Genomic DNA, 57,671 nt, shown 5'->3' with positions numbered 1-57,671 from the left:
TTCGATTTGCTCGTCCGAAACGGTGCAAACAGGTTTTCGAGCATCCCCTGGGGAAGACCGCACCCGTTGTCGGACACTGTGATCAATACGTCGCGCTGACGGATATCGGTGGACACCACGATTTCCCGACGCGCCACCCCCTCGGTTGCCTCGACAGCGTTGCGGACCAGATTCGACATCACTTGCTCGAGCTGCACCGGATCGCCAACCACCAAGAGGTCGGGCCGCACGGGATGGCAAATGAGGGTCACATCATCGGCCATTTTGAGTTGCTGCACACCAGCGCACGCCGCCGCGAGGACCGGCCCCAAGGACACCCGTTCGAACACGACCTCGCCACTTACGGCAAAGGCCCGCATCTTGCGGATGATTTCGCCCGCGCGCAGCGCTTGATCACGCGCGGAATCGAGGATCGCGAGCAGCTTCCCGTCGACCGCTTCAGCGTCACAGAGCTTGTAGCGTCCCGCTTCGACATAATTGGTGATGGCCGATAGCGGCTGATTCAACTCATGCGCCAGGGTCGAGGCCATCGCACCCATCGCGCTCAAGCGGGTAACGCGCAGGAACTTCTCATTTGCTTCGCGCAATTGCGCCTTCGCTTCAACGTCGCTGGTGATATCGATGACCAGGCCGAGAAGACGAGGTCGCTCCTCATAAGGATCGTATCGGCCGTGCAAACGGATCCAGCGAATGCGGCGATCCGGCATGGAGACGCGCAGGGACATTTCGAACGGGGCTTCGTCGACCGCAGACCGGAACAATTTTGCCCGCATCTCGTGCAATTGCGACTGACCGATGCGGTCGACAAATTCCGAAAGTCTGTATGCGCCGGGATGCCAGGGCACTCCAAACAGTGCCGCACTTTCCGGCGAATGCAGCGCGCTTTCTTCGGTCAGGTTGATGTCGAACACACCGACGCCCGCATATTGCTGGGCCAGGCGGAAACGCTTTTCACTCTCCGAAAGCGCAACCTCTGCCTTTACGCGCTCCGAGATATCCTCGACCACGGTCACGACCTGATCGACCGCGCCCGCAGCCCCGACAATCTTGCTCGACGTCGCCCGAATCCACCGCTTTTCGCCACCCTTGGTTCGGATATTCAGATCACGCGATATGATGGGGGGTGTGCCACCCGAAAGTTGGGCGAGAACGTTTCGGCTCGCGCTTGCCTCGGTGTCGTCGAGAATCGCGGTATAGTGGCTTCCAAGCAGCTCATCGCGGCCATATCCCGCGATCTCGAGATAGCGCTCGTTCGCCGCGAGATACTCGCCATCGGCCGACAGGACCGCCACGCCGACACCGGCCTGTTCGAAAATGGCGCGATAGCGTTGCTCCGCATCCCGAGCGCGCTCCTGTTCGCGACGCTTGTCGGCGGTCGCGGCGAGAACAAACATCGTCGCGGCGGTCACGGCGACCAGCAACTGCGCCAGGCGCACCTGGCCACTGGCCAGTTCCCCCACGGCTTGGAAAGAATTTTGTCCGGCGGCCCACAGCGTGATGACCGCGACAAGCACCATCGATGTGGCAGCACCGCGCAAATGAAAGCGCAAGGCGGCGATGATGAGCGGAAACATAACCCACGCGAAGGAAGCAGTCCCCGAACCGAAATTGATGGCCGCAGCGACGGCGGCGCAAAGCACCATCAACGCAACGAAGTTAAACCACGCGACGCGCGTCCAGCGCTCCGCAGGACGCGCTGCCCATGACAAGACCAGCGGCGTCGCGAGAATTAAGCCCAATCCAAAACGCGCCGCACGATCCTCGACGCCCGCCGCAAAAGTACCAGGCCCGCCGACGAGCATTACCACCGTAGTCGCCGACACTGCACCCGCGAACGTCCCCGCGACGACCGCCGCCAAGGTCCGCCACACCGACTTTGGATCCAGAAGGTCACTTGGCCTGATCCGCCACCGCTCGATAAGGAATGCGGAGATGACCGCACCAAGCGTGAGACCCGCACCATGCGCGACATTTTGCAGAACGGGATGCACCGGTTCGGCGAACACCGTTGTCCCGATCGCCGCGATTGCCACCACCGGCCAATATCGCAGACCGACAAGAATAAGCGATGCGACGCCAATGCCCAGTGAAAACGATAGCGGGGGAGCCTTACCCGACACCTCGGCCCAGATCTGCCATAGGAGGCTTCCGCAGAGCACGCCCAAAAAAACGCATAACCCGGGTAGCGCGGCTGCAAACCTAGACCTGGAAATTGCGGATTTCATTTTTAGTCCTGACCAACGCCACACTGGACCGGAAGATTTGCGACCGCACAATATTAACCTTAACGCCATATCACTTATATTCTATACGCCCACAACGCAAATAGGAGGAGTGGGACGATACGCCGTCTATGTCCTCATGACTTTTCTTGTACCACGATCGCCGACTGTATATTTCAACTACATCGCTGAATTTTTACGAGAAAGCCTGCGCATATTCGCAAAGGAGACGTGGGAGGGAGTGCGGTTACCTCTCACGACGCAATCTTCGGGAAACCGTATTGGGTCCAGTCTTCTCGTTTCGAAAAGGCGGCTGTCAGTACACCGACTCGTCCGGCATCACCGCTTGCGCGATCGTCCTTGCGTCATGGGATCGGGCTTACGCGGCGGCGTCCATCCGGGCGGTGGGCTGACGCGCTGCTGACTGGAACCGAGCCCCATTGCGCCCGGCTGTTGCCGCGTCAGACCGGCGGTGTCGGCCGATGCCGCTGCAGCGGCATCGGCACCGCCGCGGAGCAAGCTGATGCGGTCGCGCAGCCTCCGCGCTTCCTCGAAATCCAGCGCCGCCGCCGCTGCTTCCATCCGTGCCTGAAGATCGGCCAGTTCGTCCATCCGTGTTCAACGCAGTGCGCAGCGCCGGGGATCCATCACCCCTGCCCGCTGGCGGCCCAACGCCCTTTCAACAGCCGCGCCAACGCCGCCGGGACACCGGGCCGCACCAGCAGCCAATCGCGCAACGCCGGACCTTGCACGGCACCCAGCGTCTGTTTGTATCCGCTGTCGCCCGCGCCCCAATCGACCATTCGAATCCCCGCTCCCCGTGCATGCACGAGATTGCGATACGCGAGCAGCTTGCCCGGCGAATGTCTGGCGACAGCAGGGTCATAGCTGTTGGCGATGGCGTAGCGCGTCGGGCCGCAATCGAGATCGAAGGAGAAGGCGCTGGGCACACCCTTGATGGTCAGCAGCGCCGCCGACATCATTCCCGCCAGGATCGGATCGCGCGCTGCCGCGCGCCAGAACCGGCCATGGCCGGTGCGGGTGAACTTGGCATCGCGCCCGTCAGTCTTCGCCCCGATCCAACTCCGTCCCTCGACCTGCGCGAAGGCATCGAAGGCAAGTTCCCACTCTCCAGCGCCGACAAAGCGCCAGTCGAGCACACCATGTTCGGCCAAATGCTTTTCATGGAAGCGATTCTTGCGCAGCGTCGATCCGCGCGGCCAATCGTCCTGCGTCAAATCGAGCACGAAACTGTTGGCGACGAAGCGGTCGAGCGCCGCCCACCCTTTCGCCCGGGCCCGCGCGAGCAACGCCTCGATCGTCGGATCGCCGTCGCAGACCGGCCCGATCCGCAGCGCGTTGACCGAGCGCCCGAGCGTGTCAAGCAGCGCATCGACCGCGCGGGTGCCAACCCGCGCGTGCATGGGAAAGCCGCGGAACGGCCAATAACAGCCCGGCACCATCGCGACGCGCGCCAACGTCGGCCCGACACCGACAAACGGCAGAGCGATCACCGGTTCGTCGTCGTCTTCCACCACAATCGTGCGCGCCGCGCCGCCATAAGCCTCCAGCGCCGCCGCATACCATTGATAGCGCAGGAAACGTTGCGCGGCAGGGGCGGCTTCCGCCACTGCATCGATCGCGCCCGACAGGCCATCGAGCACGCTCGCCCGGGTCGGCGACGGCAGGCGCGTGAACTCCGCGAGCAGCATCGGCTTGGTCATGGCGCACGGCGTTAGCGCAACTGGGTTACCATTCGGTGCAGAGCACCGCTTGCGTCGCGCGGCGACACCCCCCAATGTCGAACGATGTTCTCGATCCCCGCTGTCAACACGATCGCGCAGACGATCCAGCTTTCGCTATCCCCGGTGTTCATGCTGGCCGGAATCGGTGCCTTGCTCAACGTGCTGGCCGGACGGCTTTCCCGGGTGGTCGATCGCGCCCGCGCGGTGGAGGACCTTCACCCCCGCTCGGTCGGGCCCGAACATGACCGCCACGTCTGGGAATTGCGGCTGCTCGACCGCCGCATGTCGGTAATCAACGCGGCATTGGTGATGGCTGTGTCGAGCGCGGTAATGACGTGCCTGGTCGTGGCCTTGCTGTTCGTCGCGGTGCTGATCAAGCTCCACATCGGTACCATCGTCGCGCTATCCTTCATCCTGGCGATGGGATTGCTGATCTCGGCGCTGGTGTCGTTCCTGATCGAAGTGCGCATGTCGCTGACCGCGATCCACATCCGCCCGGAATTGCTGGAACGCTAGGCGTTAACGCGCGCCATCAAGCCCCGGCCCGGCATCGTTGGTCGCGGCATAGGTGGGCGCAACCCGTGCTTTGGCCGCCTGTTCATAGACATAGCCCGCCTGCAGCACCGTCGAATCCCCCATCGCCGTCGCGATGAAGGACAGCCCGACCGGCACGCCGCGTACCAGGCCCATCGGCACCGTCAGGTGCGGATAGCCAGCGATCGCGGGCAGCTCGCTGGCACTTGGGCCGCTGAACTGATCGCCATAGACCGTATCGGACAGCCACGGCATACCGTAAGTCGGCTCCACCAGGATCGTCGCCTGCGCCTTGGCGAGCATCGCATCAATGCCCTCCTTGCCCGCCAGCCGCAGCGATTTCGCGCGCGCACCGAGATATTCGGGGTCGGCGAGGCCGCGCGTCTTCTCCGCCGCTTCAAAGGTTGCCTGCGCGAAGAACGGCATTTCGGTCGCAGCAGTGGCAGTATCGAAGGCGATCACATCGGCCAGCGTGCGCGTTTTTACCGCAGGCGGCGTCGTCTTCAGATAGGCGTTCAGATCTGCCTTCAATTCGGTGTGCAGCACCAGCGACTCGGCCTCGCCGACCCCGGATAGTTTCGGTGCTTCGACATCGACCAGCACCGCGCCCTGCGCCTTCAGCACGGCGAGCGCGGCCTCATATTTGGTCTTGAGAAGATCGGGCATCTCGGGATGGAGCACCGCCACCCGCACGCCCTTCAGCGAAGCGCGCGCCAGGTCGCCCGCATAACTGTGCGCGATCGCATAGGCGATATTGATACTCGCTGCATCGGCGGGATCGTAGCCGACCATCGCGTCGAACAGGATCGCCACGTCGCGTACGCTGCGCGCCATCGGCCCCGGCGTATCCTGGCTGTGGCTGATCGGCACGACGTAGGTGCGGCTGACCAGACCTAGCGTGGGTTTGAGGCCGACCAGCCCGTTCATCGAGGAGGGGCACACCACCGATCCGTCGGTTTCCGTTCCAACCGCCGCCGCCGCAAAGCTGGCCGCGACCGCCGCGCCCGATCCACTCGACGAGCCGCACGCGGTCCGGTCCAGCGCATAGGGGTTGCGCACCAACCCACCGACCGCACTCCACCCGCTGATCGAATTGCTCGAGCGGATATTGGCCCATTCGCTGAGATTGGTCTTGCCCAGGATCACCGCGCCCTGCCGCCGCAGCCCCGCCACCAGCGGCGCGTCGCGCAAGCCGACATTGTCCTTCAGCGCCAGGCTGCCCGCGGTGGTTGCGATCGGATCCTTGGTCTCGATATTGTCCTTGATCAGCACGGGCACGCCATCGAGCGGGCCCAGCACCTTGCCCGCCTTACGCCGCGCGTCGCTCGCGCGCGCCTGCGCCAGTGCATCGGGGTTGATCGCGATCACCGCGCGGAGTTTCGGTCCACTGCGATCCATCGCCGCAATCCGCGCCAGATACGCCTGCGTGATTGCGGCGCTGCCCGTCCCGTGCGCCATCATCGCCTGCAACTGCTCGATCGAAACCTCTTCGATCGTTGGCAACGCATCCTTCGAAACCTGGGCGGTCGCCGGTGCGACAGCAAACGCACACAGCACCAACGAAGCGATAGGGATCCGCATCAGTTTCTCCAGGGCCGCGATCCAACCGAACGCACCCTGGATCATGCCGTCGCTCAGGCGACGCGGCAAGCGCTCACTCTATAGATCACTCTTTGTCGGCCTCGGGTGGTTGGACCGTCAGGCGGCGCTGTCCGCCACGCCCGAACACGGCGTCCCACGCTTGTTGATAAGCGAGGTTGCGTTGCCTGCGCTTACCCCGCCTGACGGCAGCGCGACGCTGCTTCAGCAGCTGCAACACCTCCCAAACCGCGAACGCAATTACACAGGCAGCTATACCCGCAAAGATAGCCATATTTACGCCCCCAACGACTCACACGCAACACGTTGCAGCGCAGCATCTAGCGAAAATCATGGTTTCGGTCGCGTTAAGATATGCGATTTGGAGGGCCATTACGGGACACTCGCCCCTCGGCGTTACCCAAAATGAAAAGAGGCTGCCGGGGGCCTCACGGCACCCCGGCAACCTCCTGACATGGTCAGCGGCCGGAAGCTCCAGCTTGGGAGACCATGCGGACCGCATCAGCTTCGACGGGGATGGCGTTGTCTGGGGGAAAATACCCCCCGCCCCTACCGTCAACGGGTTACCCCGAAAAGCTTAGCGGTGCGTCCCCCGAACGAACTGAACCGACCCCATTGCTGAACCATGAGACATCGGATCACCTCCTTTCGCTAGTTAAAACAGCGTAACCAGGACTGGTCACGACTCGTGTTTGAATCATATAAATTTGCGAAACAAGTCTTGTAATGTTCCTCGATTTCGACGATTCTCTTTCGCCTGCCTGAAGCGCACCAAATGCGCGTCCAACGGCGATCGAAACCGCTGCTCAGCGGCGGCAATCCTCGACTACGCGGCCAATTTCAGCCCAAGCGGGCACCACCAACGTTGTCGCGCCGGCTTGCTCGACGAGGAAACGACCGCGGCTGAACGCCATCGCGTCGAGCAGCGGGTCGCGGGGTTCCAGCGCGACCGTCGCCTGAGCGGCATCGGCAGCGCGCGCGGTCAACGTCCGTGCGAGGCTGCTGGTCCGCACCAGCAGCGGTGCGGCGCTCGCGCCCGGGCGCGACAGCGACACGAGATTGGTCCCACGATCGCATCGCAGCGTCAGCAACGCACTCCCCCCGGATCGCCCAAAGGCCGCCACCGAACCGGTGGCATCGGTGCGATAGCTCCAATCGCCGGGCGTCACCGCCCAATCGCGCCAGTCGAGCGATTGCGGCACGGCCGGGGACGGCGGCAACGGCACCGGGCGCGGCACCACCACCGGCTGTGGCGGCGGCGACGCGGGCGGGCTGACGCAGCCACTCACCACCAGCGCGATAGCAAGAACAGCGGAGCGAACGAAAAATTTGCGCATGCCGCGCTGTATGCGCGAAGCAACCGCTGCGCTCAACCGCCGGTCTTGCACCCCGTCGTGATTTCGCCTCTGGTGCCCGGCAGGGAGAGACGCATGGCACTTGAAGCGAAGCGACTGCGCGCTATCATCGGCGGATCGGCCGGCAATCTGGTCGAATGGTATGACTGGTACGCCTATTCCGCGCTGTCGCTCTATTTCTCGGCCTCCTTCTTCCCCAAGGGTGACCCCACCGCACAATTGCTGAACACTTCGGCGGTGTTCGCGGTCGGCTTTTTCATGCGGCCGATCGGCGCCTATCTGATGGGCCGCTATGCCGATCGGCATGGGCGCAAGGCCGGGCTGGCGGTCTCGGTCGCGTTGATGTGCGCGGGCTCACTGATGATCGCGTTTGCGCCGACATACGCCACGATCGGGATCGCCGCGCCGATCCTGCTGCTGGTCGCGCGGCTGTTGCAGGGGCTGTCGGTGGGCGGCGAATATGGCGCGAGCGCGACCTATCTTTCCGAAATGGCGACGCGGCGGCACCGCGGTTTCTGGTCGAGCTTCCAATATGTCACGCTGATCGGCGGGATGCTGAGCGCGCTGGCGGTGACATTGCTGCTGCAGGCGGTCTTCACCAAGACGCAGATGGACAGTTTCGGCTGGCGCATCGCCTTTGCGCTGGGCGCGGCGTTGGCGCTGGGTGTCTATCTGTTGCGGCGGGGGTTGGCGGAGACCGCCTCGTTCCAGGCGCTGGCGGCAGATCGCCCAGCCTCGGGCATGGCGGCCTTGTGGCGTTCGCATCCGCGCGAATTCCTGCTGGTCGGCGCGATCACCGCCGGCGGCAGCTTGGCTTTCTATGCCTACACCACCTACATGCAGAAATTCCTCGCCAACACCGTCGGCTTTTCGGTGCAGACCGCGACCGCAATCATGACCGCCGCGTTGGTGGTGTTCATGCTGGTCCAGCCGCTGTTCGGCGCGCTGGCCGATCGCGTCGGGCGCAAGCCGATGTTGCTGCTGTTCGGCATTGGCGGGGCGATCGTATCGGTGCCGGTGTTCAGCGCCTTGGAAAGCGTGCGCACGCCGGCGGCGGCGTTTGCGATCGTGCTGGTGCCGCTTTTGCTGCTGGCCGCCTACACCTCGATCAGCGCGTTGGTGAAGGCCGAGCTGTTCCCGGCGCACATCCGCGCGCTCGGCGTCGCCTTTCCCTATGCGATCGGCAATGCGGCGTTTGGGGGCACGGCGGAATATGTCGCGCTGAGCCTGAAGGGCTGGCATATCGAGAGTGCCTTCTATTGGTATGTCAGCGCGATGCTGGCGCTGACCAGCGTGTGTTTCTGGCTGTTGCCGGAAACACGGGCGACCAGCTTGATCGTGGAGGATTGAGGGAACTCTCTGGCCCGTTGCGCCGTTTCGGTTGCGCATCAAAGGAACGAGCATGTCCCAGACCGAACCCACGCAATTGCTGCTGCAATCGAACAAAACCGACACGATGCAGGTGCGCAGCCGCGATGGCGACAAGATCGGCAGCGTCCATGCGATGATGGTCAACAAGCGCACCGGGCATACGCTCTATGCGGTGCTGACGATCGGCGGGTTTCTCGGCATGGGGCGCGCTTATTATCCGCTGCCTTTTTCGCTGCTGCAGTTCGACCCGGTCAACGACACCTATATCGTGACGATCGACCGCCGCGTCCTGGAAGGCGGCCCGAGCTGGGCGGCGAACCCGCCCGAATTCGACCAGGCCTATGCCGACCGGGTGTCGAAATATTATGATGTGGCGGGCGAGGATCTGTCGCTGGGTTAAGCGGCGCGCGGGACGATGCGGTCGAGCGCGCCGTTGAGCGCGCGCTTGGCCTCGACGATTTCGTAGCGATCCTGCAGACGCAAAAAAAAGCCTTCGGACATGCCGAAATAGCGCGCGAAGCGCAGGTCGAGTTCTGCATCGACCGGACGCGAGCCTTCAATAACCTCGGCAATCCGCTCCGGCGCCACCCCGATATCCCCGGCAAGCTGCTCAACGCTCAGCGCTTCGGGTTCGAGAAACTCGGTGACCAGCATTTGCCCGGCATGCTCGTTGTCGAGCCATTGGGGATTAGTGATAGTCTGCAATTTCGACGTCATATGCGTCTCCGTCCATCCAGACGAAGCATATACGCCATTGGTCATTAATTGAAATGCTATGCTGGCTCGCGCGACCCTCCTTCAGCGCATGCAGGCGGTTGCCGCGCAGATTTCCGAGCTCGTCGAGCGACAGGGCGGCATCCAGAAGCGTGAGCCTCCGCATCGCCCGCTGTTGGATATCGGGCGGCAGCTTGCGGCTCCGCTCGCGGTTCCAAACGTGCTCGGCTTCGGGATCGGCGAAGGAGCGGATCATCAGACCACCTTCGCCTTCCGAAGCGCAGCCCTTACCGACGGGGGGAGCCGGTAAAGATTGTAGCCGTTTTCGGGATCCCAGTATTGATCAAAAAAGCTGCGAGAACCGGCACCGGGAGTATTAGAGAGACGGCGGCCAAACGCTCCAAGCACGCCAGCAAACTCGCGTGTCGACAGATCAAGGGCGCGCTGCAACTCGGGAGCAGTCGTCCATTTATCATCTGCCTCGTCAAGTTTACGAAGCATTTTAACATGTGTCTCACCTAGCTCACGCCTTGTCAAAACCGCAAATGCCAGATCTTCAGAAACGAAAGGCGACGCTCCATCCACAAGGGCTACAGCCTTACGAACAGGAGCGACTTCACTCCGAGGGCTGCCAACACCACCAGACATCAAAGCCAGAAGTTTCGCCACCTCTTCCGCAGTCCCCTCGACCTCATGGCCGCCCACAGTGATCTTCATGCCCCGTCCCCTTCGAAGCTTAAGTACTATACTCCGAAGCATATGGCAAATGTATTTTGATCACCGCCCCCGCCGCGAACTCCCCGCCATTCCGGCGCGCATCTTCTGGCTCTTCCCGTAGCGCGTCTTGCGTGTGCCCGGCTTGCCCTCGTTCGAGCGGCCCATTACCGGCGCTTTCTGCTGGTCGACCGGCAGGCCCAGTTCTTCCTGCTCCAGCTGCCGGATCTCGTCGCGCAGGCGACCGGCGGTTTCGAACTCCAGGTCCGCAGCGGCCGCGCGCATCTTCTTTTCGAGGTCCTCGATATAGGCACGCAGATTATGGCCGACCATGTGCGGCCGATCCTCATCGATTTCGACAGTGACCTGATCGCGCTGTGACACGTCCTGGATGATGTCGCCGATATTGCGCTTGATCGTCGTCGGCGTGATGCCGTTCGCCTCGTTATAGGCGCGTTGCTTTTCGCGGCGGCGGTTGGTTTCGTTCATCGCGCGCTCCATCGAGCCCGTGATGCGGTCGGCATAGAGGATCACGCGGCCATCGACGTTTCGCGCCGCACGGCCGATCGTCTGGATCAGCGAGGTTTCCGAGCGGAGGAACCCTTCCTTGTCGGCATCGAGGATCGCGACCAGCCCGCATTCGGGAATATCCAATCCCTCGCGCAACAGGTTGATGCCGATCAGCACGTCATACACGCCAAGCCGCAAGTCGCGGATCAACTCAATACGCTCCAGCGTCTCGACGTCGCTGTGCATGTAGCGGACCTTGAGCCCCGCCTCGTGCATGAACTCGGTCAGATCCTCGGCCATGCGCTTGGTCAGCGTCGTCACCAGCGTGCGATAGCCAAGCTCGGCGGTCTTGCGCGCCTCGACGATCAGGTCCTGCACTTGCTCCTCGACCGGCTTGATTTCGATAGGCGGGTCGATCAGCCCGGTCGGGCGAATGACCTGCTCGGCGAACACGCCGCCGGTCTGCTCCATCTCCCACGCGCCCGGCGTCGCCGAGACATAGGTGGTCTGCGGGCGCATCGCGTCCCATTCGTTGAAACGAAGCGGCCGATTGTCGATCGCCGACGGCAACCGGAAGCCATATTCGGCAAGCGTCAGCTTGCGGCGGTGATCGCCGCGCGACATGCCGTTGATCTGGCCGATCGTCTGGTGGCTCTCATCGACGAACAAAAGCGCATTCTCGGGCAGATATTCGAACAAAGTGGGCGGCGGCTCGCCCGGCATGCGGCCGGTGAGGAAGCGCGAGTAATTCTCGATCCCCGCGCACGAACCGGTCGCCGCGATCATCTCCAGGTCGAAATTGGTGCGCTGCTCCAGCCGCTGCGCCTCTAACAATTTGCCCTCCGGCACCAGTTCCTTGAGCCGCTCCTGCAACTCGAACTTGATCGCCTCCATCGCTTGCTTCAGCGTCGGCCCCGGCGTCACATAATGCGAATTGGCGTAGATGCGGATCGTGTCGAGGCTCGCCACCTTCTTGCCGGTCAGCGGATCGAACTCGACGATATCCTCGATCTCATCGCCGAAGAACGACACGCGCCAGGCGGTGTCGTCATAATGCGACGGGAAGATTTCCAGCGCATCGCCGCGCACCCGGAAATTGCCGCGCTGGAAGGCGGCATCGTTGCGCTTATACTGCAGCGCGACGAGCTTGCGCACGATCTCGCGCTGGTCGACGGTCTGGCCCTTCTTCAGGTCGAAGATCATCGCCGAATAGGTTTCGACCGAACCGATACCGTACAGGCACGACACCGAGGCGACGATGATCACATCGTCGCGTTCGAGCAGCGAGCGGGTGGCGGCGTGGCGCATCCGGTCGATCGCCTCGTTGGTCGAGCTTTCCTTCTCGATGTACGTGTCCGAACGCGCGACATAAGCCTCGGGCTGATAGTAATCGTAATAACTGACGAAATATTCGACGGCGTTCTCCGGGAAGAACGACTTCATCTCGCCATAAAGCTGCGCCGCCAGGATCTTGTTGGGCGCGAGGATCAAAGCGGGGCGCTGCACCGCCTCGATCACCTTGGCCATAGTGAAGGTCTTGCCCGAGCCGGTGACGCCGAGCAGCACCTGGTCGCGCTCGCCCGCTTGCGTTTGCGCGACGAGTTCGGCGATCGCGGTCGGCTGGTCGCCCGCTGCCTGATATTCGGAGACGAGCTTGAACGGCTTGCCCCCTTCCGCCTTGGGCGGGCGCGCCGGGCGGTGCGGCACGAAGCTGACGCCGGTTTCAGGTTCGTCGAGCGTGGTGCGAATCTGGATTGCCATAGCTCGTCAATATGGGAAGGAATGCGCCACACACAATCACACACCGGCGCCCGCAGCGCACATCCCCGGGGGACTCTTTCCACATGACTTTCCGTATCATGGCGCTGCTCGCGCTGCCGCTCGCCGCGAGCGCCTGTTCCCCCGACGCGCCGGTCAAGCGCCAAGCGGGGAGCTGGTCGCAGAAGATCGAGATCGTGAAGTTCGAAGGCAAGGGCGCAACCCCCGAAACCAAGACGCAGATGCAGAAGATGTTCGATGCGATGAGCACGATGTCGGTGTGCCTCACCCCGGCCGCGGCCGCGAAAGAAGACATGGGCAAGGCGATGGAACAGATGTCCGCGCGCGGCCAGAATTGCACCTTCGCCAAGAAGGACGTGACCGGCGCCAGCATCGCGATCGACGCGACCTGCAAGCAGCCCAATGGCGGCACGGTCAAAATGATGATGACCGGCACCAATAGCGCGACCGCGCAGGACATGACGATGAAGACCGAAGGCTTCGCCGCCAATGGCACGCAGGAAGGCACGATGGAAATGCACGTCAAATCGACGCGCAACGGCGAGTGCAAGCCGACCGACGTCACCCCGCCCGAGGCCCCCGCGCCTGGCACCGCGCCGGTGGCACCGGCCAAGCGGTAAACGGAGGCGACGCACCGGACCCGCGCGCTGTGGGATCCGGTGCGTCTTCTCGCCCCTTAAAGCGGGTCGGTCGGATATGTGATCGGCTTGTCGCCGAATTTCGCCTTGACCATGCGGTTGCACCGGTCGGCCTCGTCCTCGGACTCGTCCCAACCTTCCGCATATTGGAAACGCGCATCGAATGTATTGCCCGACACCGTCATAATCAGGGCGTTCCATTTCTGGTCGGGCGGTGCCGCGTACCAGAGGTTCAGAATTTCATCCGATATCTCGGCGCAGAGAGTGTCTTCGTCCAACATTCGGTACGCGACGCTTTCCGCCAGATCCTTGAAAACGAACGGAGCAACCCACCCGTCATCAGCCTCGGCATATAGAAATGCATCCCCCGCCCCGGGCCCAGCAATTTTCGATACACGCGCAGCTATTTCCGAAAGAATGGGGCCAGCGCTTCCCGTCGCAAAATTCTTACCACGTAACATGTAGCGGCTTCGGCATCCACGATCCCGCGATCACGGAGAATTGCCAGGGAATCCGATCCAGGAGAATGTCAAACGATAGCTTCTGCACCGTCAGGTTCCATTTGCCGCCGTCCGGCGACAACGATCCGCCACGTTGCAGAAAGCTCTCTCGCAACACTGGCACGGAAGAGTGGCCGATGGACTGCCATTGCCCGAGCACAGCTTCCAAAAGCTGATCACACACATCGAGATCCGCCTGGGCCGGGGTCAGTGAGGGCCAGACCGGTGCATCTGGTGATAGTCCGCATAGCAGCTTGTTGAGCGGTAACGCCTCCGCCGGTGCATCGAGACGTGTGTCCACTAGATATTGCAGCAGATGGACAGCGCGGGACGCACCTTCGATCCCGACAAAATGAGCTGAGCCATCGCCATCATCTGTCAACATGTCGAGGCGATTGAACAGCGTGTAAAGAAACGGACCAAGCAGCACGAGCCCCGCATTTTGAACCGCAATCGGATAATCATTTCCCAGCAAGGCTGTTTCCTGACCTATAGGTTCTTGGCACCCGGATCGATCGCGTCTTGAAACTTCTCCGTTTCGTCGAGACTTCCTGTGCCGCGCCTACCCCAAATCGGCACAGAACTTTACAGCAATTTTGAGAACAAAAAGAAAAGTATAGTTACGCCACCCGCCTATACGCCACGCGCCACATCGTCCAGCCGATCAACGCGGCGACCAGGGCCAGGATCAGGCTCGTCGCGACCGCGCTGATCCAGCGGAACAGCAGCGTCTCGCTGTCGGTGACCGGCATTGCGAACACGCCAAAGCCATAGGTCTGCCCGCCGAGGAACAGCGCGAACCCGGCCAGCGCGCCGACCAGAATCGCCATCCACGGTCCGCGTTGGCCAAAGGCGTGGCATAGCAGCCAGACCGGGCCACCAATCGCCACCGCCGCCATCGCCGTAATCACCGCACCGACCAAGAATCCGGCCAACAGCTCAAGCGGTGCAGCACCGCTGCCGATCAACACCAGCACGGTCGCGAACACGCCGCCGACCAGGCCACCGGCGGTAAGCGCCAGCCCCGCCCGGTCCAGCGTCGCCTCGTAACGGTACAAACTCCCCTTCGACGCCACGTCCCGATTCTCCCCGGGGCGGGGTCTTAGCATCGCGCGGCAGACCTCCCAAGTCCGCCATTCGAGCGGCGTGCAGGGGCGGAACGCCGCGTCCTTGGTCTCATGGCAGCGCCAGGGCAGCCTTCGGCAACGCGCGTTCGATTGGCCCGCGCTCGATCGGCACGACCGGCAGCGCGGGGTGGAAGGGAGCGATTTCCGTAGGGTGGCCAAGCGCAACCGTGCCGAAACCGTGCAGCCCCGTAACCTGCGTCACCGCCGCCAACAGGCGCGGCGGCGTGTCATAGCCTTCGTAGGACAAACGGAACGTGCCCCAATGGATCCCGATCCCGCTCGATGCGCCCAGCCGACGATACGCCTCGGCGGCGTCGATCGGCCCGATATGGCTGCCCGCGACCATTTGCCCCGGCGCGAAGCGGAACGCGCCGATCGGCAGCAGCGCAAGCCGAACCGGGCCGTACGCCGCCGCCTGATTGGCCCAATTGAGGTCCCCCGGACCGGTATCGCCCGCAAAGAACAGATTGCCGCCGGGCAAGCGCACGACGAAGCTCGACCACAAAGCGCGGTTGCGATCGGAGAACCAGCGGCTGCCCCAATGGTGATTGCGCGTGACCACCACCTCGACGCCTGGCTTCACGGCGATCTTCCCGCCCCAGTCTAGCGCCTTGGAGGGCACGCCCACCTGGCCGATGACGCTGTCATTGCCGAGGCTGGTGACGATCAGCGGGCGGTCACGCTCCCACAGCCGTTTCAGCGTGGTCAGGTCCATATGATCGTAGTGATCGTGGCTGACGAGCACGAGGTCGATCCTGGGGAGTTTATCGAACGCGATCCCCGGCTCCGCGACGCGCGCGGGGCCGACGCCGAGCGGCCCGGCGGTGCGGCTCCACACCGGATCGGTCAGGATGTTAAGCCCCTGCGTCTGCACCAGCACCGTCGCATGGCCGACCCAGGTGGCGACCATCCGCGCACCCTCGACCCGCGCGGGCGGTGCAACCGGGTGGACGGCGACATGATCGGGCCATTCCGGCCGTCCGTCGCTATTGGTGAGATAGCGCCACAGGAAATTCCCGCGGCCACCGTTGGGCGGGGCGATGTCGTCCTCGGCCCCATCGGGATTGAAGAAGCGCTCGCCATTATAGTGCGCGGTCGGGAGACCCGCATAATAGCGCGCATCCAGAAAGCGCGGGATGATCGTGACCGCAAGGCACAGCACGATGACGATCCACAGGATCGCCTTACCCAGGAGACGGAAAAATCGCATCAGCGTTCCTTGTGGGATGACCCTGCGCGGCGCAAGCCTGCGCGCCTCACAGGCTGCCGACCAGCGCGAAGACGACGCCGATCGCCACCAATATGAGCCCTAAGATTTCGCTCCGGCTGGTCTTCTCGCCGAGATAAAAATGGGCAAACGCCATGGTGAAGGCAACTTCGATCTGGCCGACGATCCGCACCAGTGCCACCGGTGCCGACGCAAAGCCGGTGAACCAGCACGCCGACGCGACCGAAGACATCAACCCGACCTGCCCTGCCACGCGCCATTCCGAAAAGACGCGCGCGACCTGATCCCGTTCCCGCAGCAGGAGATACGCCCCCTGTGCCACCGTCTGCGCCGCAACGGTCGTGGCGAGCACGATCAGCGCGGCCCGGATATGGTCTGGCGTGGCCACCGCCTGCGTTGCCGCGCGAATACCGATCGTGGTCAATGCGAACATGAAGCCGGAGGCGATGCCATAGCGCGCCGCCGGTTGCCCGAGCGCACGGAGAAACGCTCCCGCTGCCATCCGCTTGCCGCCAGTTGAAAGGACCATCACCCCGGCGACGCCGAAGCCGATGCCGACCCAGGTCGGCAGGCTCAGATGATCGCCGAGCAGAAACACCGACAGCAGCGCGCTCTGCACCGCCTCGGTCTTGGAATAGGCCGTGCCGACGACGAAATTGCGCTCGCCAAACGCCATCAGCAACAAATTGGTGGCGATGATCTGCGCCAGTCCCCCGCCGAGGCAGAAGGGCACGAACCACACGCCCAACGCCGGAAACGGCGTGCGCGCAAACACCGCTTCATAGGCTATCACCAACAAAACCGCGACCGGCAGGCCGTAGAGATAGCGCACCAAGCCGGCGGCGTTGATCGAGAGCGTGCGCGACACACGCCGTTGCACCGCCGTTCGCCACGCCTGCAGCGCCCCGCCGATCAGCGCGGCGGGGAGCCAGATCGGAGCGATCAAACCCGATCGCCAATCACACCAGCAACCCCTCGCGCGCGATCTTTTCTTTCCACACCAAGGGCGCGAGTTGGTGGACGTTGGCGCCGGTCGAATCGACCGCCACCGTCACCGGGAAATCGACCACGTCGAATTCGTAGATCGCTTCCATGCCGAGATCGGCAAAGCCGACGACCTTCGAGCCCTTGATCGCGCGCGCGACGAGATAGGCTGCCCCGCCGACCGCCATCAGATAGGCGCTCTTGCCCTCGGCAATCGCCTTGGTCGCATCGGGGCCACGCTCGGCCTTGCCGACCATCGCCAGCAGGCCCTGGCCCAGCATCATGCGCGTGAACTTGTCCATCCGCGTCGCGGTGGTCGGGCCAGCCGGGCCGACCACTTCCTCGCCGACCGGATCAACCGGGCCGACATAATAGATCACGCGGCCCTTGAATTCGACCGGCAGCGGCTCGCCCGCGTCGAGCATGTCCTTGATGCGCTTGTGCGCGGCATCGCGGCCAGTGAGCATCTTTCCGTTGAGCAACAGCCGGTCGCCCTGCTTCCAGCCCTGCACCACCTCGGGCGTCAGCGTGTCGAGATCGACGCGGATCGCAGCGCTGTCGGGCTTCCAGTCCACCTTCGGCCATTCGTCGAGCTTGGGCGCTTCGAGGAAGGCCGGGCCCGAACCATCGAGCACGAAATGCGCGTGGCGCGTCGCGGCGCAATTGGGGATCATCGCGACCGGCTTGCCCGCGGCATGGCACGGCGCGTCGAGAATCTTGACGTCGAGAATGGTCGACAGGCCGCCCAGCCCCTGCGCGCCGATGCCGAGCGCGTTGACCTTGTCGAAAATCTCGATGCGCAAGGCCTCGATATCGGTCTTGGCCCCACGCGCCTTCAGCGGGCCCATATCGATCGGCTCCATCAGCGCTTGCTTGGCAAGCAGCACGCAATGCTCGGCGGTGCCGCCAATGCCGATGCCGAGCATCCCCGGCGGGCACCAGCCCGCGCCCATTTGCGGCAGCATCTCCAGCACCCAATCGACGATCGAGTCGGACGGGTTCATCATCTTGAACTTCGACTTGTTCTCGCTGCCGCCGCCCTTGGCCGCGACATCGACCGAGACGCGGCTACCCGGCACCATCTCGACGTGCAGCACGCACGGCGTATTGTCCTTGGTGTTGCGGCGGGTGAAAGCGGGGTCGGTCAGCACCGAGGCGCGCAATTTGTTGTCGGGGTTCAGATACGCCAGCCGCACGCCTTCATCGACGATCTCCTGCAGCGATCGGCTGGTGTCGTCGAGGCGGCAGTCCATGCCCCATTTGATGAAGACGTTGACGATGCCGGTATCCTGGCAGATCGGGCGGTGCCCCTCGGCGCACATCCGGCTGTTGGTCAATATCTGCGCGATCGCATCCTTGGCGGCGGGGCCTTGCTCGGCCTCATAGGCTTCGCCCAGCGCGCGGATATAATCCATCGGGTGATAGAAAGAGATGAACTGCAGCGCGTCGGCCACGCTCTCGATCAGATCGGCTTCACGGATGATGGTGGTCATGTTGGGCTCCTGTCTTGCGCCGCGCCTTAAGCCGATGTTGCGTTCCCGCCAAGCACGGGGTGGCCCCGATGATCCTGCTGCGGACCCTACTCATTTTGGATGGAATCGGCACCGTGCAAGGGTTTCGGAAAGGAAGCGCCCCCTAACCACAGGAACATGAACCTCGGGACTATCCTTACCCTGATTGCGTGTGCGTGCTTCATGTCGATCGGGCTCGCTGCAGCTGCTTATGCCTTTGTCCACCGTCAGCGTCGCGGCCTTCTCGCAGCTGTTCCGGATTCGGGAAATCAGCGGGCGCACCTGCTGGTCGAGGAGTTCGAAGCGCATACCAACGGGTGGTTCTGGCAAACCGACGCCGAGGGACAGGTGACCTATCTGTCGGACAAAGTGGCACGCGACCTTGACCGGCCGGACACGCCCGCGATCGGGCAAGTGCTGAACAAGCTGTTCCGCATGGATAGCGCGTCGCCCGAGACCGAACGGACGCTGGCCTTCCATCTCGCGTCCCGCACGGCCTTTTCCAATTACTCGGTCCGCCCGGCGAGCGAGGCCACAATCGACCGCTGGTGGTCGATTTCGGGGCGACCGGTCAGCGACGATAAGGGTCGTTTCCTCGGTTTTGTCGGTAGCGGCAGCGATTTGACCGAACGGCGCCGCATCGACGCGGAAATCACCCGCCTTGCCCTGTTCGACGGATTGACCGGCCTGGCCAACCGCCAGCGCTTGCGGCTCTCGCTGGAACAGACGCTAAATCAGCCAGGCTCGCTGCCGCGCCAGACCGCGCTGTTCCTGCTCGATCTCGACCGGTTCAAAAGCGTCAACGATACGCTGGGCCACCAGACCGGGGACGCGTTGCTCAAGAAAGTCGCCTTGCGGCTGCAACACACGATTGGCGAAACCGGCCTGGTCGGGCGGCTGGGCGGCGATGAATTCAAGGTCATCATCCCCTTCGCGCCCGAACGCGAGGCGTTGGCGGACCTCGCGCGGCGCGTGATCAGCGATCTCTCGCAACCCTATAGCATCAACGGGTCAGCGATCAGCATCGGCTGCTCGATCGGCGTGGCGATCGCCCCAAGTGACGGCAGCGATGCCGAAACACTCGTGCGCAACGCCGATCTCGCGCTCTATGCCGCCAAGGGCGAGGGGCGCGGCGTCCACCGTTTCTTCCGCAGCGAGTTGCTGATCGGCGCGCAAAGCCGCAAACAGCTTGAGGACGATCTGCGCGAAGCGCTCGCCGCCGACCAGTTCTTCGTCGCCTATCAACCCGTCGTCAGCACCAGGACGCAGCGCATTGTCGGCTTCGAGGCGCTGTTGCGCTGGCAGCATCCCACGCGCGGGCTGGTGAGCCCAAGCGATTTCATCCCGGTCGCCGAAGAGTGCGGGTTGATCGAAACGATCGGGGAATGGGTGTTGCGCACCGCCTGTATGGAAGCGGCGGAATGGCCGGACAGCATCCGCGTCGCGGTCAACGTTTCGCCGATCCAGTTCGCCAATCCGGCTTTATCCACCATCGTCACCTCGGCGCTCGCGAAATCGGGGATCAAGCCCGACCGGCTCGAACTCGAAATCACCGAAGGCGTGTTCGTCGATGAAAGCGCGGCGACCGAACAGATGTTCAAGGCGTTGAAGGGGTGCGGCGTGCGGCTGGCGCTTGACGATTTCGGCACCGGCTATTCGTCGCTTGGCTATTTACGCAAGGCCCCGTTCGACAAGATCAAGATCGACCAGAGCTTCGTGCGCGGGGCGGCAATCGCGGGCAATCGCAACGCCGCGATCATCAAGGCGATCGTCACGCTGGCCGACACGCTGGGCATGGAAACCACTGCCGAGGGCGTGGAAACGCAGGACGAGATTGCGCCGATCGTCGAACTCGGCTGCAGCCACATCCAAGGCTATGTCTATGGCAAGCCCGTCTGCGCCGCCGACGTGCGAGCGCATCTGGCGCTGGCAGGCGACATCGCCACCGCCAGCGGCTTTCGCAACAGCCGTTCCCCCCGAACCTCGCTGCTGCGCAAGGCGCGCATTCGATCGGGCGACGTGGTCGGCGACGTGCGCATCCGCAACATTTCCGCCAGCGGCGCGATGATCGAAGGAATCGATGTCGAGGAAGGCGCGGGCGAAATCGACGTCCAGATCGAGTTGCTGGAAGGCCAGATGCTCCCGGCGCGCTTGCGCTGGGCAGCGAACGGCAAGGCTGGCCTCGAATTTTCCCAAACCTTCAACCTTGACCGACTCGCCGACGCGACACCCGCCCTTCCGGCGCGCAAGGCGGGCTGATCACCTGTCCTGGCGCGGCCGGAACGGCGCGGTTCGGTTCAGCCCACGCTGTTGCCGGTGACGGCCGGAGCCGCTGCGGGCGGCGGCGGGGGCGGCGCATCGTCGCGGCCCGGCTCGCGACCCTCGGGACCACGCGGACCGTGCCGGAAGCCCTCGGGCCCGCCAGGCCCGCCGCGCGGCGGCCCCATCGGCCGCAATGCCGTCACCTTGCCATCGGCACCGACGAGGAACGACGCGCGGATCATGCCGTGGCGATAATGGCCCTGCACCGTCACCGTCTGCCCGGGGGCGAGCAAACCAGTGCCATCGCCCTCGCGCCCGATCTCGACCAAGGCACGCCCGCTTGCGTCGGCAAGCACCGCCATCGGGCCGAAGACTTCGGCAACGGTGCCGCGCACGCTGATCACCCCACCATCGTCGCTCAGCGTCTTGATCGCCACCGGCTTGACCGGCGCGAGTTCGACCGTCGGGCCATTCATGCACGCAACCGTCGCACCACCGCCCAGGCCGACGGCGAGAAAGGCGGCGGCGATCAGCGAGGTGCGCAGCGGCAGTTTGCGGCGTGGGGCCCGCGGCTCCAGCGCGCTGAAATCGGGCTGCGGGGTGGGGCCTTCGATTTGGTCGGTCATTTCCGGATACTCCTGCTTGGGTTGGTGTTGCGCTTTTTAGCGCTGCGTCCCACCACCGCGCTGAACCCGCCGGTTCAGACTGGGTTTAGCGACCGGGCCTAGCCGGAAGGCCGAAGGATATGGGCATGCGCATCTTGCTGGTCGAAGACGACGCCGCACTGGCCGAGGGCATCGCCAAGGCATTGCGCGCCGAGCATTTCGCGGTCGACATCGCCGTCAATGGCGGGGATGGCGCGCATCTCGGCGACACCGGCAGCTATGACGTGGCGGTGCTCGATCTCGGCTTGCCGATCAAATCGGGCATCACCGTATTGGAGGAATGGCGCGCCGCCGGGCGCGCGCTGCCCGTGCTGATCCTTACCGCGCGCGATGGCTGGTCGGAAAAGGTCGCCGGCTTCCGCGCCGGGGCCGATGACTATCTGACCAAACCGTTCCGCGTTGAGGAACTCGTCATGCGGCTGCGGGCGCTGGTGCGCCGCGCAACCGGCCATGCCGCCGCGCGGATCGTGTGCGGCCCCGTAACCTTCGATGCGCAGACCGGACAGGTCGAGCTGGACGGCCTGCCGCTGCGGCTGACCGCGCTCGAATGGCGCGTGCTGTCGACGTTGATGCTCCGCAAGGGCGTGGTGGTCGACCGGCTCGACTTGCTCGACCATGTCTATGAAGGCGATGCCGATCCCGATTCCAACTCGCTCGAAGTGATCGTCGGCCGCTTGCGCAAGAAGATCGGGGCCGCGCTGATCGAAACCGTGCGCGGGCGGGGATATCGGGTGGTGGAGAGATGAGGCTGCCATCAATCCTCTTGCTCCACCCCGGCGAACGCCGGGGCCCAGTCGTGGGGATCCACGGCATCACACGGCGCATTAGCCAAACGCCGCTCGCGACTGGGCCCCGGCATGCGCCGCGGTGGACCTGCGACGCATGATGCGAACCCTCCTCCCCCGCTCGCTCTACGGCCGCTTGCTGGTCACCGCCCTGCTCGCCACGCTCGCCGCGCTCGCCTTTGCGGCCTTTGCCATCGGGGCCGTGCTCGATCGCTTCGTGATGCACGGGCTCGACGAACGGCTCGACGCGCAAATCGCGGTGCTGGCGCAGGCGCTACGGCCGGACGGCTCGGTCGACCGTGGCCGCCTGGTGCTGGCCGCACCCTATGACGACCCGCGCGGCGGCTGGGGCTGGCGGATCGATACGCAGGGCAAGACTATCGCCTCCCCCGCCCCGCCCGATCTCGACGCGATGCACCCGCCGCCTGGTCCGCGCTTGGATCCGCCCCCTTTTGCCGAGCGGCGCGATGCCCACGTCCGTGCGCTCGACTGGCGCGATCGCCACGGGCCGCGCCACGCGCGCAGTCTTACGCTGGCCACGCCCGGCGGGCCGGTGCGCATCACCGCCTCAGCCCCGCGCGCGATCGTCGATCGTCCTTTGCGTGCCGCGATGGTGCCGTTGCTCGGGTCGCTGCTGCTGCTCGGTGGCGCGCTCGCGGTCGCCACGCTGGTTCAGCTCCGCATCGGCCTGCGCCCGCTCGCCAAGATGCGCGAGAGCCTCGCCGCGATCCGCAGCGGTGCCGCAACCGCGCTACCCGACACGCAGCCGAGCGAACTTGCCCCGCTTGCCCGCGAGATCAACGCGTTGCTCGCCGAAAATGCCGCCGCGCTGGCCAATGCGCGCGGCCATGTCGCCAACCTCGCACACGGGCTGAAGACGCCCCTCGCCACGCTCGCGCTCGCACTGCCGCCGCATGACCCCGATGGCGCACTGCGTGCGCAAGTCGCCCGCATCGATCGCGCGGTGCGCCACCATCTCGGCCGCGCGCGCGCCGCCACGCCCGGCGGCGCGATGCGGGTGGCGACCCCGCTCGCCCCGGTGCTGGCCGATCTGGCCGACGCGCTCGCCCGCATTCATGCCGATCGCCCGGTCACTGCAGCCGTCGCGATCGACCCGACGTTGAACGTCGCGGTCGACCGGCAGGATCTGGACGAACTGCTCGGCAATCTGCTCGACAATGGCTGGCGCTGGGCGGCCAGCCGCATCGCGGTGACCGCCGCTCGCACCGCCGATGGCCGATTCGTGCGGCTGAGCGTGGAGGACGATGGCGCGGGCATCCCGCCCGACGCGCGCGTCGCTGCGCTGGCGGCGGGCCAGCGTCTCGACGAACGCGGCGACGGCCACGGCTTCGGGCTGTCGATCGCGAACGAGTTGGCGACCCTCTATGGGGGGGCGCTGACGCTCGAGTCGGCGGCACTTGGTGGCCTCGCAGCGATCGTTACGCTGCCGACATCGCCTTCTTCCGACGTCTAAAAAAAATGTCATGTTCCCGCTTCGGTCTCTTGCCTTTCAGCAAGGGCAGCTTTGACCGCGCGTCGCGTGGTAGGACCGATATGGTCCTGCTGCGAACCGACTCAAAATAGCGACGAACGGAGTCTCTAATTCGTCATTTACCGTATTGCGTGCTCGCGCGATCCGGCACAATCTGTAGGGGTTGAGTTCGGGGGCGAACCCAAGCGCTGGTAGAACACAAGCCGCAACCCCATATTGCGGAGACGGCCCGACCCATGGTGTCTCCATGGGACAGGTCTACTTTTGTTCTCGCAGGTCGCCCGCGACATGGTAGTATTGGGGTTCGCCCGCCGATTCGAACGGATCGGAAACGCGGCTGACCCTGATCGCAGAGTTTTGAACGAGTTGGCAGGGACGCGGCAGATGGATTTTCGGAATACCGGGGAAGCGAGTACGGACATGGCTACGGACGCAATCGAGGCGCTGGCAAGCGCTCCAGTCGAAGACACCAGCGGTGCCCAGCGCAAGCTCTCCGCGCGCGGTGACTCCAAGGAAGTGAAGGCGCAGCTCTATCCGGTCGAGGTCGATCATTCGCGCGATGCGCTGCTGACCGATTTCGGCAAGGAAACGCTGCGCGACCGCTATCTGCTGCCCGGCGAGAATTTCCAGGATCTGTTCGTGCGCGTTGCCTCGGCCTATGCCGATGATGCGGGCCATGCCCAGCGCCTGTACGGTTATATCTCGCGGCTGTGGTTCATGCCGGCCACGCCCGTGCTGTCCAATGGCGGCACCGGGCGCGGCTTGCCGATCTCGTGCTTCCTCAATTCGGTGCCCGACAGCCTTGGCGGCATCGTCGACACCTGGAACGAGAATGTCTGGCTGGCGTCGCGCGGCGGCGGCATCGGCACCTATTGGGGCAACGTCCGCGGCATTGGCGAGCCGGTCGGCCTCAACGGCAAGACCAGCGGGATCATTCCGTTCGTGCGCGTGATGGATTCGCTGACGCTCGCCATCAGCCAAGGCTCGCTGCGCCGCGGTTCGGCCGCTTGCTATCTCGACGTGTCGCACCCCGAGATCGAGGAATTCCTCGAAATCCGCAAACCCTCGGGCGATTTCAACCGCAAGGCGCTCAACCTGCACCACGGCGTGCTGATCACCGACGCGTTTATGGAAGCGGTGCGCAGCGGCAGCGAATGGACGCTGACCAGCCCCAAGGATGGCTCGGCGCGCGCCACCGTCGATGCGCGCAGCCTGTTCCAGAAGCTGGTCGAAACGCGGCTTGCCACCGGCGAGCCGTACATCGTCTTCGCCGACCATGTGAACAAGGGCATGCCCAAGCATCACCGCGACCTCGGGCTCAAGGTCTCGACCTCGAACCTGTGCAGCGAGATCACGCTGCCGACCGGCAAGGATCATCTCGGCCACGAACGCACTGCCGTGTGCTGCCTGTCGTCGCTCAACCTGGAAACCTGGGACCAGTGGAAGGACGAGAAGGGCTTTATCGAGGACGTGATGCGTTTCCTCGACAATGTCCTGCAGGACTTCATCGACCGTGCCGAGCCGGGCATGGAGCGTGCGGCCTATTCGGCGATGCGCGAGCGTTCGGTCGGGCTCGGCGTGATGGGCTTCCACTCCTTCCTCCAGGCGCGCGGGCTGCCGTTCGAGGGCGCGATGGCGAAGTCGTGGAACCTGCGCATGTTCAAGCACATCAAGGCGCAGGTCGACGAAGCCTCGATGCATTTGGCGACCGAGCGCGGGCCCTGCCCCGACGCCGCCGACATGGGCGTGATGGAGCGCTTTTCGTGCAAGATGGCGATCGCGCCGACCGCGTCGATCAGCATCATCTGCGGCGGCACCAGCGCGTGCATCGAGCCGATCCCGGCCAATATCTACACCCACAAGACGCTGTCGGGCTCCTTCTCGATCAAGAACCCGTATCTCGAAAAGCTGCTCAACGAGAAATCGAAGAACAGCGACGCGGTGTGGAATTCGATCCTCGAGCAAGGCGGTTCGGTGCAGCATCTCGACTTCCTCGACCAGGAGGAGAAGGACTGTTTCAAGACCAGCTTCGAGATCGACCAGCGCTGGCTGATCGAGCTCCAGGCCGATCGCACGCCGTTCATCGACCAGTCGACCAGCCTCAACCTGTTCATCCCGGCCGATGTCGAGAAGTGGGATCTGCTGATGCTGCACTTCCGCGCGTGGGAATTGGGCATCAAGTCGCTTTACTATCTCCGCTCCAAATCGGTGCAGCGCGCTGGTTTCGCGGGCGGGGTCGAGGCGGACAACACGATCGAAAAGCCGCAATATGAATTTGCGACGACCGATTACGACGAATGCCTGGCGTGCCAGTGAGGTGATACTCCCTCTCCCTGTGGGAGAGGGAGGAGCGGCGCAGCCGCGGAAGGGTGAAGGTGATGCGCCTCTACCACAACCAGCCCTCCGGCACCGTGGCGCGCGCCCGTGACCTCCGCCGCACTGCGACGGAGGCCGAAAAGCGCCTCTTCCGCGCGCTGCGCGAAGCATTTCCGGCGCTGAAATGGCGGCGGCAAGTCCCGATCGGCCCGTATTTTGCCGATCTGCTGAGCTTTGGAGCGAAACTGGTGATTGAAGTGGACGGCGGGCAGCATAGCGAAGCGCAAAGCTACGACGCCGCACGCACGCGCCACATCGAAGACGAAGGCTATCGCGTGCTGCGCTTCTGGAACAATGACGTCATGACCAACACGGACGGCGTCATCGCGCAAATCTCCCTCTCCCTTCGGGAGAGGGAAGGGGCCCATGCACAGCATGGGAAGGGTGAGGGTGAGCCCAAGAAAAAGGGCGCGCCGACCGCAGCCAACGCACCCTCACCCTTCCGGCCCTTCGGGCCTCCCTCCCTCTCCCAAAGGGAGAGGGAGAAATGAGCTTACTTCTCTTCTTCGAACGTCACGGCGACGTCGGCGTTCGCGCTCAGGCGTACGACACCATTCTCGACATCGGCGACCAGGCCGAGCGAGATGAAGTGGTGGTGCCCTTCATGGGCGCTATGCCCTTCGTTGATCAGCGCGCCCGAATCCTTCTTGGTCAGCTTGATGCGGCCGCCCTGGACGTGGTCGACCGTGCCGACATGGACGCCGTCGGCGCCGATGACTTCGGCATGTTCCTTGATCTGCGATGCGTCGACCATTTGGGTAGCTCCTTCGTTACGGTTGCGTGTTCCAAACGCATGCCTAGCGCTTTGGATGCACGGAGGCTTGTATGATCCGATCATCACGCGCACGCACTTTTTCCATCCTCGCCGCCCCGCTGCTGCTCGCCGCCTGCGCGCATCAGGTGGCGAGTGCCGTGCAGCACACGCCCGATACGCCGGGCTTCCTGCTCGGCGTGTGGCATGGCTTCATCTTCCCGGTCGCCTGGGTGTTGTCGCTGTTTATGCCCGAGGTCGCGATCTACGCCGTGCCCAATCAGGGCGGCTGGTATGATTTCGGCTATTTCATCGGCGTGGTGTTCTTGGGCGTCGGCGCGAACCGCTCGCGCACCGTCTATATCGAGCGGCGGATCCGCCGGTGACCGCGTCGATCGCCATCATGTATGCCGTCTCGGCACTGTTCACTGCGATCGGCCTTGCGCTGCTGCTCGCGCTGCTGCGCCCGGCGAGCGAGAGCAAGGTCTATGCCTACCGCATGATCGGCACGATGGGTCTGGCGCTCGGTGCCGCGCTCGCCATGTCGGCGACCGCGATGTGGCGGTGGAGTCTGGCGGCGTGAACCAATTCTCTTTTCGAATTTCAAAGCTTTAACCCATCAAAATCGAACGTACCGGAGTAACCCCATGTCCCTCACCGAAGCCCGCAAGCAGTATAAGCCGTTCGAATACCCCTGGGCGTTCGATTTCTGGAAGCGCCAGCAGCAAATCCACTGGATGCCCGAGGAAGTGCCGTTGGGCGAGGATTGCCGCGACTGGGCGCAGAAGCTCAGCGACCATGAACGCAATTTGCTGACGCAGATTTTCCGCTTCTTCACCCAGGCCGATGTCGAGGTGCAGGATTGCTATCACGAGAAATATGGCCGCATCTTCAAGCCGACCGAGATCAAGATGATGCTGGCGGCGTTCAGCAACATGGAGACGGTGCACATCGCCGCCTACAGCCATTTGCTCGACACGATCGGCATGCCCGAAAGCGAATATGGCGCCTTCCTCGAATATAGCGAGATGAAGGACAAGCACGATTATCTGCAGACCTTCGGCGTCGATTCGGACGAGGACATCGCCAAGACGCTCGCCATGTTCGGCGGCTTTACCGAGGGGCTGCAGCTCTTCGCCAGCTTCGCCATGCTGATGAACTTCCCGCGCTTCAACAAGATGAAGGGCATGGGGCAGATCGTCACCTGGTCGATCCGCGATGAATCGCTGCATTGCGAGGGCATCATCAAGCTGTTCCACACCTTCACCAAGGAGCGCGACTGCCTGACCAAAGCGGTGCGCAGCGACATTATGGACATGTGCCAGCACACCGTGCGGCTGGAGGACAGCTTCATCGACCTCGCCTTCGAAATGGGCCCGGTCAACGGCATGACGCCCAAGGAGATCAAGAAGTACATCCGCTACATCGCCGATTGGCGGCTGGGGCAATTGGGCATGAAGCCGATCTATATGATCGACGAACACCCCCTCCCCTGGCTCGCGCCGATGCTCAACGGGGTGGAACACGCCAACTTCTTCGAACAGCGCGCCACCGAATATTCCAAGGCCGCGACGCGCGGGAACTGGAACGAAGTGTGGGACGGCTTCGACAAGCGCCAGAAGGCGAAGGTCGGGGTTGGGGCTGCGGTGGCGAATGAGGATGCCGAGGGCGGGGATATGTTCTCGCGCGCGGGGGTGGCGGCGGAATGAGCGACTACGAAAACCCGCTAGCTCTTGCTCCAAACCAGTCAACGCTGGTTATAGCCGGAGAAGATATCCCGTTCGGGGCCTACCAAGCAATCTATCACAAGTTAACAAAAAGAGTTGAAAAACGAACTAAGACCTACAAAGATGCTTATGATGTATCTTATGAGGACATACACAACCTTCATCAGCGCCTTTCTCAGTTGTTGAAGCAGTATAGTGTACGGTCAAATAGATGTCAGATCACGCATGATATAAAAGACGACACCTCAAGAGAGCACAGTTCTTTTGAAAAATTTAATATGTCTGACTGCTCCATTCGGAGTTGTACGAAGTCACTGAACTACGAATTTGATTTTTTAATAGTACTACAAGCAGAGGTTCCAGAAGCTTCCGAGATAGCCCAGCGCTATACGGTTTCTATAAATATTGACCAAGATTTTTACGAAAATAATGACTTTGATGCACCTTATTTTATGAGAGGAATGATATATGGGAAAAATATTAATCTCTCTATAGAATTTTCAGACTACGCCGTTTCTCAAGCGATACAGGCTGCCGTGGATGGTTGGATTGAAACTCTTCCAAAGAGAGAGTCAGGTAAATTTCTAAAATTTGCTAATATTCTAGAAAAGCCTGTTCGAAACTATTCCACCTCAGTTATTCGGATACTGTGTTTTTCCATGGGCGTCGTTGCCATATACAACTCACACTCCATAAAAGATGGTTTTATATTAATATTATCTGCAATGACTTTAGCTTCGTTAATGACTACTATATCAGATGGCTTTGTGGATAATTTTTATAAAAATATTTCAAATATAAGACCGATGACCTATCTCACTATCACTCAAGGGGACAGAGATAGAAAAATATCTTTATTGAGAAAGGTAGAATCAGCAAAAGCAGTCTCATCTTTCTTATTATTCGGACTCGTAATTACCATTACAGTCAGCGTTTTTAGCAATTTTATTTATGACATGATAAAGTATTATCTCAAATAAAAGGTTAGACTAAGACTAATAGATTCAACGCGCGGACGCTGGCGATGCTCAGCCGCATCGTCGCCGATCGCAGCGCCGAGATCGAAAGCGTATGGCATGACTATTTCGCCTAAGGCCACCCAAGTTCGCTTCGATGCCGACCAGATGTGGGTCGAGCTTGAGGACGGTCGCACGCTCGGCGTCCCGCTCGCCTGGTTTCCGTGCCTGTTGGGTGCCAGCCCCGCCGATCTCGGTGAGGTTCAGATCAGCCAATACGGCCTGCATTGGGAAAGGCTGGACGAGGATATTTCGATCGCGGGCTTGCTGGCCGGGCGCGGCGATCGGACGATGTTTCCAAAGAACCGGGCTGCCTGATCCCCTTCGCGACCGCTACCGCCCGCCCCTATCCTCACGGAATCAACCGCGCGGCTCGCAACTCGCGAAACAGGTCGAAAAACGCATCGTCGGTCGGCTGATAGGCCAGAAACCCCATCCGTCGACTCTTCGACATGTCGGTGACCACTTCGATCGGCCGCCCGAGATCGGCATCGGTATGCCAGGGCGAGGCCAGCCGCGCCAGATCGGGTTCGGCCAGCCCATCGCGCTCCGCAATGCTGCGCCACACCGCTGCATCGTCCGCCATTTGCTGTTCCAGCGGCAGCACGGTGCCGTCGAACGGTGCGGGTTCGAGACCGAACCATGCGGCGATCCGTCCCCACATCCAGCTCCAGCGGAAGACGTCGCCATTGACGATGTTGAAGTCCTGATCGGCCGCCGCGGGGGTCTCCGCCGCCCACAGCAATTGCCGCGCGAGCTGGCGCGCGTCGGTCATGTCGGTCAGCGAGTTCCATTGCGCAGCGGAGCCCGGAAAGCGGAACGGCCGCCCAAGTTCGCGGCACAGCGTCGCGTAGACCGCCAGCGTCGTGCCCATGTTCATGGCATTGCCGACGGCCTTGCCGATCACGGTATGCGGGCGATGCACGCTCCAGGTGAAGCCGTCGCGCGCGGCGGCGGCGAACACTTCGTCTTCCTGCGCATAATAGAAATTGTCGACGTCGAGCCGCCCTTGCTCCTCGCGGAACGGCGTTTGGGGCAGCGCGCCTTTGCCGTAGGCCTCGAACGGCCCGAGATAATGTTTGAGCCCGGTGACCAAGGCGACGTGGCGCGGCCCGGTGGCACCGCGCAGCGCATCCAGCAGATGGCGCACCATCGCGGCGTTGACGCGGATGTTCTCGGCCTCGCTATCCTGCCGCAGCCAGGTGGTGATGAACACCGCATCGGGGCGCAGATCGGCCAGCGCCGCTTGCGTCGCGGCGGCATCCTGCAGGTCGGCGGCGACGGGCAGCACACCGTCCTGCTGCGTCGGCCGTCGCGCGAGGCCGTGTACGCGCCAGCCATGATCGACCAGCAAGGTCGCCGTCGCGCTGCCGACAATGCCGCTCGCGCCCACTACCAATGCCGTCTTGGTCATCATTGTCTCCGAAAGATTTGGAAACAGGCACGGCAAGCGCGCCCGATGCGGCGTTAGCGCAGCGCGCGCCGCATTGTTCCGTCCGCAATCGTCCGCGCGGTCAGTTCTTCATCCGCCAGCCGGTCTTGAAGATCCACGAGATCACGCCGAGGCACGCGACCAGGAACACCGCCGTCACGCCAAGGCTTACGCCGACCGACACATCGCCCTTGTCGAAGAACGCCCAGCGAAAGCCGCTGACCAGATAGACGACCGGGTTGAACAGGCTGACCGTGCGCCACGGCTGCGGCAGCATGTCGATGGAGTAGAACGCTCCGCCGAGAAAGGTCAGCGGGGTGATGAGCAAGGCGGGCACGAACGAAAGCTGTTCGAATCCCTTGGCCCACACCCCGATGATGAAGCCGAACAGGCTGAACGCCACGCTCGTCAACACCAGGAAGGCGAGCATCGCAAAGGGGTGGACGATCTGCAGCGGCACGAACAAGGCCGCCGTCGCCAGAATGATGAGCCCGAGCACGATCGACTTGGTCGCCGCCGCGCCGACATAGCCGACCACCATCTCCATCGCCGATACGGGCGCGGACAGCAATTCGAACACCGTACCGGTGAATTTGGGGAAATAGATGCCGATCGAGGCATTGGAGATGCTCTGCGTCAGCAGCGACAGCATGATGAGGCCGGGCACGATGAAGCTGCCATAGCCAACGCCGCCGACGGTGCTGATCTTGGAGCCGATCGCGCCGCCGAACACGACGAAATAAAGCGATGTGGTGATGACCGGGGTGACCAGGCTCTGCCACAAAGTGCGCAGCGCGCGCGCCATCTCGAAGCGGTAGATCGCCCAGATGCCGTGGAGGTTGATCGCTGGGGCTTTGGGTGCGGCGTGCGTGGACGTGCTCATGCCCACGCCCTCCCCACACCCGTTCGCCCTGAGCTTGTCGAAGGGCTGCCACCAACACGCGTCGCGCTGGTGGCGAGCGGTGCTTCGACAGGCTCAGCACGAACGGAAAACACGTCTACTGGGTCGCTCATGCCGCGTCCTTCCGCTCGACGAGGTCGACGAAAATGTCCTCGAGCGAGCTCTTATGCGTTTCGAGATCGCTATAGCCGATGCCGAGTTCCCCCAGCTTGGCGAGCAGGATCGGAATATGCTCGTTTTCGGAATCGAAAGTGTAGACCAGCGTCTTCCCCTCGTCGTCGAGCGCGACCGACCAGCCATCCAGCCCGGACGGCAACGACACCATCGGCGTTTGCAGCGTGATCGCCATACGGCGCTTGCCGAGCTTCTTCATCAGCGCGGCCTTGTCCTCGACCAGGATGATACGGCCCTTGTCGATCACGCCGACGCGGTCGGCCATTTCCTCGGCCTCTTCGATATAATGCGTGGTCAGGATGATGGTGGTGCCCTTGGCGCGCAGGCGGTGGACGAGCTTCCACATGTCGCGGCGCAATGCGACGTCGACCCCGGCGGTGGGCTCGTCGAGGAACAGGATGTCGGGTTCGTGGCTCAGCGCCTTGGCGATCAGCACGCGCCGCTTCATGCCGCCCGACAGCTCGCGGATCTTGGCGTCGCGCTTGTCCCATAGCGACAGGTCGCGCAGCACTTGCTCGACATAGGCATTGTCGGGCGCGCGACCGAACAGGCGGCGGCTGAACTTGACGGTGGCGAGTACCGTCTCGAACATGTCGACCGACAATTCCTGCGGCACCAGCCCGATCGCGCGGCGTGCGCTGCGGAAATCCTTCTGCGCATCATGCCCCAGCACGGTAACCGTGCCGGTGGAGGGCGTGACGATGCCGCAGATGATCGAGATCAGCGTCGTCTTGCCCGCACCATTGGGCCCGAGCAGCGCGAAGATTTCGCCACGCCGAATATCGAGATTGACCGGCTCGAGCGCGCGCTGGCCCGAGGCATAGACCTTCGAGACCCCGGCAACCGATAAAACAACGTCCATGAAGCCCCCGTTCCTGCGCGCTAGGTAGGGGGCCGGTTGCGCTGCAACAAGCGGTCGGCGGTTATTTCCCCGCGCGCGCCTCGGCGACGGCTTTTTGCAACTCGTCCAGCGGCAAGGCGGACGAAACGACCTTGCTGCCGATCACCCAGCTTGGCGTGCCCGTCAGCCCAAGCGCGCGCGCGATCGTTTGATTTTGCGCGATTTCGGCGTCCGCCTTGGGGGCAAAGGCCGCCGCGCGCGCCTGATCGACGCCAGCGGCCTTCGCCGCCGCCGCGATCGTCTGCGCCGACACTTGCCCACCGGCATAGAGCGCTTCGTGGAATTGCTGGAACTTGCCCTGCTCGGCGGCGGCTAGGCTCATCCGCGCGGCATCGACGCTGCTTTGCGCCAGAATCGGAAATTCACGGTAGACGATGCGGATCTTGGGGTCGCTCTTCAGCAACGCCGCAATCGCGGGCAGGCTCGCCCGGCAATAGCCGCAATTATAATCGAAATATTCGACCAGGGTAACGTCGCCCGCGGGATTGCCGGCCCAGGCGCTGCCAAACGGTTTGAGGATCGCGTCGCGGTTGCTGGCGATGGTGTCGGCATGGGCGCGGTCACGCAACCGGTCGAGCGCTTCGGGAATAATTTCGGGGTGGGCGAGGACATAGTCATGCACCACGCCCTCGACGCGCGCACGCTCCCCGGCGGCGGCGGGGACCACCCGTTCGATCCCGGCAAACGCCGCCGCGCCGAGGAGCGCCGCGATCAGCGCGGTCGCAAAAACAGTCCAGCTCAGGCGCATCAGCGTCGCTTCTTATATTTCTTGGGGTTGTCGTCCATCTCGTTCTGGGCCGAGAGGGCAATGTCCTGCGCGCGGATCCAGTCGACGCTATTGGGCGGCAACCCCTGCATCGCGCCGCGCGCGCTATAGGCAGCGGTCCGGTGATCGCCGGTCAGGCTCGCTTGCTCGGCGGTGGCGAGCAGCGCGCGCGGCTGGTCACCCGAGGCCTCATACGCCGTGCCCAATTGATACCAGGCGAAGGGATTGTCGTCGTCGCGCGCCACCGCCTGGCGCAGCACCTTGATCGCCTCGGGATAATTGGCCCTGTCCTCGGTCGCGATCAGCGCATGGCCGAAGGTGGTCGCGATCAACGGGGCGTTGCGCGACAGGTCGGTTGCCTCGCGCAACGGGGCCAGCGCTTGCCGGGGCTTGCCCGCTTCGAGCAGGATCTGCCCCTGAATTTCCAGGAAATAGGGGTCGTGCGGATCCGCCTTCAGCAATGCCGCTGCCTCCGCGTCGGCCTTTTCGGGATAGCCCGCTTTATGCCAGGCGTAAGCGCGCGCATAATGGGCGTACACACTCTGGTCTTGCTCGGGATAGACGTTCAGCGTGGTCTTGGGGTCGGCGACATAGCCAAGCAATTTGGCCTTCACGCGCTTGAAACGATCGTCCAGCGCAAGGTCGGGCTTGGCGTTGTAGAAGGGCGACGACGTCACGTCCGCCGTCAAGTTGGCGATGCGCTCGCCCGACAAGGGGTGGCTCTGCGCGAACGGATCGATGTTCTTCAACCCATAGGCATATTCTTCATTGGCCAGCTTCTTGAAGAAGCTCAGCATCCCCTTGCCGCTGATGCCCGATTCCCGCAGGAATTTTGCCCCCGTCGCATCGGCGGTCGATTCCTGCACGCGCGAGAAGGCCAGGAATTTTCCTTCGGCGGCAGTGGTGCCTGCCGACAGAATGCCCGCCCCCGCCTCGGGCGCACCCGCCGCGATCGCCGCGATGCCGAGCACCATGCTGAGGATCGAAATGCCCATTGCAGGACGCGCGCCCGCATCGATCAATACGACATGGCCATCGGCGACATGGCCCAGTTCATGCGCAATCACGCCCTGCACTTGATTGGCGTTGTCCGCCGCCTGGATCAGCCCGGAATTGACGTAAATTGTTTGACCGCCGGCGGTGAAGGCGTTGATCGAATCGTCGTTGATCAGCACGACCCGCACATTGTTGGGCGACAGGCCCGCCGCCAGGATCAGCGGGCGCGACATGTCGTTGAACATCGCTTCGGTTTCGGCATCGCGCAGGATCGACTGCGCCGCAGCCGGTTGGGCCCAGATCAGGAGGGAGGCCGCGAGTCCCGCGAAGAGCCACTTCATGCCCGACCTATCGCCGAGTTTTCCGGCCGGGGCAACCGGCCTTGCGGTGCGGTGAAAGGGCGGAGCGGTAAGGCAAACCAACCGGCCCCTCGCCCACAGGCGAGGGGCCGGTCGTTGGTCACGCCCCGAAGGTACGCTGCCACCAGCCACGACGCGGGCTGCCGGCTTCGCCCGGATCGGGATCGATCGCGCGCGGTGCCGCGTCGCTCGCTGCCGCCGCAGACAAAGCCTCGTCCTGCGGTGCATCGGGTGCCGGAGCAGCAGGCTCCGCCACTGGTGCGACGCTCTGCGCTACCGGGGCTTCTTCTACCGGGGGCGTTTCCACTTCAACCGCTTCCACGGCTGCGGCCTTGGCCTTGCGGGTACGCTTTGCCTTTGGCTTGGGGGTGTCCTCCACCGGAGCTTCCACGACGGGTGCGGCTTCCGCCGGTTCGGCCGCCTCAACCGCCTTGGCCTTGGCACGCCGGGCGCGCTTCGGTTTCGCGGCCGGTTCGACCTCGCTTGCAGCTTCGACAGCCGGTTCGGCTTCCACCACCGCTTCGGCTACCGGAGCCGCCTTTGGCGCGGCATCGCGCGCACGCGGACGACGACGTCCCTTCTTCGGGGCCTCAACCTCGGGCTCGGCTTCCGCTTCGACCGCGACCGGCTCGGCTTCGACCAGCGCAGCGTCGACTACGGGAGCCTCGCCATCGGCCGCTTCGACAACCGCCTGCTCGCCCTCGCTGCGACGACCGCCACGGCGACCGCGACGGCCACGGCGACGACGGCCGCCTTCGCTGCCTTCGCCCTCTTCGGACGACACTGCGGCCGGGGTCTCGGCGTCTTCGCGCTCGGCATCCTGCTCCGACGCGTCCTCGTCACCACCGCCGTCGACGACGGCTTCGCCCTCGGCGGCACCCTCACCCTCGGGCCGGTTGCGACCGCGACGGCCGCGACGGCGCCGACGGCGACGCGAGCCACCGTCTTCTTCGCTACGCTCGGGCCGTTCGCCGCGCTCGCGCGGTTCGCGGGCAGCGCGCGGCTGCTCCTCTTCCTCGACCTCGTCCTCGATTTCGTCTTCGATCTCGTCCTCGACGAAATCTTCCTCGATCTCCTGGATCGGCGCTTCGAAGCGCGGCGTGTAAGCAGGCGGCGGGCCGGACACTTCGACCGACATGCGCGCGCCTTCCTGCTCGCCGTCGGGCGCGACTTCGATCATCACGCCATAGCGTTCCTCGATCTCGGCCAGTTCCGCGCGCTTGCGGTTCAGCAGATAGAAGGCCGCTTCCTGGCTGGCGCGCAGCAGCAGCTGCGATCCGCGCCCCTGTGCGGCTTCATCTTCGAGCAGGCGCAGCGCCGACAGCCCCGACGACGAGGCGGTGCGCACGAAGCCCGTCCCCTCGCAATGCGGGCACGGCCGGGTGGACGCTTCCAGCACGCCGGTGCGCAAGCGCTGGCGGCTCATTTCCATCAGGCCGAAGGACGAAATGCGGCCGATCTGAATGCGCGCGCGATCGTTCTTGAGCGCTTCCTTCATCGCCTTCTCGACCTTGCGGACGTTCGAGCCGTTGTCCATGTCGATAAAGTCGATCACGACCAACCCGGCCATGTCGCGCAAGCGCAACTGCCGCGCGATTTCGGCTGCGGCCTCGAGATTGGTCGCGGTCGCGGTTTGCTCGATCGAATGTTCGCGCGTCGACCGTCCCGAGTTGATGTCGATCGACACCAAGGCTTCGGTCGGGTTGATGACGAGGTAACCGCCCGATTTGAGCTGCACCACCGGGTGGTACATCGCCGACAATTGCTCCTCGACGCCCGCACGCTGGAATAGCGGCACGGGGTCGCTGTAATGCTTCACCTTGCGCGCGTGGCTCGGCATCAGCAGCTTCATGAAGTCCTTGGCGTGGCGATAGCCTTCCTCGCCCTCGACGATCACTTCGTCGATGTCGCGATTATAGATGTCGCGGATCGCGCGCTTCATCAGGTCGCTGTCGCCATAGACCAGCGCCGGCGCCGAGGAGGACAAGGTCGTCTCGCGAATCCCGTCCCACAGCCGCGCCAGATAATCGAAGTCGCGCTTGATCTCGACGCGGGTGCGCTGCAGCCCGGCGGTGCGCACGATGCAGCCCATCGACGGGGGCAGCTTCATGTCGGCCATGATCGACTTCAGCCGCTTGCGGTCGCCCGCATTCGAAATCTTGCGGCTGATCCCGCCGCCATGCGACGTGTTGGGCATCAACACGCAATAGCGGCCGGCAAGCGACAGATAGGTGGTCAGCGCAGCACCCTTATTGCCGCGCTCTTCCTTCACGACCTGGACGAGCAGCACCTGGCGGCGGCGAATGACGTCCTGGATCTTGTAGCGATGGCGCAAATTGGTGCGACGCTCGCGCAGATCATCGGCGGCATCGTCCGATGCGGTGCGCTTGCGGCGACGGCCGCGCCCTTCGCCACCACGGCTTTCGCCCTCGGCGACGACTTCTACGTCGGGTTCGGCACCGCCATCATCGTCGAAACGCTCGATCGACGCGTCATCGGCATCCGAATCGCGTTCGAATCCGTCATCTTCATGCTCGTCGTCGTGAAGATCGTCCTCGGCCTCCTGCTGGGCGCGCAACGCGGCTTCTTCCGCCGCATGCTCGGCCTCTTCGCGCAACAGCGCGTCGCGGTCTTCCTTGGGGATCTGGTAATAATCGGGGTGGATTTCGCTGAACGCCAAAAAGCCGTGGCGATTGCCGCCGTAATCGATGAACGCCGCCTGTAGCGACGGCTCAACGCGCGTCACCTTGGCCAGATAGATATTGCCTTTGAGCTGCTTGCGCTCGGCGGATTCGAAATCAAACTCTTCGATTCGGTTTCCCTTGACGACAGCAACGCGGGTTTCCTCCCGGTGCCGTGCGTCGATCAGCATACGCGTGGTCATGTATTATTCTCCGGTCGCGCGGCGCAGAGCCAAAGGGCGCTGGGCGCCGTGGCGCTGGCCGCGCGCGATCAATGAAAGTGGCCGATCCGGCGAGAGTATCGCCTGGCTCGATCACATGGTGGTTTACGAAAACTGCCTCTGCTCGCCCTGCACGCCCCGCCTTCCGGCCTTGGGCATTCCGCGCGCTCGCGATCCCGCCGGTGGAAACCGGGCGGTGCGAGGGGCGGAATACATACATCATGCGAACGTCAACCTGGATAAGCCGCGCCCAAGGAACATGAGGGGCGGCCAGATGGCCCTCGCCGCGGTCGATACTAGGCCGCGATCAGGAACTGTTTGATGCCTAGCACCCCCGCTCGCGCGCAGCAACCGGCACGTTTTTGCCGCCCGACCGGCAATTCTATGCCTACGACCATATTAACCGCACCCCGAAAGGCTGTTTTGTCGTCTCCGGCCTAGTCCAGACGAATGAGCGCGACCTCCCGCCCTTTGGCAGCCCCTTTTCGCTTTACCGCGCCGCAGTCGCGACGGCATTACGGACGCGTGTCGTTCGTTTTCGCCTTGCTGGCCTGCTGGTTCGTCGGCGCTCCCGGTTGGGCGGCGTCGGTCGAGCGCGTCGAGGTCCAGCACGACCGGATCGTCTTGCGCTTCGACCAGCCGATCGCCGATGCGTCGAGCTTCGTGCTCGCCTCGCCGCAGCGGATCGCGCTCGACCTGCAGGGCGCGTCCCCCGGTGGCAAGATCGCAGCAGGCGGGCCGGTATCGAGCGTGCGGCAGGGCGCGCACGGTGCCAACGGCACGCGCGTCGTGTTCGACCTTGCACGCCCGGCCCTCGTCACCGAAGGCGTGTTCGGCCGCGACGGGCGGGAGCTGACGCTCGAACTGCAGACCGTCGACGACGCCACCTTTGCGCGCGCGGCGGGCGAACGGCGGCTGCATTTCCTGCCGCCCTTCAACATGGGGATCGTGCAAGCCCCCGCCACCTATGCCGTATCGGTGCCGATCCCGCCTGCGCCGCGCACGCCCGGATTGCCGCGCATCTATGGCGACGATGACAGCCGTCCGCTGGTGGTGATCGACGCCGGACACGGCGGAGTCGATCCCGGCGCGATTTCGCCCATCGACGGTCGCCGCGAGAAGGACGTGACCCTGAAGATCGCCAAGGCGATCCGCGACGAGCTGGTCAAATCGGGCCGGGTCCGTGTGGCGCTGACGCGTGAGGACGACCGTTTCCTCGTGCTGCAGGAACGCTATGGCATTGCCCGCAAATTGCGCGGCGACCTGTTCATCTCGATCCATTGCGACAGCGTCGGTTCCGGCAGCGCCAGCGGGGCATCGGTCTACACCCTGTCCGAAGTCGCGTCCGACAAGGAATCGGCCAAGCTGGCGGCGCGCGAGAACAAGGCCGACGTCATCGCCGGTGTCAATCTCGCGGCCACGTCCGCCGACATCTCCTCGATCCTGATCGACCTCACCCAGCGCGAGACGATGAACTCCTCGGCCAATTTCGCGCGACTGCTCGGCCGCGAGGCGCAGCCGCTGATCCCGGTGAAACCCAATTTCCACCGCATGGCCTCGCTGATGGTGCTGAAAGCGCCCGACATGCCCTCGATCCTGTTCGAGACCGGCTATATCTCCAACCCGCGCGACGCCGACTTTATCGACAGCGCCGACGGCCGCCGCAAGATCGCGCAAAGCATCGAACGCGCGGTCGAGGTGCACTTCGCACGGCGGATGGCGTCGAACTGACCTTTCACGGCCTCGCACCGCGCGCAGTTAAGGCGGCTGGCAACGCGCGGGAAAGTTGCTAGAGCCTGACACCCATATGGCCGCTTCTGATTCCACCGTGAATTTCCGCATCCGCCGCGACATTGGCGGCTTCCGGGGATACCTTCGAAATGCCTGGGGCCGGTGGTGGGTCAAGGCGCTCGCCGCATTGGGCGTGCTGTTCGTCATCGGCTATACGGTGTTTTACTTCCTGTTCGCCGCCGATCTGCCTTCGGTCGACAAATTGCGCACCTATGAGCCGCCACTGCCGACCAATGTGCGCGGCGTCGATGGTACGCCGATCCACAGCTATGCGCGCGAACGCCGGGTCGAACTCAGTTACGACGAATATCCGCCGCTTCTGGTCCGCGCGTTTCTGGCCGCCGAGGACAAAACCTTTTTCGAACATCACGGCGTCGATTATCTCGGCATCGCCAGCGCGGCGATCAACAATCTGACCAGCCACAAGCGCCCGGCCGGCGCATCGACCATTACGCAGCAAGTCGCCAAGAACCTGCTGATCGGCAACGAGACCAGCTACAGCCGCAAGATCAAGGAAGCGATCCTCGCGTACCGGATCGAGGACACGCTGACCAAGAAGCAGATTCTGGAACTGTATCTCAACCAGATCGCGCTCGGTCGCAACGCGTTCGGCGTCGAGGCCGCGAGCTACGCCTATTTCGGCAAGGATCTGAACCAGCTCGATCTCGCGCAAATGGCGTATCTGGCGATCCTGCCCAAGGGCCCGTCCAATTACGACCCCGTCCGCCACGCCGACCGCGCGCTCGTCCGTCGGGCTTATGTGCTGCGCGAAATGCTCAAGAATGGCTTCATCACCCAGGCGCAGCATGACGAAGCCATGGCCGAACCGCTCGGCACCGTGCCGCGCCAGACGCCCAAGACCGAAACTGCGGGCAGCGGCTATTTCGTCGAGGAAGTCCGCCGCCAGTTGAAGGACAAGTTCGGCGAGGACGAAAAGGACGGGCCGTACAGCATCTATGCCGGTGGCCTGTGGGTGCGCACCTCGCTCGACAACCGGCTGCAGGACTATGCGCAGACCGCACTGCGTGAGGGCTTGCTGCGCTTCGATCATGGCCGCGGCTGGTCCGGACCGATCGACCATAAGGACATTGTGGGCGACACCTGGCAGACAACGCTGCTCAACACCAATATCGGGCTCGATTACGACAATTGGCGCGCGGCGATCGTGACTGCGGTCGGCGCAAGCGAGGCGACGATCGGCTTTTCCGACGGCAGCACCGGGGTCCTGCCGCGCGGCGCCGCGCAAATGCCGGTGCGAGGTGAAGGCGGCACCGCCTTTGCCGCGCTGAAAGCCGGGGACATTATCGCGGTCGCGCCCGAAGGCGGGGCCTTCGCGCTGCGCTCCTTGCCCAAGATCGCTGGGGCCTTCGTGGTCGAGGAGCCGCAGACCGGCCGCGTGCTGGCGATGCAGGGCGGGTTCGACTTCCGCGCCCAGGCCTTCAACCGCGCCACGCAAGCGCTGCGTCAGCCGGGATCGACGATCAAGCCGATCGTCTATGCAGCGGCGCTGGAGGGCGGGATGACCCCCGCCTCGATCATCGTCGACGGCCCGTTCTGCGTCTATCAGGGCGCGCGGCTGGGCCAGAAGTGCTTCAAGAATTTCGGCAATGTCGGGGGCTCTGGCGCGCATACCATGCGCTGGGGCGTCGAACAGTCGCGCAACCTGATGACGGTGCGCGCCGCCGCCACGACAGGGATGCCGCGCATCGTGTCGCTGATGGACCGGATCGGCGTCGGCAAATACGAACCGTATCTGTCCTATTCGCTGGGTGCCGGCGTGACGACGGTGTCGCGCATGGTCAACGCTTATGCGATCCTTGCCAATCAGGGGCGGTCGCACCCTGCGACGCTGATCGATTTCGTGCAGGACCGCCACGGCAAAGTGATTTTCCCCGAAAACTGGCATCCGTGCGACCGCTGCAACGCGCCCGACTGGAACGGCAAGCCGATGCCGCGCCCGGTTTCACGCGGCAAGCAGATCGTCGATGCGATGAGCGCGTATCAGATGGTCCACATCGCCGAGGGCGTCATCCAGCGCGGCACCGCCACCGTGCTGCGCGACCTCGACCGGCCGATGTTCGGCAAGACCGGCACCAATACCGGGCCGACCGACGTGTGGTTCATCGGCGGCACCCCGCAAATGATCGGCGGGCTGTATATCGGCTATGACCAGCCGCATTCGCTGGGCGGTGCCGCACAGGGCGGCACGCTCGCCGCGCCGATCTTCAAGGCGTTCGCGGTCAAGGCCTATGAGGGGCTGCCCAAAATTCCGTTCCGCGCGCCCGCCGGCATCCGCATGGTCCGCATCGACCGCGCGAGCGGCAAACCGGTGTTCGGCACCTGGCCGACCGATGACCCCAAGGCGTCGGTCATCTGGGAAGCCTTCAAACCCGAAAGCGAGCCACGCCGCGTCGTCCACCGCGACGTGATCGTTCCCGACCCGGCCGCTGCGGCCGCCGCCGCTGCCGCCAAAGCACGCGCCGACGCCCAGGCACCGAAGGACACGCGCCGCGACAGCGATTTCCTGCAACGACAGGGCGGTATTTACTAGCGGCGCGCCAACCTCATATACGGCAGGCACGCTATCGTTTTCCCGCCAACGGGAAGAACGACACGATATTTTTCTGGAAGGTTCTCCCATGCGCGCTGAAGCGCAGGCTCATATCGACTCGATCAAGGACGCGCTCGCGCTGCTCCGCCGGTTCCTCGACTGGGACCGCGCGCTGCGTCGGCTCGATGAACTCAACGCGCGCGTTGAGGATCAAACTTTGTGGAACGACCCCAAGGCGGCGCAGGCGGTTATGCGGGAGCGGCGCCGTCTCGATGAGGCGATCACCGCAACGCGCGCGATCGAAAGCGAGCTCAACGATACGGCAGAGTTGATCGAAATGGCCGAGGCCGAGGGCGATACCGAGATGGAGACCGACGGCCTCGCCGCGCTCGCCGATCTCGCGCGCCGCGCCGAACAGGACAAGATCAAGGCGCTGCTGGCGGGCGAAGCCGATGGCAACGACACCTATATCGAGGTCAATGCCGGGGCGGGCGGCACCGAGAGCCAGGACTGGGCCGGGATGCTCAGCCGCATGTATTCGCGCTGGGGCGAACGCCACGGCCTGAAGGTCGAACTGATCGACCAGCATTCGGGCGAGCAGGCCGGAATCAAGTCGGCGACGCTGCTGCTGAAAGGCGAGAACGCCTATGGCTATGCCAAGACCGAAAGCGGTGTCCACCGCCTGGTGCGCATCAGCCCGTATGACAGCGCCGCCCGCCGCCACACTTCGTTCGCCAGCGTTTGGGTCTATCCGGTGGTCGATGACAATATCGAGGTCGACTATAACGAAAGCGACCTGCGCATCGACACCTATCGAGCATCGGGCGCGGGCGGGCAGCACATCAACACCACCGATTCGGCGGTGCGTATCACGCACATCCCGACCGGCATCGTCGTGCAGTGTCAGAACCAGCGCAGCCAGCACAAGAACAAGGCCGAAGCCTATAACCAGCTCCGCGCGCGGTTGTACGAGCGCGAACTGGCGATCCGCGAAGCTGCGGCCAATGCCGAGAATGCGGGGAAGACCGATATCGGCTGGGGCCACCAGATCCGCTCTTACGTGCTGCAGCCATACCAGATGGTGAAGGATCTGCGCACCGGCGTGACCTCGTCGAGCCCGTCCGATGTGCTCGATGGCGATCTCGATGCGTTCATGGCCGCCGCGCTATCGCAGCGCGTCACGGGCGAGACGGTCGAGGTGGAGGACGTGGACTAGTGCACTTTCACGGTGCCCGCGCGCTGACCTTGGTGGCCGTGCTGCTGCTCGCCGCGTGCGACGGCGGCACGCCGCGCGTGCCCGATCATACGCAGGTGGCAGGCCCCTTCCCCGCCGCCGACCGCCCGGTCGCCAAGATCAGCTCGCCACGCTGGTCGACCGAGGAGGATCGCGACCGGCTGAACGAAGCCGGCGAGGTAATGACCAAGGCCGGGATCAAGCCCGGTATGACCGTCGCCGACATCGGCGCTGGCGAGGGCTATTACACGATCCGCGCCGCCAACCGCGTCGGCAAGACCGGGCGCGTGCTGGCCGAGGATATCGTCGCCGAGGTGCGCGATACGCTGGCGCTGCGCGTGTCGCGCGAGCGGCTGGAGAATGTCAGCGTGCGTCTCGGCGCGCCCGCCGATCCGCGGCTGCCCGATGCCAGCTTCGATCGCGTGCTGATGGTGCATATGTACCATGAAATCGCGCAACCCTATGAGTTCCTGTGGCGGATGCGCCCCTCGCTCAAGCGGGACGGGCTGGTCATCGTCGTCGATGCCAACCGCCTGACGCAAAACCACGGGACGCCGCCCGCGCTGCTCAAATGCGAATTTGCGGCGGTCGGCTACACCCAGGTCGCACGCTACGACATGCCCTCCGCGGGCGGGTATCTCGCCGCGTTCCGGGCGGAGGGGCCTCGCCCCGAACCGGCAGCGATCAAACCCTGCCGGATGACCTGATCCGCCGTTATGCCAGCCGACTTCGCGCTACCGCATCACCCGGCAGCGCGCTACACCGACCTAATGCAAAACCCGCTCGACCGGATCGAAAAGACGCTGCAACAGCGAACGACACGATGAACCAACTTGCGGGTATGAAGGCGTGAACATGCGGCACCCCGAACACCAATATCTCGACTTGCTTCAGCAGATTCTCGACCATGGCGACCAGCGCGTCGACCGGACCGGGGTCGGGACGCGCTCGCTGTTCGGCGCGATGATCCGGTTCGATCTTTCCGACGGAAGCGTGCCGATCCTCACCACCAAACGCGTCTACTGGAAGACGGCGGTGAAGGAGATGCTGTGGTTCCTGACCGGGGATACCAGCCTGCAGTCGTTGCTGCGCGAGAATGTGAAGATATGGACCGATTGGCCGCTCGCGCAGTACCGGCGCTCCACCGGACACGACATTTCTCAGACCGAGTTTGAGCAGCGTGTACTGAACGACGATGCCTTTGCCGCGCAATGGGGAGACCTGGGCCCGATTTACGGGAAGCAATGGCGCCGTTGGCAAGGCGCGGACGGGCGCGTGCATGATCAGATCGCCAGCCTTGTCGAGACGCTGAAGCACAATCCGGCCAGCCGCAGGATGCTGTTTCATGCCTGGAACGTGGCGGAGCTCGATCAGATGGCGTTGCCGCCGTGCCACATGGTCTATCAATTCCACGTAACCTCCGACGGGCGGCTGAACTGCGGCCTTTACCAAAGGTCGTGCGACCTGTTGCTGGGGGCCGCCTTCAATTTCACGGGTGCCGCCGCGCTGCAGCTGATGCTTGCCCAACAGGCCGATCTCCGCCCGGGAGAGCTCGTCTGGATGGGCGGTGACGTCCATCTGTATCTGAACCATCTGGATCAGGCGCGCGAACAGATATCCCGCGATCCGCGCCCGTTCCCGACCATGCGCCTCCTCCGCAAACCCGCTGATATCGACAGCTATCGGATCGAGGATTTTCAGGTCGAAGGGTATATGCCGCACGGTCCGATCAAGGCCGACGTCGCGGTGTGATGGAGCGCGCTTAGTTCGAGTATCTGCCGCTTTTCGGGCGCTCCGAAATCGAGTGCCATCGCGACGAACCCCGACGGTCGCGACCGCCCTCCCTACAAAAAGCAGAGCCGGCACAGGGGAATGCCCCCGGGTTATCCTCTGACGCGGTCGCAGTGTCCGGCACGGCGCTCGCTGCGGCCGCTCACCCTCCACCCGCCCCATGCCGGATGCAGCCGTGCATCAAGCCGGAAGGGCTGCCCGGCGATCTCCGACTGGACCGAATCTTTAATTCACTCTGTAGAGAATGAGTGTTGATTCGGATCGAAAACTGGGGCATCCAGACCCCATCGCGCCGGAGAGCGTGTGTGGGTGAGGATGGGGAGGTTTATGAAGAGCTTTGCATTGTTGCTAAGCGCATCGGCGTTAGCATTCACATCGGGAAGTGCGGCGATCGCCCAGACCGCCACCACGCAGACGGGCGACGTCCAGCCAGCGGCGGCGACCGACAGCAGCCAGGACATCGTCGTCACCGCGCTCCGTCGCAACGACAAGCTATCGCAGACTCCAATCGCGGCTTCGGTCCTGAGCGGCAGCGACCTCGCCAACAAGGGCGTCGTCAACATCGACGCACTGCAGTTCGCAGTGCCGAGCGTGGTCGTCAACAATTTCGGGCAGGGCCTCGAATTCAATGTGCGCGGCATCGGCAAGGCCGAGCACAATTCGCAAACCACCACCGGCGTCATCACCTATCGCGACGGCGTGCCCACCTTCCCTGGCTATTTCCAGGAAGAGCCGTATTTCGACATCGCCAATATCCAGATCCTGCGCGGGCCGCAGGGGACGTCGGTTGGCCAAAACGCAACGGGCGGCGCGGTCTTCGCCAACACCAACGATCCGATCATCGGCGGCGGTACGCACGGTTATTTCGCCGCGAGCTACGGCAACTATAACGACCTGAGCGGACAGGGGGCGGTCAACCTGCCGATCAGCGACACCTTTGCCGCGCGCGTCGCCTTTTCGGGCGAACGGCGCGACGGGTTCTATCACATCACCGGGCCGGGCGGGGCACCCTATACCGGCAATAACGGCAGCGTACGCTCGATCGCAGGGCGGATAAGCTTCCTGTGGAAACCGACCGATCGACTGTCGATCCTGTCCAAGACCGATCTCGACTATCTCGACATGGGGGCCTATCCGGCCGACCCCTTCACCAATCGCTTCAAGACGCTGACGCTGGCCGGCGGCACCGTCGCCAATCCCAACTACCGCGACCTGTTCGACATCACCGCCAACATGCCGCAGGAAGCACGCGACAAGTTCGTCCGCACCGTGCTCAAGATCGACTATGAATTCGTCGGCGGCATCAAATTCCGCTCGATCACCGGCTTCCAGAACGGCAACACGCTATACCGCGCAGATCTCGACGGCACCAATGCGGCCGCCAACGTCGCCGCCACGCCAACCGCGCCGGCACGGAAGAATTACATCTTCTTCGACACCACCACCGAAACGCAGTTCAGCCAGGAATTCAACCTCATCTCACCCGATAACCAGCGCCTGACCTGGCTGATCGGTGCCTTCGGGCTGTGGAACACCTATTTCTGGCTGCCGCCCTACCAGTTCGTGATCGACGCTCCGGCGGCGGGGCAGCCGCTCGGCACGACCGCCGCGCAATACACGCTGCAGGGGCGTAACCCTGAGCGCTCGCTCGCGGTGTTCGGGCAAGTCGGCTTCAAGATCACCCCACGGCTGACGCTGGATCTCGGCGGACGCTACACCGCCAGCCAGTCGACCAATCATGTCGACATCAACCAGAACGGGCTACGGCTCCGCGACGACCAGCACATCACATCGGACAATTTCTCGTACAAGGCGTCGCTCGGCTGGGTGATCGACCGCAACAACTATCTCTACGGCTTCGTCGCGACCGGCTTCCGCCCGGGCGGAATCAACGTGCCGGTCGGCTCGGGCCTCGCCACCCCGCCCTTCCAACCCGAAAAGGTGCGCTCGTACGAAGCCGGCTGGAAGGCTAATTTCGCAGGCGGCCGCATCCACACGACGATCGACGGATTCTACAACGATTACCAGAATTTCCAGGTGATCGTCGGCTATCCGACGCTACCGGTGTTCGGTTTCGAGATCAACGTGCCGGGCACGACCAAGATCTACGGGTTCGAGGCCGAGGCCGATCTGAAGGCGAGCAACTTTACCTTCGACGCCGGGATCAACGTCCTGCACAGCGAGCTGGCGCAGTTTTATGCGCTCGACACGCGCACCGGCGGGTCGTTTGCGCCGTGTTCGCCAACCACCGGACCCGCCACTGCAACCTGCCTTAACCTCAAGGGGCGCGAGCAGACCTATGCGCCCAACCTCACCTTCAATCTCGGTGCGTCGTACGAGCATCGTTTCGCCAACGGCGACACGCTCACTCCGCGCGTCAATTTCGGGCATATCGCGGCGCAATGGGCGACGCTGTTCGAGAACGCCGCGCAGGGCGACCGGCTCGACGCGCGCAACATTCTCGGCGCGCAGGTGGCATGGCAGCACAAGACCTGGACGGTAACGGCTTACGGCACCAATTTGACCGATCAACACTATGTTGCAGCGCTCAACAGCGGGCTCGATTTCGCCGGACCGCCGCGTCAGTATGGCGTCAAGGTGCTGAAAACCTTCTGACGCAACGGCGGCCACCGCCCGCGCGGGCGGTGGCCGTTGCCCATCCCGCCAACCACGAAGGCATCATGCAAAGCTACGGCCTGACAGTCGACAAATTCCTGGATCATGCCGCAAAGTGGTTTGGCACGCGCGAAGTGGTGGAAGCCGATGCAGGGCGCGTGTCGCGCCGGACCGGCTACGCCGATCTGCGCGCGCGCAGCAACCGCATGTCGGGCGCGCTGGCCTCGCTCGGCTTGCGGTTCGGCGACCGCATCGCCACGCTCGCGTGGAACACCCAGGCACATTTTGAGGTCTATTACGCAGCGATGGGCGCGGGGCTGGTGTGCCATACGCTCAATCCGCGGCTGACCGTACAGCACCTTGCCACGATGATCGAGGAAGCCGAGGACCGGGTCCTTGTCGTTGCAGCGGATCTGCTGCCGCTGTCACGAGCATTGCTGCAGTTGTGCCCGGCGATCGAACACGTCGTGGCAATCGACGCTGCGCTGCTGCCGGGCGAGACGCTCGGCGACCATCGGGCACAGCTGTGGGACTATGAACGTCTCCTCGACCAACATGGTGCCGCGAGCGCATGGGGGGACTTTGACGAGAACGTTGCGGCCGGGCTGTGCTATACTTCCGGCACGACCGGGCGGCCGAAGGGCGTCCTCTACACGCATCGCTCCAACTACCTCCACACGCTGCGCACCCTCCAGGCAGATTCGATCGCGCTAACCGCGCAGGATGTGCTGCTGCTCGGCGTGCCGATGTTTCATGCCAATGGCTGGGGGCTACCGTTTGCCGCGCCTGCGGCGGGCACCAAGCTGGTCTTGCCCGGACGAGCGATCGACGGAGCGAGCCTGGCGACCCTGATGCGCGACGAGGGCGTGACAATCGCGGTCGGGGTGCAGACCGTCTGGCTCGGGCTTGTCGACCATCTCGAACGCACCGGTGGCGAGTTACCCGATCTCAAGCGCATTCTGATCGGCGGCTCGAATTGTCCCGATGCGCTGATCAATCGCATCGAGCAGCGGCTCGGGGTCTATGTCCAGACGAGTTGGGGAATGACCGAACTGTCGCCGACCGGGACGATCGCGCCGCCCTATCCCACCGGGCAAGGCCGCGGTGCATCGGGGCGACCGCCGCTTGGGGTCGATCTCAAATTGACCGATGCCGATGGTGCGGCCCTTCCTTCGCAGCGCGAGGCGATGGGACATCTCAAGGTCCGCGGCGCAAGCGTTCTCGACCGCTATTTTCGAGCCGAGAGCGACGCGTTGGACGAAGAGGGATTTTTCGATACCGGCGACCTGGCGATGATCGACGCCGACGGCAACCTCACCATCTGCGGGCGTGCCAAGGATCTGATCAAGTCGGGCGGCGAATGGATCAACCCGACCGAGATTGAGGCGATTGTCGGCGGACATCCGGCCGTGCGTCACGTTGCAGTGATCGCGCGACCTGACGCCAGATGGGGCGAGCGTCCGCTGCTGGTTGTCGAAACTGCCGACGCGAGCGGAACCCCCGACAGCCTGATCGGAATGTTGCGCGGCAAGGTCGCCGATTTCTGGATCCCCGACCAGGTCGCCGAGGTCGAGGCGATGCCGCTCGCCGCAACGGGCAAGATCGACAAGCTCCGGCTAAGCGCGGACTTTGCTGCGGGGCAGATCAGCACGACTCACGTCGGGCGGTAATTGCCCCCTTTCACCCGCCCTCCGGCGCATCTCCCATTTGGCGCTGCTCACCGTCAGGGGCACCCCGCCCCTGCGGCCGGCAGCTTCGGTGCGGCCAGCCCGACATTCCAGTTCCAGCCAATCGTGCCCGTCGCTTTGCGGCGGCACATCACGGTCTCGTTGAACGCGTACATGCCCGGCATCGGTTTCGCCTCGGCGCGCGGCACGTCGGCGACGTGGAGATAGGCTTGGCCGGTGCCAAAGGGTTGCCATATCGGCCCGTTCGCGGCCACGGGTCGGCCGTCACGCGTGAAGCTTGTCCAGTAATCGAGCAATGCGTCGGACACGGCGCGCTCTGCCGGTGTCTCCGGCACGCGCGGCCAGCGTGGCGGGGTGCGGTCGAAGGTGCCGAATACGAACGGCAATTCGCTCGCATGAAAGGCGTGGAGCCCGGCTTGATCTGCAGCGGGATAGCCGTGATCGAACAGATAGAGATAAGCCGGCTGGCCGAGCGCAGTCTGCATCCGCGCGAGCCGCTCGGCAGTCCAGCCATAGAGCGCATCGCGAGTCGTCGCCAGGATACTCTCCTTATAGGTGGCGGCCGGGTACAAGGTGAGGAACGTGTCGGCGAGATCGCCATAGCGCTCCCGGATGCCCTTCTCATAGTCGGCGGCGGTCGCAGGGGCTTTGGGCGCGAGCACCGTCAGCGAGCGGATCTCGCCCTGGTTGAAGCCAGCGAGCACGGGAACGGGTGCCTGCTTCCCTGCGGCGAACGTTGAGACCATCTGCTCGGGCAGCACCAGTCCGTCGACGGTTCCCCAGGGGCCGTATCCCATTGCAGCGGCGCTGTTGGTCAGCGTCTGCGCGTCCATTCCGCGTAATGCCGCAAGATCGGGTGCCTGCAGCGCGGCAGCAAGCAGCTCCCCTGCCCCTTCGGCCGAAGGCGCACCGTAAACCGCCTTCTTGAGCTGCGGCATCGAGATCATATAGCCGCTTTCGACGATCGCTCGCGCGAACAACCCCCGCGCGAGGGGCGATTCGAGCAGGTACATCGCACTCAGCCCACCTGCGGATTCGCCCGCGATCGTAACCTTGGCGGGATCGCCACCGAACGCAGCGATATTGGCACGCACCCATTTGAGCGCTGCGATCTGGTCAAGCAGTCCGTAATTGCCCGAGACGTGAGCGACCGATTCGTGGCTGAGCGCGGGATGCGCCAGCCAGCCGAGCACGCCGAGACGATAGTTGATCGACACCACGATCACCCCGCGCTCGGCCATCCGCTTGCCATCATAGAGCGGCTCGCGCCCTGACCCGGCCACCAATGCGCCGCCATGGATCCAGAAAAACACGGGCGCATCGCTGGCGTTAGCGGGGGCCCAAATATTAAGCGTCAGACAATCTTCACTGACGGGCATTGGGTCGCCGCTGTAGATGGACGCAGTCTTCGCCTGTGGCTGGACACAGGCTGGGCCGAAAGCACCGGCAGCGCGCACGCCGCTCCACCGCGGCAGCGGCACAGGGGGGTGCCAGCGCAGCGCCTGCACCGGCGGAGCGGCATAGGGGATGCCCTTGAACACCTGAACCCCGCCCTCCACGACGCCCTGCAGCTTCCCGGCAGGCGCGGTGACGATCGGGGTGGAAGGGGCTTGCGCCGCAGACGCGGTGGCACCGGCCACGCCGAGCAGCGCGAGCGAATGGATCAGCAGCTTCATGCTATGTCCTTTCTGGGTAGGCTGCCACGCACACGCAACACGCGGGCGAGCCACAGGAACAGGGCGATTGCGACGAGATAGGCGGGCGCGAGGGTGTAGAGCGCCGCCTGCAATCCATGCGCGGAGCCGTGTGCGGTAAACCAGTCGCTCGCCGCGCCGACATAGGTAGGACCGAGCCCCAGCCCGATGAAATTCATCACCAGCAACAACAGTGCTCCGGACAGCACGCGTTGGTCGGGGCGCACCTCTTCCTGCACCAGTGCGACCGCAGCCGAGAGGTAGAAATAGTTGAGCAGCATCACCACAGTCAGCAGCACCAACCCCACTGGCCAGCCCGGTGTCCAGAGGAACGCGACATAGAAGGGCAATGCGATCGCCAGCGAAACAGCCGGCCCGATCGCATAGACTTGGCGCGAGCGTGGCAGCAGGCGATCGATCACGCGCCCGGAGGCCAGCATGCCGCCGCCCATGCCGATCGCCACTGCGATGGCGTACCACAGCGCGACCTCCCCCAGTGTCATGCCCTTTTCGCGGATCAGGAACAGCACCGCGAAGTTGCCAAGACCATAAGTGACAAACTGCGTTGCCCCGCTCCCGATGGAGACAAGCAGCAGCACCGGGTTGGCGAAGAACGCACCGACCGTTCCCCAGAACGGCACCGTGACATGCCCCCCGGGCAGCGCATCGTCGAGCGCCCCCCGCGTCGGCTCGCGGATCAGCAACCGCACAGCGATCGCGGTGACAATGCCGATCGCGCCGATCGCGATAAACGCATCGCGCCAATCAAACGCTGCAGCGACCGACGCACCGAATGCGATGCCGATCGCCGCGCCGATCGGTGGACCGAGGTTATAGATGCTGAGCGCCGTCGCGCGCCGTCCCTTTGGAAAGGTGTCGGTAATTATCGCATAAGACGGCGGCACTCCGCCGGCCTCGCCGAATCCCACTGTCATGCGCGCCAACACCAGCTGCGGGAAGGTCACCGCCAATCCACAGGCAATCGTAGCACCGCTCCAGATTGCGCAGGCCAGTGACACCACGGTGACGCGGTTGGTGCGGTCCGCGAACCAACCGACGGGGATCGCAATGAAGCAATAGAAAAGAGCGAAATACAAACCGCCGAGCAATCCAAGCTGGCCGTCGGTGATCTGCAGCGAATCCTGGATCGGCTTGGCAAGGATTCCGATCAACTGCCGATCGAGGAAGTTCAGGACATAGACAAAGGTCAGCACGAACAGGACCAATCCGCGCCTGAACGCCCCGCCCGGCCAACCGATCGCCCGCGTCGCGGCATCCGAGGCCGGAACTTCCATAAACCCTCTCCGTCGACGTGTTTTCGTCGTTGTCGCGATGATGCGGATGAGCGGCTCTCCTGTCAATAAGTCACTCTCTCGTGTGTGAATGATCAACAAGCGGCGATCGCTGCTTGACGCTCGCGTCGGGAGTCGGGAAGGACATTGTCGTGACCCAGGATATACCCGTACAGCGTCGCCCGCGCCGGGCCGAGCAACGCGCCGAAACGATGGAGTTGATCCTCGATACGGCCGAAGAGCTATTCTCCAAACACGGCCTGCACGGCGTGACACTGAAGGAGGTCGCCAAGCGAGTCGGCGTCCATCACACGCTGCTCAATTATTATTTCGCCGACAAGAAGGCGTTGTTCGACGCAGTATTCGCGCGCCGTGCGGTGGTAACCAGCGAGCGCCGGATGAAGGCGCTTGACGATTACGAGTCCGCCGCCGCGGGCAAGCCGACCGTCGAGGGCGCGCTGCGCGCATTTCTGGATACCGATCTCGACCTCTATATCGATGGCGGCGAGGGCTGGCGTAACTATGCGAAACTCGGCGCGCAGGTCGCCAACACGCCGGAATGGGGGGCCGAGCTGATGGACACGCATTTCGACCCGGTCGTTCTGCGGCTGATCGGACTGCTCAAGCAAGCGCTCCCCGAGTGCGAGGAAAGCAAGATTTTCTGGGGTTATCATTTCGTCACCGGCGCGCTGATGCTGACGCTCGCGCGCACCGGGCGGATCGACAAGCTATCGGGTGGCATCAGCCGGTCGGACGACTTTGTGTCGGTAAAGGAGTATATGGCGACCTTTATGGCTGGTGGCTTTCTCGCGATCTGCACACCGCAGCCGGCCGCCATCACCACTTAGAAATCTACACTCCGGCGACGGATCAAAGCCCGCCTGGAGCGTCGTCGGTCCGGCTCGGCGCAGTGGGAAAGGTCGGCAATGTCCGATCTTTCAACGCCCGCTTGTGGTCACCTGTTCGAGCGACGCTGCCATTCTCGATGAACACCCTCTCACCGCGCTTTTGTGCCGAAGCGCGAAAGAGGGCGTGGGCCGTATCAAAGCGCGCAATCATTACGCCGCATGTGAAATAATATACAGATTTCGCCTGACGATCTGGGCGAACCCGCACGCGTGATTTCATTTGGCATCTTGAACAGGGAGCGATCATCGCCCTCGGCGTATATCGCGATCCTACCTTAATGCAGAACGTCGGTTATCGATCAGGGGCATCACCATCTAAAAACACGATCGATCTCCAGGACACGCAAGCATCTGTCCTGAAGCAATTTCTTTATTATTACATATTACAAAAATCAGCTAAGATCTTCTCAAAGTAAGCGATTCGCGGGCGGGGGAAATAATGGGGCAGTTTCGGACTGAGCGGGGGCGATTTCGTGCCTTCGCCGGATGCATGCGATCTGCACTTGGTACCTTTGCTCATCGCAATCGCATGCGCGAACTCGGCCGACGACGCGCCGCAGGGCATCCAAGCCGCCCTTTAATCGCGCTTTTTGCTTTTATGTTCGCCTTGATGCCCGCTTTTGCGGCGGCGGCTACATCGAAGGGCTGCGCCGACATCAACACCGGCCAGTATAATCGCACCTTTTCGATTCCATCCGCCAGCAATGGTTCACAGATACAAGATCAGGATATTACTTTTGGAGCGTATGCATCAACGTTAAGCGATTTCTATTTTAATAGTGGAGATGTAATTCAATTTACATTGACGTCTCGCGTCGGGACAGGATATTTTTCCGCATTTGAATACGACGATACTGGATCCATTGTTCGTAGCGTCCTCAATCAAACAGGAAATTCTGCGACTTTCACGATCGGATCCAACAATTTATTCAGATATTATAATTACGCGCTTTCCAATTTTACATATACCGCAGGGGGAAGCGCCAACAACGACGCGACTGCCGCGCACTCCAACTCTTCGGCATTTTTAACCCTAACCTGTACCCCAGCGAGCGCGGGACCGACCGTAACGGCCGTTAGCCCGACCAGCGGCCCCGCTGCCGGCGGCACGGCGGTCACCATCACCGGCACCGGCTTTACCGGGGCTACCGCCGTCAAGTTCGGTGCGACCTCTGCAACCGGCATCACCGTTGTCAGCGCGACCAGCATCACCGCAACCGCTCCGGCTGGCAGCGGCACCGTCGACGTGACCGTGACTACCCCTGGCGGCACCAGCGCCACCTCGGCGAGTGACCGGTTCACCTATGTCGCGGCCCCCACCGTCACCGCCATCTCGCCCAGCTCGGGCCCGGCGAGCGGCGGTACCTCGGTCACCATCACCGGCACCGGCTTTACCGGGGCTACCGCCGTCAAGTTCGGTGCGACCTCTGCAACCGGTGTCACCGTTGTCAGCGCGACCAGCATCACTGCAACCGCTCCGGCTGGCAGCGGCACCGTCGACGTGACCGTAACCACCCCTGGCGGCACCAGCGCGACCTCGGCCGCCGACCAGTTCAGCTATGTCGCGGCCCCCGCCATCACCGCGATCTCGCCCAGCTCGGGCCCGGCGAGCGGTGGCACCTCGGTCACCATCACCGGCACCGGCTTTACCGGCGCGACCGCAGTGACCTTCGGCGCGACCGCCGCCGCCAGCTTCACCGTCAACAGCGCGACCAGTATCACCGCGACCGCCCCTGCAGGCACCGGCACCGTCGACGTGCGCGTCACCACTACCGGCGGCACCAGCGCGACCTCGGCCGCCGACCAGTTCAGCTATATCGGGGCCCCCACCGTCACCGCGATCTCGCCCAGCTCGGGTCCGGCGAGCGGCGGCACCTCGGTCACCATCACCGGCACCGGCTTTACCGGGGCTACCGCCGTCAAGTTCGGTGCGACCTCTGCAACCGGCATCACCGTTGTCAGCGCGACCAGCATCACTGCAACCGCTCCGGCTGGCAGCGGCACCGTCGACGTGACCGTGACCACCCCTGGCGGCACCAGCGCCACCTCGGCCAGCGACCAGTTCAGCTATGTCGCGGCCCCCGCCATCACCGCGATCTCGCCCAGCTCGGGCCCGGCGAGCGGCGGTACCTCGGTCACCATTACCGGCACCGGCTTTACCGGCGCGACCGCAGTGACCTTCGGCGCGACCGCCGCTGCCAGCTTCACCGTCAACAGCGCGACCAGCATCACCGCGACCGCCCCTGCAGGCACCGGCACCGTCGACGTGCGCGTCACCACTACCGGCGGCACCAGCGCGACCTCGGCCGCCGACCAGTTCAGCTATATCGCGGCCCCCGCCATCACCGCGATCTCGCCCAGCTCGGGTCCGGCGAGCGGTGGTACCTCGGTCACCATCACCGGCACCGGCTTCACCGGCGCGACCGCCGTCAAGTTCGGTGCGACCTCTGCAACCGGCATCACCGTTGTCAGCGCGACCAGCATCACCGCAACCGCTCCGGCTGGCAGCGGCACCGTCGACGTGACCGTGACAACCCCTGGCGGCACTAGCGCGACCTCGGCCAGCGACCAGTTCAGCTATGTCGCGGCCCCCGCCATCACCGCCATCTCGCCCAGCTCGGGTCCGGCGAGCGGCGGCACCTCGGTCACCATCACCGGCACCGGCTTTACCGGCGCGACCGCAGTGACCTTCGGCGCGACCGCAGCCGCCAGCTTCACCGTCAACAGCGCGACCAGCATCACCGCGACCGCCCCTGCAGGCACCGGCACCGTCGACGTGCGCGTCACCACTACCGGCGGCACCAGCGCGACCTCGGCCGCCGACCAGTTCAGCTATATCGGGGCCCCCACCGTCACCGCGAAGAGCGCCAGCGTTGGCTATAACACCGCCACCCCGATCGACCTCACCGCCTCGGTCAGCGGAGTGCATAGCAGCCTCACCGTCAGCACGGCCCCTGCGCATGGCACCACCAGCGTGGCTGGCGATGTCATCACCTACACCCCGACCAGCGGCTATTATGGCAGCGACAGCTTCGGCTATACCGCCACCGGGCCCGGCGGCACCTCGGCCGCTGCCACCGTCACGCTCACCGTCGCGACGCCTGCTGCGCCCAGCGTTGCCGCGAAGAGCGCCAGCGTCGCTTATGACACCGCCACCCCGATCGACCTCACCGCCTCGGTCAGCGGTGTGCATAGCAGCCTCACCGTCAGCACGGCCCCTGCGCATGGCACCACCAGCGTGGCTGGCGATATCATCACCTACACCCCGACCAGCGGCTATTATGGCAGCGACAGCTTCGCCTATACCGCCACCGGGCCTGGCGGAACCTCGGCCGCTGCCACCGTCACGCTCACCGTCGCCACGCCTGCCGCGCCCACTGTTGCCGCCAAGAGCGCGAGCGTTGCGTACAACACCGCAACCCCGATCGATCTCACCGCCTCGGTCAGCGGCGTGCATAGCAGCCTCACCGTCAGCTCAGCCCCTGCGCACGGCACCACCAGCGTGGCTGGCGATGTCATCACCTATACCCCGACCAGCGGCTATTATGGCAGCGATAGCTTCGCCTATACCGCCACGGGGCCCGGCGGCACCTCCGCCGCCGCCACCGTCACGCTCACCGTCGCCACGCCTGCTGCGCCGAGCGTGGCCGCGAAGAGCGCCAGCGTTGGCTATAACACCGCAACCCCGATCGATCTCACCGCCTCGGTCAGCGGCGTGCATAGCAGCCTCACCGTCAGCACCGCCCCTGCGCATGGCACCACCAGCGTGGCTGGCGATGTCGTCACCTACACCCCGACCACCGGCTATTATGGCAGCGATAGCTTCGCCTATACCGCCACGGGGCCCGGCGGCACCTCGGCCGCTGCCACCGTCACGCTCACCGTCGCAACGCCTGCGCTCGCGATCACGCAAACCAGCTTGCCGGCGGGCCAGCAGGACGTCGCGTATAGCGTATCGCTGACGGCGTCTGGCGGAACGGCACCCTATACCTTTGCGGTGACGGGCGGCGCGCTGCCATCTGGCCTTGCCCTCGCAACGAACGGAACACTCGCCGGAACGCCCACCGCAA

General features: G+C 63.8%; 48 protein-coding genes and 1 pseudogene (2 of these 49 only partly in view). 24 read left to right on the top strand and 25 right to left on the bottom strand.

The annotated features are described in order from the left end of the window. The 3 genes from ACP7BL_RS09145 to ACP7BL_RS09135 form a co-directional block, all read right to left on the bottom strand. A protein-coding gene (locus ACP7BL_RS09145; RefSeq protein WP_426258157.1) for an ATP-binding protein crosses the window boundary here: on the bottom strand, positions 1-2,225 show its 5' portion. It extends 199 nt beyond the left edge of the window; the window shows 2,225 of its 2,424 coding nt (coding positions 1-2,225); it begins with the start codon at positions 2,223-2,225; the stop codon falls past the left edge of the window. A 336-nt stretch (positions 2,226-2,561) separates the two neighbouring features. Next, positions 2,562-2,834, bottom strand: a complete 273-nt coding sequence (locus ACP7BL_RS09140) for a UvrB/UvrC motif-containing protein (RefSeq protein WP_033965491.1) — start codon at positions 2,832-2,834, stop codon at positions 2,562-2,564. A 35-nt stretch (positions 2,835-2,869) separates the two neighbouring features. Continuing rightward, positions 2,870-3,946 (bottom strand): GNAT family N-acetyltransferase, encoded by a 1,077-nt coding sequence (locus ACP7BL_RS09135; protein WP_426258156.1) that lies wholly within the window; start codon positions 3,944-3,946, stop codon positions 2,870-2,872. A gap of 84 nt (positions 3,947-4,030) precedes the next feature. Here ACP7BL_RS09135 and ACP7BL_RS09130 point away from each other — a divergent pair, with 84 nt between their 5' ends. Then, positions 4,031-4,483 (top strand): DUF2721 domain-containing protein, encoded by a 453-nt coding sequence (locus tag ACP7BL_RS09130; RefSeq protein WP_033965490.1) that lies wholly within the window; start codon positions 4,031-4,033, stop codon positions 4,481-4,483. Between the two features lie 3 nt (positions 4,484-4,486). On the opposite strand, the gene ACP7BL_RS09125 is transcribed toward ACP7BL_RS09130, so the two are convergent. Beyond that, positions 4,487-6,082, bottom strand: coding sequence for an amidase (locus ACP7BL_RS09125; protein WP_426258155.1), 1,596 nt, complete (start codon positions 6,080-6,082; stop codon positions 4,487-4,489). 824 nt (positions 6,083-6,906) lie between these two features. Further along, complete coding sequence (locus ACP7BL_RS09120; protein WP_426258154.1) at positions 6,907-7,437, bottom strand: hypothetical protein; 531 nt, start codon at positions 7,435-7,437, stop codon at positions 6,907-6,909. A 93-nt stretch (positions 7,438-7,530) separates the two neighbouring features. On the opposite strand from ACP7BL_RS09120, the gene ACP7BL_RS09115 reads away from it, so the two are divergent. Together ACP7BL_RS09115 and ACP7BL_RS09110 are read left to right on the top strand one after the other, a co-directional pair. Next, the gene (locus ACP7BL_RS09115; RefSeq protein WP_426258153.1) at positions 7,531-8,805 is read left to right on the top strand and encodes an MFS transporter; all 1,275 of its coding nucleotides are present in this window, start codon (positions 7,531-7,533) and stop codon (positions 8,803-8,805) included. A 52-nt stretch (positions 8,806-8,857) separates the two neighbouring features. Next, on the top strand, positions 8,858-9,226 hold the full coding sequence (locus ACP7BL_RS09110) for a PRC-barrel domain-containing protein (RefSeq protein WP_209609886.1): 369 nt from the start codon (positions 8,858-8,860) through the stop codon (positions 9,224-9,226). Here the strand turns inward: ACP7BL_RS09110 and ACP7BL_RS09105 are convergent. Genes ACP7BL_RS09105 through uvrB form a run of 4 tightly spaced genes read right to left on the bottom strand, consistent with a single transcriptional unit; the run spans position 9,223 to position 12,525 of the window. After that, positions 9,223-9,543 carry a HigA family addiction module antitoxin gene (locus tag ACP7BL_RS09105; protein ID WP_426258152.1) on the bottom strand — a complete coding sequence of 107 codons (321 nt, stop codon included), beginning with the start codon at positions 9,541-9,543 and terminating at the stop codon, positions 9,223-9,225. The genes ACP7BL_RS09110 and ACP7BL_RS09105 overlap by 4 nt on opposite strands. Next, positions 9,515-9,796 (bottom strand): type II toxin-antitoxin system RelE/ParE family toxin, encoded by a 282-nt coding sequence (locus ACP7BL_RS09100; protein ID WP_426258151.1) that lies wholly within the window; start codon positions 9,794-9,796, stop codon positions 9,515-9,517. Before ACP7BL_RS09100 ends, ACP7BL_RS09105 begins: the two co-directional genes overlap by 29 nt. Then, positions 9,796-10,257: a hypothetical protein gene (locus tag ACP7BL_RS09095; RefSeq protein ID WP_426258150.1), complete on the bottom strand. Its 462-nt coding sequence runs from the start codon at positions 10,255-10,257 to the stop codon at positions 9,796-9,798. The genes ACP7BL_RS09100 and ACP7BL_RS09095 overlap by 1 nt, the downstream gene beginning before the upstream one ends. A 60-nt stretch (positions 10,258-10,317) precedes the next feature. Continuing rightward, positions 10,318-12,525: an excinuclease ABC subunit UvrB gene (uvrB, locus tag ACP7BL_RS09090; protein WP_426258149.1), complete on the bottom strand. Its 2,208-nt coding sequence runs from the start codon at positions 12,523-12,525 to the stop codon at positions 10,318-10,320. Positions 12,526-12,608: 83 nt separating this feature from the next. On the opposite strand from uvrB, the gene ACP7BL_RS09085 reads away from it, so the two are divergent. Continuing rightward, positions 12,609-13,163 carry a DUF3617 domain-containing protein gene (locus tag ACP7BL_RS09085; protein WP_426258148.1) on the top strand — a complete coding sequence of 185 codons (555 nt, stop codon included), beginning with the start codon at positions 12,609-12,611 and terminating at the stop codon, positions 13,161-13,163. A gap of 56 nt (positions 13,164-13,219) precedes the next feature. On the opposite strand, the gene ACP7BL_RS09080 is transcribed toward ACP7BL_RS09085, so the two are convergent. The 6 genes from ACP7BL_RS09080 to ACP7BL_RS09055 form a co-directional block, all read right to left on the bottom strand. Then, positions 13,220-13,642: a hypothetical protein gene (locus tag ACP7BL_RS09080; protein WP_426258147.1), complete on the bottom strand. Its 423-nt coding sequence runs from the start codon at positions 13,640-13,642 to the stop codon at positions 13,220-13,222. After that, the gene (locus ACP7BL_RS09075) at positions 13,629-14,156 is read right to left on the bottom strand and encodes a contractile injection system tape measure protein (protein WP_426258146.1); all 528 of its coding nucleotides are present in this window, start codon (positions 14,154-14,156) and stop codon (positions 13,629-13,631) included. Before ACP7BL_RS09075 ends, ACP7BL_RS09080 begins: the two co-directional genes overlap by 14 nt. 145 nt (positions 14,157-14,301) lie before the next feature. Beyond that, positions 14,302-14,757, bottom strand: coding sequence for a hypothetical protein (locus ACP7BL_RS09070; protein WP_033965481.1), 456 nt, complete (start codon positions 14,755-14,757; stop codon positions 14,302-14,304). A gap of 100 nt (positions 14,758-14,857) precedes the next feature. After that, positions 14,858-16,018, bottom strand: coding sequence for an MBL fold metallo-hydrolase (locus ACP7BL_RS09065; protein ID WP_033965480.1), 1,161 nt, complete (start codon positions 16,016-16,018; stop codon positions 14,858-14,860). Positions 16,019-16,064: 46 nt separating this feature from the next. Then, complete coding sequence (locus ACP7BL_RS09060; RefSeq protein WP_033965479.1) at positions 16,065-16,982, bottom strand: EamA family transporter; 918 nt, start codon at positions 16,980-16,982, stop codon at positions 16,065-16,067. A gap of 13 nt (positions 16,983-16,995) precedes the next feature. Then, positions 16,996-18,513, bottom strand: a complete 1,518-nt coding sequence (locus ACP7BL_RS09055; protein ID WP_426258145.1) for a fumarate hydratase — start codon at positions 18,511-18,513, stop codon at positions 16,996-16,998. Positions 18,514-18,669: 156 nt separating this feature from the next. Here ACP7BL_RS09055 and ACP7BL_RS09050 point away from each other — a divergent pair, with 156 nt between their 5' ends. Next, a complete protein-coding gene (locus ACP7BL_RS09050) occupies positions 18,670-20,790 on the top strand; it encodes an EAL domain-containing protein (protein WP_426258144.1) in 2,121 nt (706 codons plus the stop codon). A 38-nt stretch (positions 20,791-20,828) separates the two neighbouring features. Here the strand turns inward: ACP7BL_RS09050 and ACP7BL_RS09045 are convergent, their stop codons facing one another. Then, positions 20,829-21,419, bottom strand: coding sequence for a hypothetical protein (locus tag ACP7BL_RS09045; protein ID WP_426258143.1), 591 nt, complete (start codon positions 21,417-21,419; stop codon positions 20,829-20,831). Positions 21,420-21,544: 125 nt separating this feature from the next. Here ACP7BL_RS09045 and ACP7BL_RS09040 point away from each other — a divergent pair, with 125 nt between their 5' ends. From ACP7BL_RS09040 to ACP7BL_RS09025, 4 genes are all read left to right on the top strand, one after another. Further along, complete coding sequence (locus ACP7BL_RS09040) at positions 21,545-22,204, top strand: response regulator (RefSeq protein ID WP_426258142.1); 660 nt, start codon at positions 21,545-21,547, stop codon at positions 22,202-22,204. A gap of 139 nt (positions 22,205-22,343) precedes the next feature. Then, a complete protein-coding gene (locus ACP7BL_RS09035; protein WP_426258242.1) occupies positions 22,344-23,717 on the top strand; it encodes a sensor histidine kinase in 1,374 nt (457 codons plus the stop codon). Between the two features lie 402 nt (positions 23,718-24,119). Then, the gene (locus ACP7BL_RS09030) at positions 24,120-26,051 is read left to right on the top strand and encodes a ribonucleoside-diphosphate reductase subunit alpha (RefSeq protein WP_033967150.1); all 1,932 of its coding nucleotides are present in this window, start codon (positions 24,120-24,122) and stop codon (positions 26,049-26,051) included. 62 nt (positions 26,052-26,113) lie between these two features. After that, the gene (locus ACP7BL_RS09025) at positions 26,114-26,602 is read left to right on the top strand and encodes an endonuclease domain-containing protein (protein WP_426258141.1); all 489 of its coding nucleotides are present in this window, start codon (positions 26,114-26,116) and stop codon (positions 26,600-26,602) included. A gap of 2 nt (positions 26,603-26,604) precedes the next feature. Here ACP7BL_RS09025 and ACP7BL_RS09020 read toward each other — a convergent pair whose 3' ends face one another. Then, positions 26,605-26,865, bottom strand: coding sequence for a DUF2171 domain-containing protein (locus ACP7BL_RS09020; RefSeq protein ID WP_010407407.1), 261 nt, complete (start codon positions 26,863-26,865; stop codon positions 26,605-26,607). A gap of 71 nt (positions 26,866-26,936) precedes the next feature. Between ACP7BL_RS09020 and ACP7BL_RS09015 the strand changes: the two genes are divergently transcribed. The 5 genes from ACP7BL_RS09015 to ACP7BL_RS08995 all read left to right on the top strand — a co-directional run bounded on the left by ACP7BL_RS09015 (position 26,937) and on the right by ACP7BL_RS08995 (position 29,923). Further along, positions 26,937-27,248 (top strand): hypothetical protein, encoded by a 312-nt coding sequence (locus tag ACP7BL_RS09015; protein ID WP_033965526.1) that lies wholly within the window; start codon positions 26,937-26,939, stop codon positions 27,246-27,248. Next, positions 27,245-27,445 (top strand): hypothetical protein, encoded by a 201-nt coding sequence (locus tag ACP7BL_RS09010; RefSeq protein WP_033965527.1) that lies wholly within the window; start codon positions 27,245-27,247, stop codon positions 27,443-27,445. The genes ACP7BL_RS09015 and ACP7BL_RS09010 overlap by 4 nt, the downstream gene beginning before the upstream one ends. 64 nt (positions 27,446-27,509) lie before the next feature. Then, a complete protein-coding gene (locus ACP7BL_RS09005; RefSeq protein WP_426258140.1) occupies positions 27,510-28,571 on the top strand; it encodes a ribonucleotide-diphosphate reductase subunit beta in 1,062 nt (353 codons plus the stop codon). After that, positions 28,568-29,569 (top strand): hypothetical protein, encoded by a 1,002-nt coding sequence (locus ACP7BL_RS09000; RefSeq protein WP_426258139.1) that lies wholly within the window; start codon positions 28,568-28,570, stop codon positions 29,567-29,569. Before ACP7BL_RS09005 ends, ACP7BL_RS09000 begins: the two co-directional genes overlap by 4 nt. A 96-nt stretch (positions 29,570-29,665) precedes the next feature. Further along, positions 29,666-29,923, top strand: a complete 258-nt coding sequence (locus ACP7BL_RS08995; RefSeq protein ID WP_126848804.1) for a DUF2442 domain-containing protein — start codon at positions 29,666-29,668, stop codon at positions 29,921-29,923. 34 nt (positions 29,924-29,957) lie between these two features. Here ACP7BL_RS08995 and ACP7BL_RS08990 read toward each other — a convergent pair whose 3' ends face one another. From ACP7BL_RS08990 to ACP7BL_RS08965, 6 genes are all read right to left on the bottom strand, one after another. Next, entirely contained in the window at positions 29,958-31,019 is a 1,062-nt protein-coding gene (locus ACP7BL_RS08990) for an SDR family oxidoreductase (RefSeq protein ID WP_426258138.1), read from the bottom strand. Between the two features lie 100 nt (positions 31,020-31,119). Continuing rightward, positions 31,120-31,920 carry an ABC transporter permease gene (locus ACP7BL_RS08985; RefSeq protein WP_426258137.1) on the bottom strand — a complete coding sequence of 267 codons (801 nt, stop codon included), beginning with the start codon at positions 31,918-31,920 and terminating at the stop codon, positions 31,120-31,122. Between the two features lie 127 nt (positions 31,921-32,047). Further along, a complete protein-coding gene (locus tag ACP7BL_RS08980; protein ID WP_126848802.1) occupies positions 32,048-32,974 on the bottom strand; it encodes an ABC transporter ATP-binding protein in 927 nt (308 codons plus the stop codon). 61 nt (positions 32,975-33,035) lie between these two features. Beyond that, positions 33,036-33,761, bottom strand: a complete 726-nt coding sequence (locus tag ACP7BL_RS08975; protein WP_426258136.1) for a DsbA family protein — start codon at positions 33,759-33,761, stop codon at positions 33,036-33,038. Next, positions 33,761-35,116 carry a M48 family metalloprotease gene (locus ACP7BL_RS08970; protein WP_426258135.1) on the bottom strand — a complete coding sequence of 452 codons (1,356 nt, stop codon included), beginning with the start codon at positions 35,114-35,116 and terminating at the stop codon, positions 33,761-33,763. The genes ACP7BL_RS08975 and ACP7BL_RS08970 overlap by 1 nt, the downstream gene beginning before the upstream one ends. A gap of 118 nt (positions 35,117-35,234) precedes the next feature. Continuing rightward, on the bottom strand, positions 35,235-38,018 hold the full coding sequence (locus tag ACP7BL_RS08965; RefSeq protein ID WP_426258134.1) for an Rne/Rng family ribonuclease: 2,784 nt from the start codon (positions 38,016-38,018) through the stop codon (positions 35,235-35,237). Positions 38,019-38,561: 543 nt separating this feature from the next. Here ACP7BL_RS08965 and ACP7BL_RS08960 point away from each other — a divergent pair. The 7 genes from ACP7BL_RS08960 (at position 38,562) to ACP7BL_RS08930 (ending at position 49,689) form a co-directional block, all read left to right on the top strand. Further along, a complete protein-coding gene (locus ACP7BL_RS08960) occupies positions 38,562-39,767 on the top strand; it encodes an N-acetylmuramoyl-L-alanine amidase (RefSeq protein WP_426258133.1) in 1,206 nt (401 codons plus the stop codon). Positions 39,768-39,843: 76 nt separating this feature from the next. Beyond that, positions 39,844-42,378, top strand: a complete 2,535-nt coding sequence (locus ACP7BL_RS08955) for a penicillin-binding protein 1A (protein ID WP_426258132.1) — start codon at positions 39,844-39,846, stop codon at positions 42,376-42,378. Between the two features lie 88 nt (positions 42,379-42,466). Further along, on the top strand, positions 42,467-43,594 hold the full coding sequence (prfB, locus tag ACP7BL_RS08950) for a peptide chain release factor 2 (protein WP_033963092.1): 1,128 nt from the start codon (positions 42,467-42,469) through the stop codon (positions 43,592-43,594). Next, positions 43,594-44,319, top strand: a complete 726-nt coding sequence (locus ACP7BL_RS08945; RefSeq protein WP_426258131.1) for a class I SAM-dependent methyltransferase — start codon at positions 43,594-43,596, stop codon at positions 44,317-44,319. Before prfB ends, ACP7BL_RS08945 begins: the two co-directional genes overlap by 1 nt. A gap of 148 nt (positions 44,320-44,467) precedes the next feature. After that, positions 44,468-45,364 carry a thymidylate synthase gene (locus tag ACP7BL_RS08940; RefSeq protein ID WP_033963181.1) on the top strand — a complete coding sequence of 299 codons (897 nt, stop codon included), beginning with the start codon at positions 44,468-44,470 and terminating at the stop codon, positions 45,362-45,364. 366 nt (positions 45,365-45,730) lie between these two features. Next, positions 45,731-48,019: a TonB-dependent receptor gene (locus ACP7BL_RS08935; RefSeq protein ID WP_426258130.1), complete on the top strand. Its 2,289-nt coding sequence runs from the start codon at positions 45,731-45,733 to the stop codon at positions 48,017-48,019. Between the two features lie 65 nt (positions 48,020-48,084). Beyond that, positions 48,085-49,689: an AMP-binding protein gene (locus ACP7BL_RS08930; RefSeq protein ID WP_033963183.1), complete on the top strand. Its 1,605-nt coding sequence runs from the start codon at positions 48,085-48,087 to the stop codon at positions 49,687-49,689. A 53-nt stretch (positions 49,690-49,742) separates the two neighbouring features. Here ACP7BL_RS08930 and ACP7BL_RS08925 read toward each other — a convergent pair whose 3' ends face one another. Together ACP7BL_RS08925 and ACP7BL_RS08920 are read right to left on the bottom strand one after the other, a co-directional pair. Continuing rightward, the gene (locus ACP7BL_RS08925; RefSeq protein ID WP_426258129.1) at positions 49,743-51,383 is read right to left on the bottom strand and encodes a carboxylesterase/lipase family protein; all 1,641 of its coding nucleotides are present in this window, start codon (positions 51,381-51,383) and stop codon (positions 49,743-49,745) included. Continuing rightward, positions 51,380-52,696, bottom strand: coding sequence for a spinster family MFS transporter (locus ACP7BL_RS08920; protein ID WP_426258128.1), 1,317 nt, complete (start codon positions 52,694-52,696; stop codon positions 51,380-51,382). Before ACP7BL_RS08920 ends, ACP7BL_RS08925 begins: the two co-directional genes overlap by 4 nt. Positions 52,697-52,845: 149 nt before the next feature. Between ACP7BL_RS08920 and ACP7BL_RS08915 the strand changes: the two genes are divergently transcribed. The 3 genes and pseudogenes from ACP7BL_RS08915 to ACP7BL_RS08905 all read left to right on the top strand — a co-directional run. Then, entirely contained in the window at positions 52,846-53,541 is a 696-nt protein-coding gene (locus tag ACP7BL_RS08915; RefSeq protein ID WP_260591606.1) for a TetR/AcrR family transcriptional regulator, read from the top strand. Between the two features lie 499 nt (positions 53,542-54,040). After that, positions 54,041-54,847 (top strand): annotated as a pseudogene (locus tag ACP7BL_RS08910) (IPT/TIG domain-containing protein); the annotation flags it as partial. Continuing rightward, on the top strand, positions 54,848-57,671 hold the 5' portion of the coding sequence (locus ACP7BL_RS08905; protein WP_426258241.1) for a beta strand repeat-containing protein. 2,072 nt of this gene lie beyond the right edge of the window; only the first 2,824 of its 4,896 coding nucleotides appear in the window; its start codon is at positions 54,848-54,850; the stop codon falls past the right edge of the window.

Source organism: Sphingomonas sp. DC1600-2 (genome assembly GCF_049897605.1).
Lineage (GTDB): Bacteria > Pseudomonadota > Alphaproteobacteria > Sphingomonadales > Sphingomonadaceae > Sphingomonas.
This window is presented reverse-complemented; position numbering and strand designations above follow the sequence as displayed.

What these genes read in the sequence shown, in the direction of transcription:
- ACP7BL_RS08930 (WP_033963183.1), top strand. Translation starts at nt 48,085, where the DNA reads ATGCAAAGCTACGGCCTGACAGTCGACAAATTCCTGGATCATGCCGCA.
- ACP7BL_RS09135 (WP_426258156.1), bottom strand. Translation starts at nt 3,946, where the DNA reads ATGACCAAGCCGATGCTGCTCGCGGAGTTCACGCGCCTGCCGTCGCCG.
- ACP7BL_RS09095 (WP_426258150.1), bottom strand. Translation starts at nt 10,257, where the DNA reads ATGAAGATCACTGTGGGCGGCCATGAGGTCGAGGGGACTGCGGAAGAG.
- ACP7BL_RS09080 (WP_426258147.1), bottom strand. Translation starts at nt 13,642, where the DNA reads ATGTTACGTGGTAAGAATTTTGCGACGGGAAGCGCTGGCCCCATTCTT.
- ACP7BL_RS09120 (WP_426258154.1), bottom strand. Translation starts at nt 7,437, where the DNA reads ATGCGCAAATTTTTCGTTCGCTCCGCTGTTCTTGCTATCGCGCTGGTG.
- ACP7BL_RS09025 (WP_426258141.1), top strand. Translation starts at nt 26,114, where the DNA reads ATGCGCCTCTACCACAACCAGCCCTCCGGCACCGTGGCGCGCGCCCGT.
- ACP7BL_RS09140 (WP_033965491.1), bottom strand. Translation starts at nt 2,834, where the DNA reads ATGGACGAACTGGCCGATCTTCAGGCACGGATGGAAGCAGCGGCGGCG.
- ACP7BL_RS08990 (WP_426258138.1), bottom strand. Translation starts at nt 31,019, where the DNA reads ATGACCAAGACGGCATTGGTAGTGGGCGCGAGCGGCATTGTCGGCAGC.
- ACP7BL_RS08995 (WP_126848804.1), top strand. Translation starts at nt 29,666, where the DNA reads ATGACTATTTCGCCTAAGGCCACCCAAGTTCGCTTCGATGCCGACCAG.
- ACP7BL_RS08925 (WP_426258129.1), bottom strand. Translation starts at nt 51,383, where the DNA reads ATGAAGCTGCTGATCCATTCGCTCGCGCTGCTCGGCGTGGCCGGTGCC.
- ACP7BL_RS09020 (WP_010407407.1), bottom strand. Translation starts at nt 26,865, where the DNA reads ATGGTCGACGCATCGCAGATCAAGGAACATGCCGAAGTCATCGGCGCC.
- ACP7BL_RS09055 (WP_426258145.1), bottom strand. Translation starts at nt 18,513, where the DNA reads ATGACCACCATCATCCGTGAAGCCGATCTGATCGAGAGCGTGGCCGAC.
- ACP7BL_RS09130 (WP_033965490.1), top strand. Translation starts at nt 4,031, where the DNA reads ATGTTCTCGATCCCCGCTGTCAACACGATCGCGCAGACGATCCAGCTT.
- ACP7BL_RS08985 (WP_426258137.1), bottom strand. Translation starts at nt 31,920, where the DNA reads ATGAGCACGTCCACGCACGCCGCACCCAAAGCCCCAGCGATCAACCTC.
- prfB (WP_033963092.1), top strand. Translation starts at nt 42,467, where the DNA reads ATGCGCGCTGAAGCGCAGGCTCATATCGACTCGATCAAGGACGCGCTC.
- ACP7BL_RS09085 (WP_426258148.1), top strand. Translation starts at nt 12,609, where the DNA reads ATGACTTTCCGTATCATGGCGCTGCTCGCGCTGCCGCTCGCCGCGAGC.
- ACP7BL_RS09040 (WP_426258142.1), top strand. Translation starts at nt 21,545, where the DNA reads ATGCGCATCTTGCTGGTCGAAGACGACGCCGCACTGGCCGAGGGCATC.
- ACP7BL_RS08940 (WP_033963181.1), top strand. Translation starts at nt 44,468, where the DNA reads ATGCGGCACCCCGAACACCAATATCTCGACTTGCTTCAGCAGATTCTC.
- ACP7BL_RS09045 (WP_426258143.1), bottom strand. Translation starts at nt 21,419, where the DNA reads ATGACCGACCAAATCGAAGGCCCCACCCCGCAGCCCGATTTCAGCGCG.
- ACP7BL_RS09110 (WP_209609886.1), top strand. Translation starts at nt 8,858, where the DNA reads ATGTCCCAGACCGAACCCACGCAATTGCTGCTGCAATCGAACAAAACC.
- ACP7BL_RS08920 (WP_426258128.1), bottom strand. Translation starts at nt 52,696, where the DNA reads ATGGAAGTTCCGGCCTCGGATGCCGCGACGCGGGCGATCGGTTGGCCG.
- ACP7BL_RS09100 (WP_426258151.1), bottom strand. Translation starts at nt 9,796, where the DNA reads ATGATCCGCTCCTTCGCCGATCCCGAAGCCGAGCACGTTTGGAACCGC.
- ACP7BL_RS09035 (WP_426258242.1), top strand. Translation starts at nt 22,344, where the DNA reads ATGCGAACCCTCCTCCCCCGCTCGCTCTACGGCCGCTTGCTGGTCACC.
- ACP7BL_RS08970 (WP_426258135.1), bottom strand. Translation starts at nt 35,116, where the DNA reads ATGAAGTGGCTCTTCGCGGGACTCGCGGCCTCCCTCCTGATCTGGGCC.
- ACP7BL_RS09105 (WP_426258152.1), bottom strand. Translation starts at nt 9,543, where the DNA reads ATGACGTCGAAATTGCAGACTATCACTAATCCCCAATGGCTCGACAAC.
- ACP7BL_RS09030 (WP_033967150.1), top strand. Translation starts at nt 24,120, where the DNA reads ATGGATTTTCGGAATACCGGGGAAGCGAGTACGGACATGGCTACGGAC.
- ACP7BL_RS09050 (WP_426258144.1), top strand. Translation starts at nt 18,670, where the DNA reads ATGAACCTCGGGACTATCCTTACCCTGATTGCGTGTGCGTGCTTCATG.
- ACP7BL_RS08980 (WP_126848802.1), bottom strand. Translation starts at nt 32,974, where the DNA reads ATGGACGTTGTTTTATCGGTTGCCGGGGTCTCGAAGGTCTATGCCTCG.
- ACP7BL_RS09065 (WP_033965480.1), bottom strand. Translation starts at nt 16,018, where the DNA reads ATGCGATTTTTCCGTCTCCTGGGTAAGGCGATCCTGTGGATCGTCATC.
- ACP7BL_RS08965 (WP_426258134.1), bottom strand. Translation starts at nt 38,018, where the DNA reads ATGACCACGCGTATGCTGATCGACGCACGGCACCGGGAGGAAACCCGC.
- ACP7BL_RS09015 (WP_033965526.1), top strand. Translation starts at nt 26,937, where the DNA reads ATGATCCGATCATCACGCGCACGCACTTTTTCCATCCTCGCCGCCCCG.
- ACP7BL_RS09000 (WP_426258139.1), top strand. Translation starts at nt 28,568, where the DNA reads ATGAGCGACTACGAAAACCCGCTAGCTCTTGCTCCAAACCAGTCAACG.
- ACP7BL_RS09115 (WP_426258153.1), top strand. Translation starts at nt 7,531, where the DNA reads ATGGCACTTGAAGCGAAGCGACTGCGCGCTATCATCGGCGGATCGGCC.
- ACP7BL_RS08955 (WP_426258132.1), top strand. Translation starts at nt 39,844, where the DNA reads ATGGCCGCTTCTGATTCCACCGTGAATTTCCGCATCCGCCGCGACATT.
- ACP7BL_RS08935 (WP_426258130.1), top strand. Translation starts at nt 45,731, where the DNA reads ATGAAGAGCTTTGCATTGTTGCTAAGCGCATCGGCGTTAGCATTCACA.
- ACP7BL_RS08975 (WP_426258136.1), bottom strand. Translation starts at nt 33,761, where the DNA reads ATGCGCCTGAGCTGGACTGTTTTTGCGACCGCGCTGATCGCGGCGCTC.
- ACP7BL_RS09125 (WP_426258155.1), bottom strand. Translation starts at nt 6,082, where the DNA reads ATGCGGATCCCTATCGCTTCGTTGGTGCTGTGTGCGTTTGCTGTCGCA.
- uvrB (WP_426258149.1), bottom strand. Translation starts at nt 12,525, where the DNA reads ATGGCAATCCAGATTCGCACCACGCTCGACGAACCTGAAACCGGCGTC.
- ACP7BL_RS09005 (WP_426258140.1), top strand. Translation starts at nt 27,510, where the DNA reads ATGTCCCTCACCGAAGCCCGCAAGCAGTATAAGCCGTTCGAATACCCC.